Genomic DNA, 56,918 nt, shown 5'->3' with positions numbered 1-56,918 from the left:
GAGAAAGGAAAAAAGAGGCGGCTGCCGCCGCCTCTGCTTAGAGATTTATGGTTTTGCGCCCGAGCCCCTTCGCCGGGCACGGATCCCCAGGAAAATCAGGAGAAGGATCAGCGAGCCCCGGAGTATCCCGATAGCGGCGGCAAAATAACTGGCGTAGTAACGAAGCTCCGGATTTGTGAGGATCCAATACAGATAGCGCATTCCTCCAAACAGCCCCCAGGGGGATACAGAGGTGTGAGGGTTGAATACCAGCAGACTGATGGCCACCGCGGTCCACCCCATCCACAGCCAGGGATGCTTTTTACAAAGCAGCAGAGGCAGGCCCAGTAGCATGAGCCCCGCCCCAATCAGGGATACGAGCCCCATACCGCCCAGCACCAGGCCCAGCAGGCCCACGACCTCCAGGGCAGCTCCCGCTTTCTGGACAGGGGAGAACCCTCTCTGTTCCGCCACATAAACCACCTGTGGCTCCGGGGGAGCGGGGCGTTCCCCCTCCCGTACCAGCTCGTCCACGCTGATCCCGAACAGATCGGCCAGCCGGATCAGCTTGTCCAGATCAGGTACCGCCTGTCCCGTTTCCCACTTGCTGACGCTCTGCCGGGATACGCCCAACTTCTCCGCCAGGTCCAGCTGGGACAGCCCACTGCCTGTGCGCAGCTCATAAATCTTTTGAGATATCTCCATCCTGGTTTGCTCCTTCTGATTTTAGGTTTGATACAGGCCTGTTTTATGGTATGATTATAGAGGAACGAGGGACAAACGGCAACCAATCTCCCTTGGAAATTCGCGCAACCGGCGGTTGCGCGACTGGATTTTTTCGAAAGGAGCCCCATTATGGCCAAGAAAAACACCCGAAATACCAAGGGACGAATCATCGAAGCGGCCTGGCGTCTGTTTTACCGCCAGGGCTATGACGACACCACCGTGGAGGAGATCATTGCCGAGTCAGGCACCTCCCGGGGGTCCTTCTACCATTATTTTGAAGGGAAGGATGCCTTACTGTCCACGGTGTCCTACCTCTTTGACCAGAAGTATGAGGAACTGATGGCTACCCTGGACCCGGATGGAAACCGCTTTGACCAGCTTATGTACCTGAACCGGGAGCTGTTTGCCATGATTGAAAATTCTGTCTCCCTAGACCTGCTGGCACGGTTATACTCCTCCCAGCTGATCACCCGGGGGGATAAGCATCTGCTGGACCACAACCGTACATATTACAGGCTGCTGCGGCAGATCGTCCTCCAGGGCCAGGAACGCGGGGAGCTGCGGGGAGATGTGACAGTGAACGAGATGGTACGGGTGTACGCCCTGTGCGAGCGGGCCCTGATTTATGACTGGTGCCTGTCAGGTGGGGACTACTCCCTGCTTCAGTATGGAAAGACCATGATGCCCCGTTTTTTCCGGGACTTTCGTGCGGAGGAAGAAAATTTGTAGAATTGTATAAAATTTTAATTCATAAAATGTATAGTAGATAAATAAAGCAATACCAGAGCTTTTATGAAATTCTATGGAAGCATATTCCGGAGTTTATTCTATACTCTGTTCTGTATTTTATTCTGTTCTGACTTGTGGTAGAATACCCATACTGCCCCATGGGGGACATCGCCTTTCCGGGGGGAGCCGGAAGGGCGGCTGTGTGTAGTAAGGGCGTAACTGCCAAAAGGAGAGAGCGTATGACCACTGAACAGATCTGTATTATGGCCACCATCATCGCGTACCTGTGTTTTGTCATCTTTACCGGGGTGATGATCGGCCGACGTTCCAAAAAGAGTGCCGAGGGCTTCTACTTAGGAGGCCGGGGCATTGGCCCTCTGGTCACCGCAATGAGCGCCGAGGCCAGCGACATGAGCAGCTATCTGCTGATGGGCATCCCAGGCCTGGCCTACTTGTCTGGTGTAGCCGATGCCAGCTGGACCGCGATTGGATTGGCTTTCGGTACTTATTTGAACTTCCTTCTGGTGGCGAAGCGGCTGCGCCGGTACAGCGTCCGCTTGGATGCCATCACCATTCCCAGCTTCATCTCCAAGCGGTATGGGGAGAAGAAGCCCGTCATCATGTGCATCTCTGCTCTTGTTATCCTCATTTTCTTTGTCCCCTATGTGGCCTCCGGCCTGGCGGCCATCGGAAAGCTGTTTAACAGCTTGTTTGGCTGGGACTATATGGTGGCCGTGGTCATCGGTGCCATCGTCATTATCAGCTATACCTCTGTAGGTGGCTTCAGCGCCGTGGCCACCATGGACTTGATTCAGTCCATCATCATGACCATAGCCCTGTGCATTATCGTCATCTTTGGCGTGGTCCAGGCGGGCGGTTTTGACGCCGTTATAGACCATGCCAAGACACTGCCCGGCTTCCTGAGCTTTGGCCAGACCTATAACGAGGCCACCGGTCAGGCCGAGCCTTACGGCCTGCTCCGTATCGTATCCATGATGGCCTGGGGCCTGGGCTATTTCGGGATGCCCCATATTCTGGTGCGTTTTATGGCGATCCGGGATGAAAACGAGCTGAAGCTGTCCCGCCGAATCGCCTCCACCTGGGTGGTCATCTCCATGGCTGTGGCTGTGTTCATTGGTATTGTGGGCCACGCCGTCTCCTCCGCCGGGCGTATCCCCTTCCTGGAGGGCAGCGCCACGGAGACCGTCATCGTCCAGCTGTCTAACCTGCTGTCCAAGTATGGCATCTTCCCCGCTGTCGTGGCCGGGTGTATCCTGGCCGGCATCCTGGCGGCCACCATGTCCACAGCCGACAGCCAGCTTCTGGCCGCCTCCTCCGCCTTTTCGGAGAACATCGTCCAGAATGTCTTTGGCGTCAAGCTGACCAATAAGCAGAACATGCTGATTGCCCGGCTCACTGTGGTGGTCATCGCCGTCATCGCCATCTTCCTGGCCGCTGACCCGGACAGCAACGTGTTTAAGATCGTATCCTTTGCCTGGGCCGGCTTCGGCGCCACCTTCGGCCCCGCTATGCTGTGCGCCCTGTTCTGGAGGCGGAGCAACCGGCAGGGCATCATGGCCGGTCTGGTGGTGGGCGCTGTGATGATTTTTGTATGGAAATTCCTCATCGCCCCCATCGGCGGCATCTTCAATATTTATGAGCTGCTGCCCGCCTTTGTCTGTGCTACCATTGCCATCGTGGTGGTATCCCTGTTGACGCCCGCCCCAGAGAAAGCGGTGCTGGACGCCTTCGATGACTATAATCAGTAACTATAATAAAACTTCCCGCTGCCAAGCAGCGGGAAGTTTTTATGTCAGTTTTCCTGTTCTTTGGGCTCCCCCTCGATTTCCTCTCCCTCCTCGTCCCGCTTTCGCAACCAGGCGGATACCAGCAGGGTGATGGGGATGGCGGCGCCGAATAGGATAATCTGAAGGGAGCGTGTGAAGTCCCTGCCCACGAACATCCAGGCGACGGCTCCGCCGTAGACCAGGGGAACAATGCAGCCCAAATACCAGTTGGAGGAGCCTCTGCCCCTTACCCAGGCCTGGATGACTACGGCGGCAAAGGCGAGGGTAAAAATGGCCCAGGAATTCACGACAAAACGCTCCTTTCAGCAGTAAAAAGTTACTCCAGATTCAGCTTGTTTTTCAAGATATAGCTGGTGCCCAGAAACATGAGGACGGTGGGGATTAGCAGCAGAGCGATGCCGGCCCATAGGGATAGGTGGCCGTCCAGATTTAGAGCCCAGTTCATCGGATACAGGGATAGGCGGTCCAGCACGTTCAGAATAAGGCTGCCCACGATGTCCAGTCCCATATAAGCAACCACGCTCATCAGTACCCGGTGGCGATGAAACAGGTGGCCAATCGCCATGGATAGATAGACCGAGGTGAATACCATGGCGAAAAATACCAAGATCATGACTAGAAATTCCACTAGGTAGAGAATGGAGTCAGGCTGTTCCATCAGCCCCTGGACGATCATCTTCCAAAAATCGAGATCAAAGAGATCGCTCCACTTTAAGGGCATCATCAAGAACAGGGCTAGCACTGCCACGACGGTATTGACTACGGTGACCACTAAAGCACACAACAACTTAGACAGTACAAGCTGCCATGGGTGGACTGGTAGGGTGTGCATCAGATACCCCTCGTCCCCCAGCAGACCACGGTAAAATCGGGTGAGTACGAACACGACGGAAGCAACAAACATGGAGAACATTACACCAAAAAATAGGGTGATGGAGATGATGGACATCCACTCCTGAGACACCACCCAGTTGGCCCCGCTATCGCTTGAGAAGGGTAGAGTGAAGCGGTTGATCAGACCAATGATGAGAGCCGCTGGCCAGATGATGGAAAACTGTTTCCACATGGAGCGAAAGTCATATTTCAAAAGTTTGAACAGCATCAGTACAGGCCTCCTTCCATGGGTTGGGTCCGAAAGATTTCACGGAACAGGGCGTCCACGCTCTTGCCCTGCCGCTCCCGGATGTCGTCCACTGTGCTGTGGAGCATAATCCTGCCACTTTTCAGAAAGATCACCTCATCCAGCACCTTCTCAATATCGGCGATCAGATGGGTGGAGATCAGGACAGTGCCATCCTCGTTGTAGTTGGTCAAAATGGTGTGCAGGATAAAGTCACGGGCAGCCGGGTCTACCCCGGCGATGGGCTCATCCAGCAGATAGAGTCGGGCCTTCCGGGCCATGACCAGCACCAACTGGACCTTTTCCTTGGTGCCCTTAGACATGGACTTCAGCTTATCCTTCGGCTCCACGCCTAGACTGCGGCACATGGCAAGGGCCTTGTCATAGTCGAAGTTTTGGTAGAAATCTCGGAACAGGTCGAAAAGATCCACCGCACGCATCCAGTTGGCAAAATACATCCGGTCGGGTAGATAGCTAACCATGGCCTTGGTCTCTGGCCCAGGGGCCTGACCGTCGATGGTCAGCCCACCGGTGGTGGGCTGGATCAAGCCGCACAGCAGCTTGATTAGAGTAGTTTTGCCACTGCCGTTGGGGCCAAGCAGGCCCACGATTCTCCCCTGGCCTACCTCCAGGTCCACACCGGACAGGGCGGCCTTGTGTCCATAAGCCTTCGACAGACCGTGACAGACGATCAGTTTTTCGTTCATTGTTCCTCCTCCTTCAGCATCGCCGTGGCCTCTTGCTGGGAGTAGCCCAGCTCTGCCATGGCGTGATAGTATTGGTTGACGACCACATGGGCCTCCGCCCTCCGTACCGCATCCAGTATAGCGGTGTCTTGGGTGACCAGCCGCCCCGCCGTCCGGTCCGCCTTGGCCAGACCGTCCTGCTCCAGCTGGGCCAGGGCCCGCTGCATAGTGTTGGGGTTGACCCCCGCCTCCGCCGCCAGCTCCCGCACTGGGGGCAGCTTGCTCCCAGGGGGATAGACCCCGGTGATGATGCGCCGGGTCATTTGCTCGGCCAGCTGGAGCCAGATGGGCCGGTCGTCATTGAGTTTCCATTCCATAGAGGCTCCCTCCTTGTACTATTGTATTAAGTGATTAGTACAATAATACATTCTGAGGGATTTGTCAAGCCCAAAATAAAAAATTTGTGTCTGTTCTGATTTGTTACCTATGTAACGGGTTTGTAGCCGCTTTGAAAGGAAATAGAGATGTTTTTCTGGGAGTAGGCGGTATAATAGTGTATCATGCCTGCATTTTCCCTTAGTCGAGGGCTTGGAAAAAGAGGTTCCAAACAGGACACGCCTTGTTTGATAAGGAGGATTACAATGAAACAATGGAAAAAACTGCTGCCCGCCCTGCTGTCGCTGGCCCTGCTGGTTTCCTGCGGACCGAAAAGGCCGGGCACCGACACCTCGGTCGGGGATGTGTCCGCCCCTGGCACGGCGGACCCCTTTGTATTCACCAGAGACAGCCTGCCCCGGCTGGATGGCTCCACCTCCACAGCGCCCATGGCCCAGGCCATGTGCGCGGTGCTGCTGGGGGAGGGGCGGGAGCAGGTGGCCGACCTGGTCCAGTTCTCCCGGACCACCCAGTCGTACCGAAATTTGATGGCAGGCGCCGCTGATTTGCTGTTGGCCGCCGAGCCGGCCCCAGAGGTGGCCCAGGAGTTGAAACAGGAGGGGGAGTGGCTGCTGACTCCCTTTGCCACGGACGCGCTGGTGTTTGTGGTCAACGAGGACAATCCGGTGGACAGCCTGACTACCGAGCAGGTGAGAAAGATATACACCGGCCAGATCACCAACTGGAAGGAGGTGGGAGGAGAGGACCTGGACATTATCCCCTTCCAGCGCAACAGCGAGGCTGGGAGCCAGACTCTGATGGAGAAGCTGGTTATGGACGGTCTGGAGATGATGGACGCCCCGGAAGCCTGGGTGCCCGACTCCATGATGGGGCTTCTGGAGGCGGTGCGGGAATATGACAACTCACCCTCCGCCATCGGCTACACCGTGTACTACTACGCCAATGATATGGAGATGGCCAAGGGGCTGAAGGTGCTGACCATCGACGGGGTGTCCCCCTCGGCCGAGGCCATTCAGGCTGGGGAGTACCCATTTTTAAACCCCTACTATGTGGCCATGGCCAAGGACCGGCCCCAGGACGACCCCACCCATATACTGTATAACTGGCTGCTGGGGCCAGATGGCCGGCGGCTGGCGGAGGAGCTGGGCTATGTCCCCGCCTCTGACGCTGGGGAGCCCCTTATCCCGGTAGAGGTGGACTGGTCAAAGCTGGATGAGCAGGAAAAGCCTCTGCCTGATATTGGCGGCCGCTGGTATCAGGAGCGTGTGGAGCAGCTTCGCCCCAGCCAGGAGTATGGTCAGCTCGTCCCCTTCGAGGGGGCGGCGGGCTACTTCTCCTGGCAGGCGGACAACTGGCCGGAAACGCTGATAGGGCTGATGACCACTGGCGGCAAGGTGGTCATGGACCCGGTGTGTAGCGAGATCAGCCGGCTGTATTATACAGATGACGCCGGGGACAGCCAGACCCTTCCAGTGTGGGAGCTGGAGAAGGGGGACCCGGAGCGGGGCAGCCCCGGTAACGGCGCCCTTATCGCCCTGGCAGCGCAGGACGGGAGCTGGGTCACTGAATTTAGGTACTGGGGTGTTAAGGGAACTCCGGTGGGTATTTTCGCGGGGGATGGGCACAAGCTCTATCTGCTGCGTCAGGAGGATGGAACAGAGAAGGCCTCCTGGTCATGGGACCAGCTTGGCATCGCCCGCCCGGAGAGCTTCCCCTGGTTTACCGGCGATGCATATGAAACCGCCCAGTGGTACGATGGCGGATTTTTCCTGGGCTGCTGGGGAGAGAACTGGGATAAAGCCCTTTTTTTGGACCCGGAAACGGGAGAAGTGACCGCTCTGGCTGCTCAGGATTGGTATGATAGGATACAGAAGCGATATCAGGACACTCTCTGGTGGGACAGCAAAACAGACGGCCAGGGCCAGGTCACTCTCACCTATGGGACGGACAGCTTTACCTTCCCCTCCCCCCTGCCGGAGGAGGAATTTCCCTATGTGGCCGGCGGGGACCGGGTGATCTTCAACGATACCCAGGGGGACCGGTGCGCTGTGTCCCTGCTGAACGGACAGGAGGTCCTGCCCGCCCAGGACGGCCAGGTAGAGGCCCTCCAGGGGGATGAGGCCAGCTGGCTGGCGGTGCGGAAGGACCAGGGCAGACAGTGGAACATCTACGACTGGAAAGGAGAGCTGTCCTGCACCCTGGAGGGGGAGGAGGACAGCTGGCTCTCCCTGTCCGGTCCCCTGCTGGAGCTGCGCTGCCGGAACTATACGGCCTATTATGAGCCGGAGAGCGGTACCTGTGTGTTCCGTACCTGGTTCTCCCTGGGGGACCGGGGCGGAGAGGCCCAGGAGCCCGCCGGCTGAGAATTGTAAATAATTTTTGAACCCTATTGCATTTTCCGCCTGACTGCGCTATCATATGGTTAGCACTCGGATATAACGAGTGCTAACCATTTTGTTTTCAAAAAATTTTTCATATACGGAGGCAGAAAATCATGGCAAAGAAGCAGTTTAAGGCCGAATCCAAGCGGCTGCTGGACCTGATGGTCAACTCCATCTATACCCATAAGGAGATCTTTCTCCGGGAGCTGATCTCCAACGCCAGCGATGCCGAGGACAAGCTGGCTTACAAATCGCTGACTGACGACACAGTAGAAGTAAAGCGGAAGGACCTGAAAATTACCATCGTCCCGGACAAGCAGATGCGCACCCTGACCATTTCGGACAACGGCATCGGGATGTCCAAGGAGGATTTGGAATCCAACCTGGGCACCATCGCCCGCAGCGGCTCCGGCCAGTTCAAGGCCGGACTGGCCGAAGACGACAAGGCCGCGGACAAGATCGACGTCATCGGCCAGTTCGGCGTGGGCTTTTACTCCGCCTTCATGGTGGCCGACCAGGTCACCGTTATCTCCCGTGCCTGGGGGAGCGAGGAGGCCTGGATGTGGCAGTCTGACGGGGCCGACGGCTATACTGTGACCCAGTGCGAGAAGGACGCCCCCGGTACAGATATCATCATGCATATCAAGGCCAGCGGCGAGGATGAGAACTACGATCAGTATTTGGAAACTTATAAATTACAGGAGCTTATCAAGAAATACTCCGATTATATCCGCTATCCCATTGTCATGGAGGTAGAGGACTATAGGAGGAAGGACAAGCCCGCTGACGCCCCCGAGGACTACAAACCGGAATGGGAGACCGTCAAGGAGTGGAAGACCCTCAACTCCATGGTCCCCCTGTGGCAGCGGCAGAAGTCCAAGGTGAAGCCGGAGGAGTACAACGCCTTCTATAAGGAGAAATTCGGAGATTGGCAGGATCCCCTGGCCGTCATCCACACCAGTGCTGAGGGGGCTGTGACCTATAAGGCCATGCTCTATATCCCCGCCCAGACGCCCTACGACTTCTATACAAGGGAGTATCAGAAGGGGCTCCAGCTCTATTCCTCCGGCGTGCTCATCATGGACAAGTGCGCCGACCTGCTGCCCGACCACTTCCGCTTCGTGCGGGGCGTAGTGGACTCCGCCGATTTTTCCCTGAACATCAGCCGGGAGGTGCTGCAGCACACCCGTCAGCTAAAGGTTATCGCCACCGCCCTGGAGAAAAAGATCAAGTCCGAGCTGCTGAAGATGCAAAAGGAAGACCGGGAGAAGTATGAGAAGTTCTGGGCCGCCTTCGGCGCCCAGCTAAAATACGGAGTGGTGGCGGAATACGGCGCTCACAAGGAGATGCTTCAGGATCTGCTGCTGTTCTGGTCCTCCAAGGAGGGCAAGAACACCACCCTGGCCGCCTATCAGGACCGCATGCCTGAGGACCAGCCTTACTACTACTACGCCTGCGGCGAGAGCGTGGACAAGATCGCCAAGCTGCCCCAGGTGGAGCGCATCATGGACAAGGGTTATGAGATCCTGTACTGCACCGAGGACGTGGATGACTTTGTCATGAAGGCCCTGGGTGAGGTGAACGGCAAGCAGTTCAAATCTGTCAGTGATGAGGACGCCCTCCCCCAGACGGAGGAGGAGAAGAAGGCGGCCGAAGAGAAGGCCGAAGCGGGTAAGGATGTGCTGGAGGCGGTGAAGGAGGCCTTGGGCGACCAGGTGAAGAACGTCCGCGTCTCCTCTATCTTGAAGTCTGGCGCCTGCTGTCTGTCAGCCGACGGCCCTGTTTCTTTGGAGATGGAAAAGTATATGAGCAAGCTGGAGGGGAGCGACCACCCCAAGGCCGACCGGGTGCTGGAGCTCAACCCCGATGCCGCCCCCTTCGCCGCCATCAAGAAGGCGGTGGACGCTGGGGATAAGGATACTGTGGCCAAGTATGCCAAGCTGCTCTACGGCCAGTCCCTGCTGATGGCGGGCCTGCCTCTGGAGGACCCGGCGGAGTATGCCCAGATGGTCTGCTCTCTGATGGTCTAAGGACGAAACGATAAGAAAAAGCCAGCCATGGAGGTTTGCTCCATGGCTGGCTTTCTGCTGTTTGGAGGGCCCGTCAATTCACAGTCAAGTAGTCAGCGGACACATAGCCGATGGCGGCCTGTCCGGCCCGGTTGAGATAGAGGACCTGATACCACCCGGCCTCCTGGCCCAGAATTACCACACAGGTCCCGTTGTCCAGCCCGCCGATGACGGGCCGGTCGGAGCCTGGGCCAGAGCGGACGTTAAGACCCAGCTCCGCGTCAGTGACCGTGCCGGTCTGGGCAGCCTGTTGGCAGAGAACGGTACAGCTGGCGGACAGGCCGTTCCAGCTGGCCGTGATGGTGACAGAGGCGGTGCCTGTCCCAGTGTAAAGGTTGGTCACCGCGCCTTTGGAGGAGACAGGAGCGGCGGAGGGATCGCTGCTGGTCCAGGAGATCTCCGCTCCCTCCCAGGCCGGGGCGAGGGAGGCAGTGAGCGGGACGCTCTCACCGGACTTTAGAGTGACCTCGTTGTGGTCCAGGGTCAGCGTATACTGGCTGGGGTCGGGGAGCTGGGGCTCTATGGGCTCCTCAGGATCGACGGGGCCCTCTGGGTCCACCGGCTCCTCAGGCTCCACGGGATCTACCGGCTCCTCCGGGCCGGTGGGCACATCCTGTATGGGGGTGTAGGTGAGGGCCTTATAGAGTAGGGCGGCCATCTCGGCACGGGTCAGATAGCCTTGGGGATCGATGCCGTCGCCCTTGCCGCTGATCACGCCTTGGGCGACCAGAGTGGCGGTATGTCCCTTGGCGTAGTCGGCGATCCGGTCACGGTCGGCGAACTGGTCCAGAACAGACAAGCTGGCGTCTGGGCAGTCCTTGCCCAGCAGAGGAAGGACCTGGCGCAAGATGGTAAAAGCCTGCTCCCGGGTAATGGGGGCGCCTGGAGAATAGGCGCCGTCCCCGGTGCCGGAGGCTAGGCCTACGCTCTGGCCCCAGGACAGGGCGGTATAGTAGTAATCAGTGGGAGCTACATCGGTGAAGGTGCAGTCCTGGGTGACGGCAGGCTTGCCCATGGCATTGTACAGCATCAGCATGAAATCGCCTCGGCGGATCTGGAGGTCACGGCCAAACTCAGTAGCGGAGATGCCGCCCACGATGCCGTGGGTGTAGCAGTAATCCACGGCGGTATAGGCCCAGTGGTCCTCCGTCACATCGGTATGGACATTGGTCATGGAAATTGCGATGGTCTGGGTCTTTCCGCCAGCAGAGGCGGTGATGGAGCCGGTGCCCCCAGTCTTGGAGGCGGTGAACAGACCGTTCTCATCCACGGTCCCCACGTCCCCCTCTGTGGTCCAGGTGACGGCGGTCCAGTCCCGGAGGGCGGTGCGGCCCCAGTAACTGCCGGTGACGGCCAGTTGGACCTGTTCTCCAGGCTCAACAGACAGAGAAGTGATGGGAGAGGCGCTGCCCTCCTTGGAAATGACCAGTTCAGTCAGGTGGTCCACCACATGGATCTGGGCCTCTCCCTCTACATCCAGGTCCCTGGAGCGCAGACGGAGGGTGTCGGTGCCGGCCCTGTCGCCGGCGGTGTATACCCCGCCCTCCACTTCGCCCAGGTCCTCCCTGGAGGTGATGGTCAGGTCACGGAGCTCTCGGTCCAGAAGGTTCAGCCCTTCGTCCAGCACAGCGGCATCCGGCAGGGTGAGGGAGGTGCCCGTCAGAAGGGTGAGGCCGTTTTGCGTCAGGGCCAGCTGGTCCGGCCGGCCGTCCCCCTCCCGGTCTGTGACCAGCAGCAGATAGGTGGCGCAGCTTCGGGGCTTGCCGTCAGAGGGCAGGTTGAGAACAGCGGGCCCCGTTTGTCCCGGCAGCCAGAGGGAGATGGCGGTGGAGCCGCCCCCATCCAGATTGACGGCCCAGACGCAGCCCCGCCGGATCATCTCCTCCGCCAGATCCTTCTGGGACAGGCCGGAGGAGTAGCCGGACTGGCGGCCATCCACGGCGTAGACCAGCAGAGTGCCGTCCTCCTTCATGCCCAGGGCGGTCCTGGGCTGACGGCCGTCCTTGGCATAGGTCCACTGGGATGAGTCGGTAAGCTGGCCGTCCCACACCATAATGTCCCCCACACCTCCGGCCCACTGGGCATGAGATAGGGCCTCATCCTCGCAGGAGGTGGTCAGGGTGATCCGGTCGCCCACCTGGAAGGACTGAAAGACGGACAGATAGCCGGAGGCATCGGCGGCGGTAAGGATGTACTCCCCATCGCCAATGGCGAGGGGCTGGTCAGACTGGAGCAGCTCCGTCACCTCCAGCTCCAGGGTGCTATTGACCGTGAGGGGCTCGTCCTCCTCCATCAGAGCCATCCGTACATACCAGCCAGGGGTGGAGGTACGGGTGGATACAGCGGAGAAGTCCTGGTTGAGCAGGTAGATGCCCCCTGACTCGCTGCGCCATTTGTTCAGGTGGGAGGGCTTCACCGTGCTGTTGTCCCGCTGGTTGACCAGAGTGAGGGATACCGACGGCCCATCTACCAGGGAGACTTGACCATCGGTGATGATCATGGCGTCCTCGTGCTCCGGGCTGGACTTGTAGACACCGTCCTCGATAACGATGCCGATGGGCACGCCGGAGGCGGTGGAGAAGAAGTCGGTGTTTACCGCGCCTAGTACATGGTAACCCAGCTCCTGGGCATAGGTGACAGCTCGGTTGATGGTGGCGGCGCCGTAAACAGTGCCAGCAGCCTGAAGCAGGATGGGGTAGGCGTCGCTGTCCTTCTCCAGCTCCAGGGAAAAGCTCTCCACCCGGCGCTCGCTGTTGTCGGTGATGGTGTTGCGGTAAGTCAGACCATCCACCAGGTCGATGGAGGTCTGCAGCTTCTGTTCCCCAGCGTGGGCATAGACGGTGGGGAGGGCCAGCGCCAGGGCTAGGACCAGGGCGGCCGCCCGGTGGGATAGGGATCTGACGGTATGTTTTTTCATGGGTACTCCTTTGTAATATGTAAACCGATTGAATATGGCCTATTATAGCAGACACAAAAATCGGATTCAATGGAAAAAGAAAGAAAGTTGCGGGAAAGGAGATGTTTACAAATCGTTCAGGATCAGATGGTTGAAAAAGGGATATTCTTGGTGTACAATAAATCAGTTGTACTAATATTGCGCAGGGAACGGAGGAAGAAGCCTTGGAGGATCGGCACAGCGCCACAAGGACGATCAGCGCCGTTATGGCCATCACTCTGCTGGGAAAAGTGATGGGACTGTACCGGGACCACCTGCTGGCCGTGCATTACGGTATGGGTATGGAGGCCAACGCCTTCTATACCGCCAGCCGAATCCCACGGGTATTCTTTGACGCGGTATTCGCCTCGGCCATCGCCGCTTGCTTTATCCCGGTGTTCAGCGAGTATCTGGAACAGAAGGGAAAGAAGGAGGCCTACCGCTTCGCGGGCTGCTTTATTACCATCATCGCCCTGCTCACCGGCGTTCTTACTTTGGCGGGGATGGCCTTTCCCCAGCCGTTGGTGGCCCTCTTTGCCGACTATGAGGACCCACAGACTACGGCCTTGGCAATTTCTTTGACTAGGACCATGTTTCCCACGGTTCTGTTTTCCGGCGTGGCCTTCTCCTTGGTCGGAGTGCTCCAGGCCCAGGACCACTTCACCGCCCCCGCCCTCATGTCCGCCCTATCCAACCTGGTTATTATCGCCTACTTTCTGTTTCTGGACCAGTCTATGGGCATCTATGGTCTGGCGCTGGCCTATCTGTTGGGCTGGTTCCTCCAGGGGCTGATCCAGGTCCCGCCGCTTAGGAGGCTGGGCTACCAGTATCGGCCGGGATTGGACTTCCGGTCTCCGGGGATGAAAAAGGTGTTTGCGCTGATGGGGCCGGTGATGGTGTCCACCTGGGTCCAGCCCATCAATCTGGTCATCAATTCCCGATTCGGTTCCCGGCTATACGGGGGGGCGGGTGTGTCCGCTATGGAGTATTCCACCAACCTGTATCTGGTTATTGCCGGTACCTTTATCCTGTCGATCACCAATGTGATCTTCCCTAAGCTGTCCCGGCTCACCGCCGGCGGACAGCAGGGGGATTTCCGGGATACCCTCCGCCAGACCGTCCACAGCAGTTTGTTTTTCGTACTGCCCATGGCCGCGGGGCTGATGGCGGTAGCCAGACCCCTGGTGTCCTTCCTCTACGGAGGGGGGGAGTTTGGGCAGCGGGCAGTGGAAGTCACCGCCAGCGCCCTATCCTGGATATCCCTGGGCATGGCGGGCTATGCGCTTCAGAATATTCTAAGCCGGGCCTACTTCGCTCGGCAGCAGGGGAGAGGGCCCCTGGTAGCGGGCGCCCTGTCCATCGGGGTGAATCTCCTGCTGTGCATGGCCTTGGTCGGCCCGCTGGAGGTCCGGGGGCTGGCCATCGCCTCCGCGGTCTCCTCCACGGTGTACGCGCTGCTGCTGATCGTTCCCATGGAGCGGGAAGGTCAGGGATTCCTGGACCGGGCCCTGTGCCTGGACTTCTTCAAAATGCTGGCTGCCGCCGCGGTTACGGGGCTGACCGCTTGGCTGCTTTTGGGATGGCTTGGATCGGTCCTGCCTGCCGGAAAGATGGGAGAGCTGCTCTCCCTGGCCCTGTGCGCCGGAGGCGGCGTGGCCGTCTATTTCGGCGTTACCCTGTCCATGGGCATGGAGGAGGCCGCCATGACGGCGGCCCTGATCAAACGTCTATTAAAGAGAGGATAAGGGATGGAACAGATGAAGCAAGTGTTGTCCGCCAGCCTGGTCTGGCGGTGGCTGACGGCGGTATGCCTGTGGTTTAGCCGCCAATGGGAGCGGAGCGGACTGGTCCAGTGGTTCCTCCACCCGGCGGGGTGGAATAGAGCCTCGTCCGAGCGGAGCGTCTTTTTCAAGCTCTGGTCCCTGGTGCGGAGGGGCCTGTGCTGGCTCTATGATAAGCTGAGGCTGGAAAAGCTCTTTGCCGGGAGCATCTTTACCAGAACCTGGCTGTGGTGCGCGATCCCGGTGGTGCTGGCCCCGATGCTGGCCGTGTCCCGCCCCTCTCTGATAACCATGGGGCTGGCGGCCATCGGCTATGCCTCTCTGCTGCTCAATTTGGTCCGGGACAGGGAGCGTCAGTTGGCCTGGTCCCCGGTCAACAAGTATATCATCCTCTACGCCGGCGTTTATCTGGCGGGCACTCTTTTCTCGGTGGACCTTGAGAGCAGCCTTCAGCCCGGCCTGCTGTCGGTGGCCTTCATTCTGTTCTCTATCGTGGTGTACAACGGGGTGACCAACCGAAACCAGTTGGACACGCTGGTGGCCCTGATGGTGCTGGCTGGGGCCATCGTGTCCGCTTACGGCATCCTCCAGTATATCTTCCGCTGGGGCTACCAGTCCGCCGCCTGGGTGGACAGCGATATGTTCTCCAGCATCCAGTTCCGGGTGCCCTCCACTTTGGAGAATCCCAATATGCTGGGGCAGTATCTGATCCTGCTTATCCCACTGGGGGGAGCCAAGCTGCTGGGGGCCAAGGACTGGCTGAACCGGGTCTTTTACCTCGCCTGCTGCTCTGTCATGTGCGTTTGCATGATCCTCACCTTCTCCAGAGGGGCCTGGCTGGGGCTCCTGTTTGCGGGGCTGGTCTTTGTCCTGCTCCTCAATCCCAGACTGCTCCTGCTGGCCCCCTTTGTCATGGTAGCCCTCTATTTCGTCCTACCGGATACGGTGATCTCCCGGTTTACCAGTATCGGAAACCTCACTGATAACTCCACCTCCTACCGGGTGTATATCTGGATAGGCGTACTGGCCATGCTGAAGGATTACTGGCTGTGTGGTATTGGGCCGGGGGACGGGGCCTTCAACATGGTCTATCCCGCTTACAGCTATAACACCATTGTGGCCCCCCACTCCCATAACCTATTCCTCCAGATGGTGTGCGACGCGGGTATCTGTGCCCTGGTGGTCTTTCTTCTGCTGCTGTTCAACTTCTTCCGGGATATGTGCTCTGCCATCGGCAAGGAAAAGAACTGGACCAGCCGGGTTCTTCAAATCGGCATTACGGCCGGAGTATGCGGCTTTATGGTCCAGGCCATGACGGATTACTCCTTCTATAACTACCGAGTCATGTTCCTGTTTTGGGCTTATCTGGCCCTGGGCGGTCTGGCTGCCCGGCGGGGGCAGCTCCCGGAGGGGAGGCTGCTGGTATGATCCGTGTGCTGAACATCATCAGTGATACCAATATCGGCGGGGCGGGCCGGGTCATCCTGAACTATTTGAGCTATGCCGACCGCTCCCAATATGAAACGATGGTGGCCATCCCCAGGGGAAGCATGTTAAAGGAGCCCTTGGAACAGGCGGGCGCCCAGGTCTACGAGGTGGACGGCATGGCGGACCGCTCTTACCACAGGGACGATGTGAAAGTGCTCAAAGAGCTGATCAGGCGGATCAAGCCCGATCTGGTCCACACCCATGGGGCCCTGTCGGGCCGCATCGCCGCCAAGGGCCTCCATGTACCTGTGGTGTACAGCCGGCACTCTGCCTTCCCGGTCCCGGCCAAGATAAAGTATCCGCCCGGCCGTTGGGTCAACAAGCTGGTCAACGAGCACTTTGCCGACCATATCATCGCCGTCAGCCCGGCTACCCGGGACAACCTGACCGAGGGGGGGATTTCCCCCAAAAAGATTACCGTGGTGATGAACGGCGTGGCCCCGGTGGAGGAGACCGGGCCAGAGGACCGCGCCAAGCTCCGGCAGGCGCTTTCCATCCCTCCGGACACGGTGGTATTCGGCATCCTGGCCCGGATCGAGGACTATAAGGGCCACCTGTATTTGGTTCACGCCGCAAAGCTGTTAAAGGAGCAAGGGCGCAGCGGCTTCCGGGTCCTCATCGCCGGTACTGGCTCCTTTGAGGAAGATGTGGCCCGGGCTGTGGTGGAGATGGGCGTGGAAGACGTGGTCCAGATGCTGGGCTTCCGCGCCGACGTGGCCGCCCTGCTGAATATCCTGGACGTGCAGCTCAACGCCTCCTACGGCACCGAGGCCACCAGCCTGGCCCTGCTGGAGGGGATGAGCCTGGGCCTGCCTACCATCGCCAGCGACTACGGGGGAAACCCCTGGCTGGTGACCGATGGGGAGAACGGCCTGCTATTTCCAAGCCGAGACAGCCAGAGCATGGCCAAGGCCATGGCCTATCTGATGGATAGGCCGGAGGAGCGCCGGGAGATGGGCCGTCAGGCCAGAGAGCGGTTCCAAACCAGCTTTACCGGTCAGGTGTTTGCCAAAAATATTGAGAACGTCTACCAAGGCGTGCTGAAAGGAGATCCTCATGGAAGAAAATAAGTACAAGTTCCGTCTGCGGCTCAATCTGTTTGATGGCATCATTTTGGTGGTGGCCCTGGCGGTGGCCGCGGTCCTGCTGTGGATGGCCGTAAAGCCCCAGGCCGTTTCCAACGAGTCGTCAACTGCCGCCGCTACGGTCCGGTACACTATCCGCTTTCAGCGATGGATCGAAGGGACCGGCTCCATCATTCAGCCGGGGGACAAGCTGGTAGACAACATCAAGAACAACGAACTGGGCCAGGTGGTGTCCACCCAGGCGGTCCCCGCCCAGACACAGCTTCTGGACCAGGAGAGCCACAGCTATGTACTGGCCGACGTGCCAGGCTATGAGGATATCCTTGTAACGGTAGAGGCCCCCTGTACAGTCAGCGAGGAGGCGGTCATCCTGGGCAGCAATTTCCAACTGCTGGTGGGGTCCACCGCCTATATCCGGGGCGAGGGCTATATGGCCAGCGGCCCCATTATCTCCATTGAACGGGAGGGACAGGAATGAAGCTCATTGACCGGGAGGGCCGGCTGTTCGGCAAGATCAGCATTATCGACGTGCTGGTCCTGGCCGTCGTTATCGTGATGGCTGTGGCCCTGTATGTAAAGACGAATCACCGTGAGATCACCAGCACCACCACCTCGGACACCCCCTTTACTTACCAGATCCTGGTCAGCGGGGTCCGGGGCTATGTGGCCGACGCCATCCGGGAGAAGGACATGCTGTATGACGTGGACAACAGCAGCGGCGGTGCCCTGGGAGAAATCACTGACATTCAGGTGATGGAGGGGGCCAAGCTGGCCGAATATGACGACGGCACCATGGAGATGACTCCCGTGGAGGACGGCGTCAACCTGCTGCTTACCGTAGAGGGCAGGGGCATCATCAGCGACGGCCGCTATCTAGTCAACCGGGTGTATGACCTTGGTGTCAACTCCGCCCGCAACTACCACACGCCCTATGCCCAGTTCACCGGAACAGTGGTAGCCATCGATTGAATATGACCTGGAGAGGAGGGACCCAATGAAGATCCTCATGGCCACCATGGGCATGAACATCGGTGGGGCGGAGACACATATCCTGGAGCTGTCCAAGGAGCTGAAGCACCAGGGGCACGATGTTATCATCGTATCCAATGGAGGTGTCTATGTGCCGGAGATCGAGGCGGCCGGCATCCGCCACTACCAGGCGCCCATGCACCGCCGGGGCTTTCGGGAGATGCGCCGTTCCCGGACCATTCTCCGTGACATCATTAGCAGGGAGAGGCCGGACGTGGTCCATGCCCATGCCCGGATCCCGGCGTTCCTGTGCGGCAGCCTGCAAAAACGGATGGGGTTCCCCTTTGTGACCACTGCCCACTGGGTCTTTGATACCAGCGGCATCCTGCGCTATCTGACCAACTGGGGCCAGCGGACCGTGGCGGTGTCCGAGGATATCAAGGAGTACCTGATCCGGGAGTACGGTCTGCCCCCGGAGCATATCTCTGTGACCATCAACGGCATCGATACAGAGAAGTTCTCCCCCGCTGTTTCGGGGGAGCGGGTCATCCGGGAGTTCGGGCTGGACACCTCCCGGCCCATCCTCTCTTATGTCAGCCGGATGGATGCCGACCGGGCTCTGGTGGCCCGGCAGCTCATCCAGATCGCTCCGGAGCTGGATCGGGCGATCCCCGGCATCCAGCTGCTCATCGCCGGGGGCGGCAACGTCTTTGACGAGCTGAAGGCGCTGGCCGATCAGACCAACCAAAGGCTGGGCCGCAACTGTATTACCATGACAGGCCCCCGGACAGACATCAACGAGATCGTGGCCGCCGGCGACCTTTTTGTGGGGGTATCCCGGGCGGCGCTGGAGGCCATGTCCGCCGCCAAGCCTGTCATCGTGGCGGGCAACGAGGGTTATCACGGCCTGTTTGGCCCGGACAAGCTGACCGAGGCACAGGCGGGCAACTTCTGCTGCCGAGGCCTGCCTGTGTCGAGACCGGAGACCTTGCTGGCCGACGTGTCTGCGGCGTTCTCCCTGACGTGGGAGGAGCGGGAGCGGTTGGGGGCCTATGGCCGCCAGGTCATCTTTGACCACTATTCCGTCCGCCGCATGGCCAGCGACTGTCTAACCATGTATGAGCAGGTCCGCCGCCGGAAATATCGGGTAGTTATGAGCGGCTACTACGGCTTTTCCAACGCTGGGGACGACGCCATTTTGGAGTCCATCCAGCAGGCCATCCATGAGGCCAGCGACGAGGTGGCCGTCACCGTCCTGTCCAATGACCCGGACCTGACCCGGCGGCAGTACGGGCTGGATGCCATTCCCAGATTTCGAATGTGGCGGGTATTCTCCGCCCTGCGCCGAAGTGACGCCCTGCTGTCCGGGGGAGGAAGTCTGCTCCAGGACACCACCTCCACCCGGTCCCTGTTTTACTATCTGTCTGTCATCCGCTGCGCCGAGCTGCTGGGCAAGCCGGTGATGCTGTACGCCAACGGTATCGGTCCGGTCCATAAGCCGGCCAACCGCCGGAGGGTGAAGCGGGTGGTGGAGCGGGCCGCCCTGGTCACCCTAAGAGACCACAGCTCCGCCAGGGAGTTGCGGGACATGGGCGTGACGCGGGACGATATCAGAGTTACCGCCGACCCGGTGTTCCACCTGGCTCCTGCGGGGGAGGCGCGGTGCGCCCAGCTTCTGTCCGGCACCGGCATTCCAAACGGCAGGCCTTTTGTGGCGGTGTCCGTCCGTGGCTGGCCCGGTACGGGAGAGTTCCCCAGGGAGCTGGCCCGGCTGTGCGACCACCTGCACCAGGCCCATGGTCTGGAGATGCTCTTTTTGCTCATGCAGCCCGATAAGGACCGGGAGGCCACCCGGCAGGTGAGAGAGCGGATGAGCACTCCCTCCTATGTGCTGGATGCTCCCTGTACCCCACGGGAGCTGATGGGGGTGCTGGGGAAGGCGAAGCTCTGTCTGGCCATGCGCCTGCACACCCTGATCTTCGCCGCCCGGATGGCGGTACCCTCCATGGGACTGGTCTACGACCCCAAGGTGGACAGCTACCTGCGGGAGCTGGACCTGCCGGCGGCCGGAAATGTAGACCAATTTGACGGAGGAGAGGCCATCCGCCGGGCGGACCAGATGCTGGCCGACTACGACGGGGTACTGTACCGGCTGAAGATACGATCCGGGGAGCTGGCACAAGAGGCCAGAGAGAATGAGCGGCTGCTGCTGAAGCTGCTGGAAGAGAGTAAGCGGTAAAGACAGCGGGGGTCGGGCCTGTGTCCCAGCCCCCGCTTTTTGAAGGGAACGCTATGGAATACTACTTTGCCCCTATGGAGGGGATCACCGGCGGGGAGTTCCGCCGGGTCCACCACCGACACTTTTTCGGGGTGGACAAATACTATATGCCCTTTATCAGTCCCACCAGGGAGCACCTGTTCACCCAGCGGGAGCGGCGGAATATAGACCCGGAGGTCAACCGGGGCATCCCGGCAGTCCCTCAGCTTCTGACCAAAAGCGCCGAAGACTTCCTCTGGGCGGCTAATGCTCTGGGAGAGATGGGATATGAGGAGGTCAACTTGAACCTGGGCTGCCCCTCCGGCACCGTGGTAGCGAAAGGAAAAGGGGCGGGGATGCTGGCCCATCCTGAGGAGCTGGACCGATTTTTAGATCAGGTATTTGGCGGCGTCCGGGTGAAGGTGTCGGTCAAGACAAGGCTGGGTCTGGAGTCGCCGGAGGAGTTTGGACCTCTCCTGGAGATATTCGAAAAATACCCCCTCCATCTGCTCATCATTCATCCCCGTGTGCGGAAAGATTTTTATTCCGAGCCTGTTCGGATCGAGGCATTTTCCAGGGCGCTGGAGATGTACAGCGGGCCTGTGTGCTACAATGGCGGGCTGGTGACGGCGGAGGGATGCTGCCGTTTTCAGGAGCGATTCCCCCAGGTGGATCGGGTAATGATCGGACAGGGGCTGCTGGCTGACCCGGCCCTGGCGGCCAAGGCCAAGGGGGAACCGCCGCCGGACAGGAAAGTTCTGCGGGCCTTCCACGACGGGCTGTATCAGACCTATTTGGAGGCCTTCGGCAGCCAGCGCAATACGGTGTTCCACATGAAGGAGCTGTGGAGCTACCTGTGTCGTCTGTTCGAGGGCGGGGACAGACTGTTCAAGGACATCAGAAAGGCCCAGGACAGCAGGGACTATGAAGGGGCCGTGGCCCGTGTCTTTGGGGAACTGCCCATGCGCAAGGACGCGCTATGGGAATAAAAGGGGACCGCGCAACCTTGGCGCGGCCCCCTTTTTGTCTTTTTTCACAAAAGGGATAAGACACTGCTGTCCCCGAATTCTAGGACCCGGATGGTCCTGCGCAGGTGGGACTCCATGGCCAGCCGGGTGCCCTGGGGGTCCCGATTCCGGAGAAAACTGGTAATCAGGGCGTTGTCCTGGATCACCATATCGGGCAGAGAGGGGTAGGAGCCCACCATCCGCCAGGTGGAGGTGACCGCCCGGTTGAGGATGGGCACGAGTTGCTCCATGAACTGGTTGTGGGAGGCCGCCACAAAGGCGTGGTGGAAGTCCACGTCGGCGCTGTCCCAGTCCCTGCCGGAGCGAATCCGCCGGGCAACCTCGTCAGCACAATGGAAGATGTGGTCCAGCTCCTCCTGAGTGCCCCGATGGCAGGCCAGCATGGCGGTAGTGGGCTCGATCATCAAACGAATCTCGAACAGATCCTGGAGGCGAACCTGGACCGTTTCCAACTGGGGCAGGCCAATATCCTGACTGATGGTGGTCCGTGGTGCTACAAAGGTGCCCAGCCCCCGCCGTACCTCCACATAGCCCTGAGCGGCCAGGAAACGCACCGCCTCCCGGACAGTGGTGCGGCTGACCCCGAACAGGGCGCACAGCTCCGTTTCGTTGGGGAGCTTGGATCCAGGGCAAAGCTCCGGGTCGGAAATAATCATCTGGAACAGACGGTCAGCGGTCTGATCGGTCAGTTTTTTTGATGTAATCCTAGCCATAGACCCACTCCCCCGTTAAAATATACAATGATTATGCCACAGATGTAGAATTTTTGCAAGCCTCTTGACATACTACATCTTAAGATATATTATGACATCATACAATAAGTAATAAAATAATATGTCTAAAGGGAGGGGGCAACAATGGACAGAATGGAGTGGCTGGAGCAGAGCCGCTTGACCGTAGTCGTGGGATACAGTGGCAGCGGAAAGACAGAGTTCTCCGTCAATCTGGCCCTGGCCCTGGCCCGGCAGGGAAAGCGGACTGCCCTGGCCGACCTGGATGTGGTCAACCCTTACTTCCGCTCCAGGGAGCGGAGAGATCTGCTCTCCCACGAGGGGGTGCGGCTCATTGCTACCTCCCAGGCATGTGTGGACGCCGACGTGCCGGCCATGCCGGCGGAGGTGAACGTTCTGTTCCAGGATCAGGACCTCTGGGGTGTGCTGGATATCGGCGGGGGCGGCGTAGGGGCACGGGTACTGGCCCGATATCGGCCGCAACTGCTGGGGTCCCAATGCCGGGTCCTATTTGTCCTCAACGCCCGCCGGCCTCAGACACGAGACGTGGAAGGAGCTCTGGCCAGTCTGGAGGAGATCCAGGCGGTCACCGGATTGAGAGTGACCGGACTGGTAGACAACACCCACCTGTGCCGGGAAACAGAGCTGGCCGACCTAGAGGCGGGAGCGGCCCTGGCCCGAACAGTTTCTAGCCAGACCGGCCTGCCGGTGGTATGCCATGTGATCCAGGAGGAACTGATCGACCAGGCAGAGGGGATGCCGGGCCCCCTGTTCCCCGTCCGGCTGTACATGAATAGACCATGGGAAATGGATGAATAAAAAGGAGGAGTGTCCCTATGCAAGCAAGATTGACCTTTGACCGGGACCGGTGTAAGGGCTGCGAGCTGTGTATTTCCGTCTGTCCCAAGCACATTTTAGCCCTGGATATGACCTCGGCCAATGTGAAGGGCTATCACCCGGCCGGAGTCACCGACCTGAGCCAGTGCATCGCCTGCGCCAGCTGCGCCAGGATCTGTCCAGACTCGGTGATTACTGTGGAAAAAGAGTAAGGGGGAAGAAGAAAATGGCAAAAGAACTTTGGAAGGGGAACGAGGCCATCGCTCAGGCGGCTATCCGAGCCGGCTGCGACTGCTTCTTCGGATACCCCATCACACCCCAGAATGAGATACCGGAATATATGTCCCTCCATATGCCCAAACTGGGCCGGGTCTTTGTCCAGTCTGAGTCAGAGGTAGCCGCCATCAACATGGTGTACGGCGCCGCCTCCTCCGGTAAGCGGGCCATGACCTCATCCTCCTCTCCGGGCGTCAGCCTGAAGCAGGAGGGCATCAGCTACCTGGCCGGCGCGGAGCTGCCCGCCGTGATCGTTAACGTGATGCGGGGCGGCCCCGGCTTGGGGTCCATCCAGCCCTCCCAGGCCGACTACTACCAGGCCACCCGTGGCGGCGGGAATGGCGACTACCGCACCATCGTTCTGGCTCCCTGCAACATCCAGGAGGCTGTGGATTTGACACAAGAGGCATTTGACTTGGCCGACTGCTACCGCAATCCAGTGGTGGTGCTGGCTGACGGTATGATCGGCCAGATGATGGAGCCCATCGAATGGCACGATATCCCCAAGCGGGAACTGCCCTCCAAGGACTGGGCGGCAAGCGGACGAAACGGAAGGGCCCACAACAACTTCGTTACCTCCCTGTTCATCGAGGCCCAGGCCTGCGAGGAGCACGACCTGGCCATCCAGGCCAAGTATGACTTGATTGAGGAGCGGGAGATCCGCTGGGAGGAGAAGAACACCCAGGACTGCCAGGTGCTGCTGGTGGCCTATGGCACGCCCTCCCGCATTGCCATGTCCGCCATCGAGCAGCTGGCGGAGCGGGGAGTCAAAGCCGGTCTGTTCCGACCCATTACCCTGTGGCCCTTCCCCTATGCGGCGCTGAAAAAGGCAGCCAGTCAGGCCAGCGTCCAGGCTGTGCTGACCGTGGAGATGAGCCTGGGGCAGATGGTAGACGATGTTCGTCTGGCTGTCGAGGGGGAAAAGCCTGTTTATTTCGAGGGCCGTGCCGGCGGCAGCATTCCCACGCTGACCCAGATCGTGGACGCGGCTGAACGGGCGCTGAAGGGAGGCAAGTAAGATGACGACTGTATATAAAAAGACTGCCGGCCTCCAGGATACGGAGCTACACTACTGCCCTGGATGCAGCCATGGCATTGTACATAAGCTGATTGGTGAGGTCATGGAGGAGCTGGGCATTATCGACAGCACCATCTGTGTGTGCCCTGTTGGCTGTTCTGTCTTTGCGGGCAGTTACTTCGCCTGCGACGCTGTCGAGGCCGCCCACGGCCGGGCTCCCGCTGCCGCCACCGGCATCAAGCGGACCCACCCGGACCAGCCTGTGTTCACCTATCAGGGGGACGGCGACCTGGCCTCTATCGGCGCCGCTGAAATCGTCCACGCCGCTATGCGGGGCGAGAAATTCACTACCATCTTTATCAACAACGCCATCTATGGCATGACGGGCGGCCAGATGGCGCCCACTACCCTGATCGGCCAGCGGGCCACCACCGCGCCCATGGGCCGGACAGAGGAACTCCACGGCAAGCCCATACGGGTGGCTGAGATGCTGTCCACTCTGGACGGCCTGGTATACGCGGAGCGGGTGTGCGTGGCCGATATCCCCAACATTGTCAAGGCCAAAAAGGCCATCAAGAAGGCATTTACCAAGCAGATGAACAACGAGGGATTCACCTTCGTGGAAGTGCTGTGTGCCTGCCCTACCAACTGGGGCATGACCACCCTGGATGCTAACCGCTGGGTGCTGGATAAGATGGCGGAGTATTATCCTTTGGGCGTCATCAAGGAGGTGGCTGACCAGTGAAAAAGGAGATCGTGATTGCCGGCTTCGGCGGTCAGGGCGTTATGTCCATCGGCAAATCTTTGGTAGAGGCCGGATTGGAGGAGGGGCTGGAGGTTTCCTGGGTCCCGTCCTACGGCCCGGAGATGCGGGGCGGTACCGCAAACTGTTCTGTCATCATGTCCGATGAGCCTGTGGGCTCCCCCATCGTCTATCACCCCACGGAGCTCATTGCCATGAACGGCCCTTCTTTGAAGAAGTTTGAGGACGAGGTGGTCCCCGGCGGCACCGTCTTTTTGAACAGTTCCATTATCAAGGAAAAGGTGGACCGGGAAGACCTGCGTGTTATCCAAGTCCCCTGCGACACCATTGCCAACGAGCTGGGCAACGGAAAGGTGGCCAACATGGTTATGCTAGGCGCCTATATCGCCGCCACCGGCGCCCTGAAGGCGGATACTCTGCGGGAGATGATCCGGCAGATGTTCACTGGGCCTAAGGCCAAGCTGGTGGACCTGAACATGACCGCTTTGGCCAGGGGCATGGAGTGCGTCTGAACTGCGAAAATCGAAGAGAGGAGCGGGACCTCTGATGAGGTCCCGCTCCTCTTTTAATGTTAGGGGAGGGAGGGCTTAGAACTTGTCGTACAGGGCGCGAATCAGGATGATGGCCTCCTCCACGGTGGTGTTGGCCACAGGAGCGACGCCGTCGCCCTTGCCGCTCATCAGACCATTATTGGTCAGCTTGGCCACAGCGGGCTTGGCCCAGTCGGCAATCTGGTCCACATCGTTGAACCGGCTGGCATCCACCTGGGTGCTGGTGTCGGTCAGGGTGGTAGAGTCATTGGCCTGGTCCACATACTCAATGACCTTGTTCAGCATGACACAGATCTCCTGGCGGGTGATTTTATCGCTGGGGGCGAAGATACCCTCGCCCTTGCCGGAGGTGACGCCAGCGGCCACAGCCTTCAGTACCATGGGATCGCTGGTGTCGGTGAAGGACTGGGTAGAGGGGGTGATCTCCTTGCCGGTGGCCTCTTCAATCAGGTTGACAGCCAGCTCGGCAAACTGCAGGCGGGTGATCTGGTCCTGATACAGGCCCTCGGTGCGGTCGGTGATTAGCTTCTTGTCCTTAGCGTCGGCGATGAGCTCGGCAGCCCAGGCGGAGGGCTGTTGTGTGCCGGGCGTGGGGTCGGCAGGCTGGGTGGAGGTGCCGGGTACATTCAGGGTGTAGGTCTTGCTGGAGCGGGAGAACTGGCCGCCGCTGGCCTCTGCCTTGACGGTGTGGCTGCCGCCGCCCAGAGCGGCCAGGTCGAGCTCATAGTAGTAAGGGGCCTGGGTGCTGGTGTGGACCAGCTTATCGTCCACATAGTATTTGACTGTGTTGGTCTTCTTGCCGGGGAAGCTGACATAGGAGGCCAGCTTCAGTGTGCTGTCGCCAGCGGAAAGGGCGGTCTTGTCCAGCGTTTCCCAGCCGGTGGCGGAGCCGTCCACCTCATCCAGATAGGCGCCGTTGTTGCGGATGGCGTTCTGATAGGTGGAGGACACGGAGGAATTGCCGTTGAGCATATACTTAAATCCGCTGTCGGGGTCGGCGTTGAAGTAGAACACAGCCTTTACCTGGGGATAGACCATGTTGATATAGGAATAGAACCAGTTAAGCTGCTCCACGGCGAAGGAGGTCAGGTCGGTGCCGGAGCTGTTGCGATAGGCAAAGCCGCACTCGCTGACCATAACGGGCTTGTTGTGGGACACGGCCAGGTCGATGATAGGCTTGATGGTGACCATGGGGTCATGGTCATAGATGCCAAGGCCGTAGTAGGCGTCATTGCCGTAGCCGGTATAGTCAAAGCTGTAAGAGGAGGTGCCGCTGTAACCGGCATAGTTGGTGTTGTGATAGGTGGACATACCGACCCAATCCACATACTGGTCTCCGGGATAGAAATCGGCAATGGTCCGGTTCCGGTTGCTGATATTGTCCGGGGAGAAAACCATCTGGATGTTGCTGTACCGGCTGGCGGCGTCGGCCACCTTGCGGAAGGCCTGGATATAGGTAGCGGGGTCACAGTCGGACCAGTTGTTCATCTCGGCGCCCACCCGGAGCAAGACAGTGGCATCCAAGCTGCCCAGAGCCCGTAAGCTTTCCTCAATATAGCTGTCAGCGGACAGAACGGCCTGGGCTCCGGCGGTGCCCTCAGGGCTGAAGTTCCAGGCAAACTCGATGACGCCGCCGTTTGCCGCCTCCCGGAAAGCGGGCGAGCAGTCCATGTAGTAGTCGATCCAGTAGTCCACAGAGTAGCTGTCACCGAAGGTGACATAGATCAGAGAGGCGGAGCCGCCGGTGGTGGAGCTGTCCGCCGGGGTGCCATACCAAGTCCCGGTCTTGGGGCCTACCGCATAGGGGGAGGCGCTGTCGTCGCTCTGGGCGTAGATGGTGACATTCTGGGCGGCTTTCAGGTAAGCCATCCGAGCGTCCACGTTGAGCAAGGTATCCTTGTAACTGCGAATGTTCTGGTCCAGCCAGCTGGCAAAGGTGCGCTGCCGTTCCAGCCACAGGATAGCGCCATCGATGTCGCCCTTCATCTCACAGGCCCAGGAGGCCCGGCCAGCCTTGGGCTCTAGGTTGTAGCACACATCCTCGCCCAGGCCCAGGGGCATCAGCAGGTCATAAGTCTGCTGGGCTACGGAGATGACTTGTTCAGGGCTCTTGGCAGCCACAGCCTCATCCCAGGCGGAGTGGAGCTTCCAATAGGCGGAAGGGTAGGTGAAGGCAGAGGCGGTGAAGCACATGCCCGTCACCATGACTGCCGCCAGAGCGGCGGACAGCAGTCTGCGCATGTTTTTTTTCATCTAAAATTCCTCCCTTATCCATTTTTACCGCGCGCAAGGCGGCGCAGATATACTTAAATTATAATGTAAAAAATATTTTTAGACAATAGGGCTGGCCGCATAGGGAGAAAATCCTCCCTATTGCGGAAGAAAAACACGGGGATCGGATTGTGAACTTTTCGTGAAAAGGCTGGACAGAAAAGCTGGGTTGGATTATGATATATTCTGCTACAAAATAGAGTTTTACCACGTATTTTCTCCAAAAGAGGGAAAATACAGGGAGGTTAGTCAATGCGAGGTTCCTTTTTCGGGGGAGTACACCCCGTTACAAGAAAAGAGCTTACCCGCCGCAAGCACCTGACCCAGCTGGACCGGCCGCCGGAGCAGGTGGCTATCCCGCTGCGTATGAGTGCCGGAGAGGAATCTGTCCCTCTGGTCAAGCCTGGGGACCTGGTGGAGGTGGGACAGCCAATCGCCGGCCCGGGACCGGGCGGCGCGGCTGTCCATGCCAGCGTATCCGGCCGGGTTTCGGCGATCCGGGAACAGCCCCACCCCTGGGGCGGACAGTCGGTGGCGGTGGTGATCCGTAACGACGGACAGGATACCCCCTGGTCTGGCCGGCCAGAGCCGGTCATTTTGGAGGAGGTCACGCTAGATTTGCTGCTGGACCGGGTGCGGGAGGCTGGCGTCGTGGGCATGGGGGGCGGCGCGGCCCCCACAGTCCAAAAGCTGGAACAGGCGGCCGGAAAAGTGGACACTGTGATCATCAATGGGGCGGAGTGCGAGCCCTATGTCACCGCGGATCACCGGCTGCTGCTGGAGCGCAGTGACCAGATCTTACAGGTCACTCAGGTCCTGGCCCGCTGCCTGGGGGCCCATCGGGCGGTGGTGGTTACCGAGGGTGACAAGCTTAACGCCGCCGAGGTCATTGAGCGCCGCCTTCGAAAACGGGGCGGAAAAGTGGAACTACGTACCCTTCGGACCCGCTATCCCCTGGGGGGAGAGAAGCAGATCATCCAGACCGTCACCGGCCGCGAGGTCCCACTGGGGAAGGCGGCCTGGGAGGAGAAATGTCTGGTGCTGAATGTGGCCACGGTCTTTGCCATTCAGGAGGCCCTGGTGAAAGGAAAGGCCCTGACCCACCGGGCTGTGACGGTCACCGGCGGAGCGGTGGTCCGGCCCCGGAATCTCTGGGTGCCGATCGGCACACCGCTGCGCGTTCTGTTGGAGTCCGCGGGGGGGCTGCGGGAGCGGCCTGAGCTGATCCTTACCGGCGGCCCTATGATGGGGGTAGCCCAAGAGGACCTGGAGGCCCCCGTTGTAAAAAATACCAACTGCGTCGTCTGTCTGACGCAGGAGGAGCGAAGACGGGATGGGCCAGAAGGGGTATGTATCCGCTGTGGGAAATGCGTGGCCGCCTGCCCCATGCACCTGGCGCCTATGTTTATTGCCCGTGCCCTACGTCAGCGGGAGTGGAGGCAGCTGGACCGCCTCCATGTAGAGGACTGTATCTCCTGCGGCTGCTGCTCCTATATCTGCCCGGCCCAGATTCCGCTGGTGGATCTGGTACGACAGGCAGCGGAGCATGTGGGAAGGGGGGTGGACAGCCATGGGGCCTGATTTGATGCCGGTCCGGCGGATGTCCCCCCAGCTGCGGCAGCCGGCCAATACGCGGGCCATGATGGTGGATGTGATGGTGGCTCTGGTGCCGGCGCTGGCTATGGGAGTCTTTATGTTTGGCGTCCGGGTGCTGGTGCTGGCTGCGATCTCTGTGGCCTCCTGTGTCCTGTTTGAGTTTCTGTACCGCCGGATGGTGGGGGAAAGCGACTCCGTCCGGGATCTGTCCGCCTGTGTCACCGGGCTGCTGCTGGCCATGAGCCTGCCGGCCACCGCCTCATACTGGGTGCCAGTGCTGGGCGGGGCCTTCGCCATTGTGGTGGTCAAACAGTTTTACGGCGGCCTGGGCAAGAACTTTATGAACCCGGCCCTGGGGGGACGGATGCTGCTGGCCACCTTCCCCATGCTGATGACCAACTGGTCGGAGGCTATGGACCGCCTCCCCCTGCTGGGAGTGGACGCGGTGTCTGCCGCCACGCCTATGTCTTACCTCCACCAAGGAGTCCTGCCTCCTCAGGAGCTGTCCCAGCTTCTGCTGGGCCAAAGGGGGGGCTGCATGGGAGAGGTATCCGCCTTTATGCTGCTGCTGGGGGGTGGCTATCTGTTGCTGCGGCAGGTCATATCCCCCCGTATCCCTCTGGCCTATTTGGGAACAGTCGCCCTGCTTACCTTTTTGTTTCCACAGGGAAACGACCCGGTCGCCTGGATGCTGGCCCAGTTGTGCGGCGGCGGCCTTCTGTTGGGCGCCTTCTTCTTCGCCACCGACCCGGTTACGTCTCCGGTGACACCCAGGGGGCAGCTGATGTTTGGCGTGGGGTGTGGTCTGCTTACCGTGTTGCTACGCTACCACAGCTCCTACCCCGAGGGGGTGGGCTGGGCTATTCTGACTATGAACTGCTGTGTCTGGCTGCTGGACCGGGCGGGGATGCCCAGGCGTTTTGGAGAAAAGAATCTGGCCGCGGTCCAGAGCTGGCTGGGTCGGTTCCGGGCCCATATGTCTGATATCAAATTTGTCAAACCTCAATTCTCCCTGTTCACCAAGGCGCTGCAGGAGGGCAAGATGCCCGGTGAGGCCCATCTGGACCAGATTCGGTCCCAAGCTGTCATCCTAAGCCGCCTGGGGGTGGTGGTGCTGGCTGTGGGTGTGATGATTTTCGGTGTGCACCGCTATACAGACCTGGATACTGTCCGGGCGCAAAATAGGGAACAGAGAGAACTGCTGGCCCAAGTTATGCCTCAGGCTTCCTTCAGTTCGGAAACACCCTATCGGGCCGCCGGTGCTCTCAGTATCCTGGGTGGGTACAGCGGGGAGAATGAACTGCTTGGCTATTGCGTGGAGGTCCAGTCTCAGGGCTTCGGCGGCCCCATCACTATGGTGGTGGGAGTGGACTTGGACGGCAAGGTTACCGGCGTGGCCGTCACCGACCACCGGGAGAACCGGGATACTGGAGCCAAAGCCCTGACCCCTGCCGCCCTCAGCCGATATGTTGGGAAGGCGGGTACCATCCGTGCCTCGGGCAGCAACTCAGTGGACGCGGTCAGCGGCGCGACCGCAACCTCACACGCGATTACCGCCGGAGTCAACCGGGCGCTGGCCATCGTGGCTAATCTGGATACGGAAGGAGCGGACATCTACTATGAAGACAGTGAAGCGGGTTGAATGGTCCGCTCTGGAGAGAGGGGGCGTGGCCCTGTGGCCTCTATTTTGGAACTAGCGGGGGTGGCGTTGGCCGCCCTGCTGTCCGAAAACTTTGTGCTGGTCAGCTGCATGGGCATTGGCACCAGGACCGAGGCATTCCGAGACCCAATGGACGCGGTGCGTACCGGATATTGCCTGACCGCGGTCATGGTACTGGGGGCCCTGTGCGCCTGGCTTATCGACTTTTTCCTGCTGGGGCGGTTCGGCTGGCAGCATTACCGGCTGCTGGTCCTGGCACTCCTCATTCCAGGGCTGGTCGCCGGACTGAGAAAATTTCTGAAGGTATGTATCCCGGAGCTGTCCCGCCGGATTGACGGACAACTGAAATCAGTGGCCACCAACTGTGCCGCCCTGGGTTCAGCCCTGCTGATCTCACAGCGCAGTTACAGCCTGCCCGCCGCGCTGATATTCGCTCTGTGCGGAGGAATCGGCGCTACTGTGGCACTGGCCAGCTTTGCCGGTCTGCAAAACGAGGTGGACTTGGAGAGCTGTCCCAGATCCTTCCGGGGAATACCCATTCAACTCATTACGGCCGGGCTGATGGCCATGGCCCTTGTGGGCTACTATGGTCTGCACCTGGACTGAGAGCTTGAAAAGATACAAAGAGAGGCCCGGAGCCGTTGGCTCCGGGCCTCTCTTTGTCTTTGAAAAAACTGTTCAGCGGACCTGGCCCAGCTTAAAGGAAGCGCACTCAGTACCCTCGCACTTGGTGGGGGTGCAGTCGCAGCAGCCCACCTTAATGGAATCCAGAGAACAGCAGTTCTGGGGAGCATTGTGGTAGGCGCAGGAGCTTACAGTGCACTTGATGCTGGTGTTGCAGGACTTCTTATCCATATTAAAACCTCCCTTACTGTGGATGGCCTTAGTATGGATTGCCGGGGCAGGATTATTCTTTATCAGAACGATTCTTTTTCGATTTTTTTAAAAGTTTTGGGGTCCAAGGCTCCTGATCCTCGGGCTGAATATCCACAACCTGAGGGATAAACCGCCGGGCAAAGCGGCCTTTCCCACGGCTCTTGACATAGAAATAGCCGATAAAGGAGAAAACCACCGCCCCAATAAAGTTGACGAACAGGTCCTTCATGGTGTCCAGGATCCCCACATCCAGATAACCGCCCAGGCCGAGGGAGATCTCCTCCCCACTGCCTGTGACCACGATAACGTCGGCAATGTCCCGGATGATAGTGGGGGTATTGCCCCCGGTGGGGTCCAGCATGACCGAGGAGATGGAGTGGATCACCGCGTCCTTCTGCATATCCAACAGGAAAAACTGGTCCATGGCGCACTCGAAAAACTCCCACAGGACCCCGATGGTCATGGAGAAGCAGAAAGCGACAATGGCCATGAAGGCAGGAGAGAGGGACAGAGAAAACCGTTCTGTCCGGTTCAGCATATCTACCAACGCAAAGCCGATAGCGGCGCAGAGGAAGCCGTTGAGGGTGTGGAGGATGGTGTCCCACCCCCGGAAAGTGGTGTAGTAGGACTGGATTTCCCCCAAAATCTCGGCGGCAAAAATAAAAAGCAGGATGATGATTTCCATGGTGTTGGGCAAATCGATCTTTAGTGCCCGCTCGAAGATGGTAGGCAGCAGAAACAGAATGAGGGTCAGGCCGCAGAGGAACACATTTTCGTAGTTGCCATTAAAAAATTGGGCTACGGCTATGATGATGACCAGAAAGCGCAGCAGAACATAGACCATGGCTACCGTCCGCTTCCGCAGCAGGGCGGAGTTGGCGGAGGATAGCAGGTCCCGTATCTTATGTTTTGCCAAGATGGCCGACCTCCTTGATAATAAGTTTATATAAAAGAGAGTATAGTATGTCCGCGCTGGAAAGTCAAGAAATGGGTAGGCGTTCCCCCTCCTCTCTGCTCCCCTGAAAACAACACGCCCGGTTCAGGAAAGAAAATATCGTTCATCTGTCAAACCGCCGCCCTGCTGGCATAGAATGGGAAGTGGAGGTGATCTTACATGGATCTGCGTAACCAGACCATCACCGTGGGCGAGCTGTTGGACGACCCCAAGTCCAGGGCGGTCTTCCAGCGGCGGTTTGGAAAATTGATGAAACATCCCATGGTGGGGGCCGCCCGGTCCCTGACGCTGCGCCAGCTGTCCGAGATGGCGGCGGTCTATCTGCCTCAGAAGACCATCCAGGATACCCTGCGGGAACTGAGTCAGATCTAGCGCCCAAGCCAGCCGCCTTTTGGCGGAAGTGACCCGAATCCGGGGGAAAAGAAAGATGGTTTTCTTCCATGTAACGGGTTGTCAGCGGCAGGAATTTGGGATAAAATAGAACATCATGAAAAAGAGGGGGGGACGGCCATGGATATCACACGTCAGCAGCGCCATGGCGTCCTTTTTTATGCCTGCATGGACCCTGCCTGGCGGGGGGCGGCCCACGGGTTTTCTACTCGGCTGGGTGGGATATCCCCCGCCCCATGGGACAGCCTGGATCTGGGGGCTAACCGGGGGGATCACCCGGCCAATGTCCGGGAGAATTTTGTCCGCTTCTGCGCTGCGGTCGGTACGGATGCCCGGAGCCTGGTGAAAAATCATCAGGTCCACAGCGATCTTGTCCGCCCTGTGACACGGGCTGATATCCAGTCCGACCCAGCCGCCCCCGGCGTCTATGAGGCGGACGGCCTGGTCACTGACGAGCCTGGTGTCTGCCTGACCATCTTTTCTGGAGACTGCATCCCTGTGCTGCTCTATGACCCGGTCCGCCGCTGCATAGCCGCTGCCCATGCGGGCTGGCGGGGCACCGCCCTGGGGATCGCCGCTCGGGCAGCGGAAAAAATGTGCGGCGACTACGGCTGCCGCCCAGCGGATATCCTGGCCGCCATTGGGCCGGGGATTGGCCCCTGCTGCTTTGAGACCCATGTGGACGTGCCCGATGGACTGCGCGGCGGCCTGGGAGTGGAAGCCGACCCCTTTATTCACCCCCTGTCACGGGCGGGGAAGTACCAGGTGGACCTGAAGGGGGCAAACCGCCGCTGGCTGGAGCTGGCCGGCCTGGACCCGGACCATATCTCCGTCTGTGACGCCTGTACCGCCTGCCGCCTGGACATCTTCTGGTCCCACCGGGTCCAGGGGAATGCCAGGGGCAGCATGGCGGCTATGATCCAGCTTCTCCCCACCCCGTGATGGGAAGAAGATACCTCTATCTTTGCCCTGTGAAAGGTTAGTGTATGAAACGATTTTGCGCCTGCCTTCTCTCCGCCGCCCTGCTCCTCTCCCTATCCGCCTGCGGCGGGGAAGGAGAGGCCAGTTCTTCTGACAGCTCTGTGGATACCAGCCAGGAGGAGGTCCGGGAGCCGGAAACGGCGACCCTGACCCTGGCGTTCTATCCTCAGCAGAGCCTGCATCCGGCGCTGTCCGCCAACCGGGCCAACCTGACATTAGCGCCCCTGCTGTACGAGGGACTGTTCGCCGTGGACGGCTCCTTCACGGCCCAGCCGGTGCTGTGCGAGAGCTATACAGTCAGCCCGGACAAGCTGACTTGGACCTTTACCCTTCGCGGTGGAGTTACCTTTTCCGATGGCACTTCTCTAACGGGAGAGGTGGCGGCCGCCGCCCTGGAATTGGCCAGAGGGGAGGGCTCCCGTTACAGCGGCCGGCTGTCCCATGTCACCTCAATCACCGCTGGGGAGGGGACGGTGACAGTCACACTGGACGAACCAAACGGCTCACTCCCCCTGCTGCTGGACATCCCGCTGGCCCTGGGGGCAGGGGAGCGCCCTGTGGGAACCGGCCCATACCTTTTGTCGGAAAACGGGGAGGAGGCGGAGCTAACCGCACGGGAGAACTGGTGGCAGGCCAGACAGATGCCTGCTGATACGATTTCCCTGAAGATTATGAACAAGAGTGACGAGATGATTTTCGCCTTTGACGCTGGGGATATCTCCCTGGTGGAAGTAGATTTGATGGGGACCAACTCCCTGGGCTACTCTGGCAGCTATGAGACCTGGGATTACAGCACCACGTCCATGATCTACCTGGGCTTCCATACCAGGGCCGGCCTGTGCCAGTCGGCGGAGGTGCGCAAGGCTCTGGGGCGCGGAGTAGACCGGGAGTCCATCGCCCGCATTACCTACGCTACCCACGCGGTCCCCTCCACCCTGCCTGTCCACCCGGACAGCCCCATGTACGACCGGTGGATTGCCTCCCAACTGTCCTACGACCCGGAGGCCCTGGTGAAGGAGCTGGAGGCGTTGGGCGCGGCTGGCCGGGAGCTGGTACTGTTGGTCAACACCGAGAATATGGCCAAGGCATCTGCTGCCCAGTGGATCGCCGACCAGCTGGAGTCGGCGGGGATGAAGGTCCGTGTGGACAACCTGCCCTTTGAGGAATATATCTCCGCACTGGAGGCGGGACGGTTCGACCTGTATCTGGGGGAGGTGGCGCTCACCGCTGATTTTGACCTGTCCGCGCTGCTTGCCTCGGATGGCGCGCTGAACTACGGCCGCTGGCAGGATGAACAGACCGACCAACTGCTGGCTGCTCTGGCTGCCGCGCCCATGGACAGCAGGGAGGAGGCCGCTTCCGCCCTGTACGCCTATCTGGGGCAGCGGGTCCCGCTGGTGCCGGTGTGCTTTAAAAACAACTCCGTTTTGACGAAGTGGGGAAGACTGTCCGGTTTATCCCCGGTGCGTGGAAACCTGTTTTACGACCTGGAGAACTGGGTTATCTCCTAGAAAGCTGCTGTTATATCCAGGGCGCGGGCTGGCGCCCTTTCATCGAAAGAAAGATAGGTGGAGGAAGAGAAATGAGTGTTTACCGCTGTTATTCCGTAAAAAAGCCCGGCTTTGATGTAGAGGCCAGGGGCTTGTGCAGGGCGCTCCAGGAGCAACTGGGCGTCCAGGGCCTGAAATCGGTGACCGTTTTGAACCGGTATGACGCCGACCAAATCAGTCAGGATGTCTATGACCAGGCCAAGAGTATCGTGTTTTCCGAGCCCCAGGTGGATACGGTGTATGACGAGACCTTTCCTGTCCCCGGCCACCCCCACTCCATCCTGGCGGTGGAGGCCCTGCCGGGCCAGTTTGACCAGCGGGCCGACTCCGCCGCCCAATGTATCCAGCTCATGGCCGGTGTGGAGCGTCCCCTGATTGCCTATGCCAAGGTGTATCTGCTGGAGGGGGAGCTGTCCTCCGCCGACCTGGACAAGATCCGGGATTATCTCATCAACCCGGTGGAGAGCCGACAGGCCGCCATGGACAAGCCGGAAACCCTGGTCCGCACCCACGAGGCCCCCGACCATGTGGCCGTGCTGGAGGGGTTCACCGCTCTGGACGAAGGGGGGCTGTCCGACCTGCTGTCCCAGCTAGGGCTGGCTATGGACCTGGATGACTTGAAATTCCTCCAGGCATATTTCCGGGACCAGGAGAAGCGGGACCCCACCATCACCGAAGTGCGGGTAGTGGATACCTACTGGTCTGACCACTGCCGCCACACCACCTTCTCCACCCATCTGGACGAGGTAGAGATCAGCGATCCCGATGTGAAGGAGGCCTATGAGCGATATCTGGCCGCACGGGTGGAGGTCTATGGGGAGGAGAAGGCCGCCAAGCGGCCCCAGACCCTAATGGATATCGCCACCATCGGCACCAAGACCCTGAGAAAGCGGGGACTGCTCCCCGAACTGGACGAGAGCGAGGAGATCAATGCCTGCTCCATCAAGGTGCCCGCTGTGGTGGACGGCAAGGAGCAGGACTGGCTGCTGATGTTCAAGAATGAAACCCACAACCACCCCACTGAGATCGAGCCTTTCGGCGGCGCGGCCACCTGTATCGGCGGCTGTATCCGGGATCCCCTGTCCGGCCGGGTGTATGTCCATCAGGCTATGCGCTTCACCGGCGGCGGCGATCCCCGGGTGCCCTTTGACCAGACTCTGGAGGGCAAACTGCCCCAGCGGAAGCTGGCCCAGACCGCGGCGGCGGGCTATTCCTCCTACGGCAACCAGATCGGCCTGGCTACCGGCCATGTGGCTGAGGTGTACCACGATGGCTATATCGCCAAGCGTCTGGAGTGCGGCGCGGTTGTCGGCGCGGCCCCTGCGGAGAATGTCCGCCGGGAGCGGCCCGCCCCTGGGGACGTGGTCATCCTCCTGGGCGGAAGGACCGGCCGGGACGGCATCGGCGGGGCCACCGGCTCCTCCAAGAGCCACAACAAGAAGTCCCTGACCACGATGGCCTCCGAGGTCCAGAAGGGCAACGCCCCTGAGGAGCGGAAGATCCAGCGCCTGTTCCGGAACGGTGAGGTGACCCGCCTCATCAAGCGGTGCAACGACTTCGGCGCCGGCGGCGTGTCCGTGGCCATCGGTGAGCTGGCCGACGGCCTGGAGATCGACCTGGACGCGGTACGAAAGAAGTACGAGGGCCTGGACGGCACCGAGCTGGCCATCTCCGAGAGCCAGGAGCGCATGGCTGTGGTGGTGGCCCCGGAGGACGCGGCCAGATTTATCTCCGCCGCCGAGGCGGAAAATCTGGAGGCTTATCAGGTGGCCGTGGTCACCGAGAGCCCCCGGATGGTCATGCACTGGAAGGGCCAGACCGTGGCCGACCTGTCCCGTGAATTTTTGAATACCAACGGCGCGGTGAAGCACGCCAGCGTGTCTATTCCCCGCAAGAGCGATTTGGGCAGCCTTGTTGTGGACCCCAACGGAGTTTGGGTTGGGGACCGTGAACATGTACCCTTCCACAGCCTGCGGGAGATGGCCTCCAGCCTGAAGTGCGCCTCCCGCCGGGGGTTGACCGAGCGGTTTGACGGCTCCATCGGGGCAGGTAGTGTCCTGATGCCCTTCGGCGGAAAAAATCAGCGCACCCCCGCCCAGACGATGGCCGCCCTGTTCCCCGTCCTGCCCGGTCAGGAGACCGACCAGGCCAGCGTCATGGCCTGGGGCTTCGACCCAGATCAGATGATGGAAAATCCCTTCCAGGGCGCTTACAACTCCGTAACCGTATCTCTGGCCAAAGTAGTAGCTGCCGGCGGAGACTATAAAAAAGCCTACCTGACTTTTCAGGAGTTCTTTGAGAAGCTCCGGGACGAGCCCCGGCGCTGGGGTAAGCCCTTTGCCGCCCTGTTGGGCGCTCTGAAGGCTCAACTGGACTTCGGCCGGGCTGCTATCGGCGGCAAAGATTCCATGTCCGGCTCCTTCCTGGACAAGGATGTGCCCCCCACTCTCATCTCTTTCGCCATCGCTCCGGTGAAGGCGGGGGAGGTGCTCTCCCCCGAGTTCAAGGAGGCGGGCCATCGGGTCTATCTCTTCCGTCCTTCGGACTGGCCCCGATTCCACAACCTATGTCAGAAAGGACTGGTTCGTTCCGCCTATGCGGTGGAGAGCTGTGTGGCCGAAGCTGTGATGAAGATGGCCTTTGGCAACGGGATTGGCTTCCAGGCTGCCGCTGCGGTCCACGGACCGGAGATGTGGTATGTTCCAATGCCTGGTTGGATTGTGGCCGAAGTGGATACAGATTTGGCACGGACTTTCCTCCTGGGCTTCACCGTGGATGTTGCGTCTGTTGATCTGGGCGGCGGTGACCGTGCCCCCATCCAGGAGCTGCTTTCCCTCAATGAGGGCGTGCTGGAGAAAGTTTACCCCACCAAGGCGGGCACCACCGAAACCGTCGCCCCCATCTCCTGGGACAAGCCCTCCGTGGCCGTGTGCAGGCACAAGTCGGCCCATCCGAAGGCGGTCATCCCCGTGTTCCCCGGCACCAACTGCGAGTACGATACCGCTCAGGCCTGCCTCCGGGCGGGCATCGAGCCGGAGATCGTGGTAGTTCGCAACCTGACCACCGATTTCCTTACCCAGTCTGCTCAGGCGCTGGAGAAGGCCATCCGCTCGGCCCAGATGATGGTTATCCCCGGCGGCTTCTCCGGCGGCGACGAGCCAGAGGGCTCCGGTAAGTTCATCGCCTCCTTCCTCCGTTCCCCCGCCCTGGCGGAGGCCATCATGGACCTGCTGAAACATCGGGACGGCCTGATGCTTGGTATCTGCAACGGCTTTCAGGCTCTGGTGAAGCTGGGACTGGTCCCCTACGGCGAGATCCGGGATATGGATGAAAACTGTCCCACCCTGACCTATAACCTGATCGGCCGGCACCAGAGCCGGTATGTCACCACACGGGTCTCCTCGGTCCAGTCCCCCTGGATGCTCAAGAGCAAGGTGGGCGATCTGCATACCCTGCCCATCTCCCACGGCGAGGGCCGCTTTGTAGCGCCGCCCAAGGTCATTGCCGACTTGATCGGCCGGGGCCAGGTGGCTACCCAGTATGTGGACCTGAACGGAAATCCCGCTATGGATATCAATGTGAACCCCAACGGTTCTCTGGAGGCCATTGAAGGCATCTTTTCCCCTGACGGCCGGGTGTTCGGCAAGATGGGGCATCTGGAGCGCCGCGGCCCCTATGTGGGCCGGAATATCCCCGGAAACAAGCATCAACCCCTCTTTGAGTCGGGTGCGGAGTATTTCAAATAACGCATGGCAAAGGCGGCCCCCACGGGCCGCCTCCATTTTTATCTTTTTTTAATCCGAACATAGGGGAGCTTTTAAGAATAGCATGGTAGGATAGCACTGTAAAACACAGGGAGGGATCCTCTATGATCAAACTCTTAACGCTTTCGCTGCTGTGCCTCTTTTTGATTCCAGTGATTTTAGTAGCCCTGCTGCTGTTTAGCATCCCCTTTGCCATCGTCATGGCTGTTTTGCCCTGGCTGTTGCGGATTGCGGCAATTATCCTGCTCCTCCGGGGCCTGATGGAGAACCCCTTCCACTGGTCTGCTCTGGCGCCGGCCGGAGTAGCCTTTGCCCTGTCTGTCCTGCTGCGGTAGGCCGGGGGGAGATGCCTCCGGCCTGCTCAGGAAAAAACAGAGGAAAAAATGAAATTTCCTGTTGACAAAGGCTGGCAAATCGGATATACTAACTCTTGCCCTGCGTAAGGGAAAAACATGGCGGCATAGCTCAGGTGGCTAGAGCATACGGTTCATACCCGTAGTGTCCCCGGTTCAAATCCAGGTGCCGCTACCATATCAATTACGGGAGTTCTCCCGTTCCCATATAAAAACGGCCCGGTGGTCAAGCGGTTAAGACTCCGCCCTTTCACGGCGGCAACACGGGTTCGAGTCCCGTCCGGGTCACCACCTTATTTATTGCCGTTTCCATATGGAGGCATAGCTCAGCCGGTAGAGCGTCCGCCTCACACGCGGAAGGTCACAGATTCGAGTTCTGTTGTCTCCACCAGGAAAAGACACCCATTCGGGTGTCTTTTCTTTTTTGATTTTTCCCCTTTATTAGCTCTGTGGATAGCCTAGAGTGCCCTGTCGGTTGGCTTACTCATGAATCAATATGACGCCAGATGAGAAATTTTGGAGCTGCAGCAGAAAAAAACTGTAGCACTTTAACGGTTTAAAGTCTTGACTTGCGCGGATAAGTGAACTATAATAATCCAGAACGCGAGTCGCGATCAAATTTATACCTTGTGTGTTGAGGAGGAAAAATCGTGGAAGGATCTACAAGCGGATTGATGCTGGTGCTGGCCAGCACGGTCCTGGTGATGCTGATCGGCTTTGGCATTGCCTTCTATTTCCAGCGCAGGACCAAAACAGCAGAGGACTGGGCTATGGGCGGACGAAGCCTGCCGTCTTATGTAATTGTCTTTACCCAGTTTGCCACCCTGGTAGGCGGCGGTGTGCTGGTGGGCCATGTGAGCATCGGCTTCAGTTATGGTATGGCTCCCTTGACTTACGGAATATGTGGCGCGGCTGGCTGTTTTATCATGGCCATCATCGCAGCTTGGCTTCGTGAGAATGAGTTTACCACTATTCCCGACATTTTTGAGAAAGTTTATGGCAAAAACCGCTTCCTTATGTTAGTGGGTGCCCTGATGGCCATGGTGGTCCCCTTTGGCTGGATCGCCTCTCAGGCCACCGCCTTTGCTAAACTATACACTTCCATAACCGGAATTGACAGTCGGATCCTTGTGGTGGGGATGATTGTAGTCAGTGTGTTGCTGACCCTTCCCTCCGGCTTTAAGGCTGTGGCCTGGACTGATTTTGTGTTTGGCGTGCTGATGCTGGCTTTGTGTGTCCTTACCGGCGTGCAGGCTCTGGATATGGCTGGCGGCTGGGGAAATATTGTGGCCAACCATCCTGCTCCTGAGACACTATCCCTTCCTGGAGGGCTGATGTCCGCTGGCTTCGCCACCACCGCCCTGTGGTTCATCGCCGCCACCCCTGGTATGATGACCAACCAGATGACCCTTCAGCGGGTGTGCGCCGCAAACTCCGCAAAGAATGCCCGCCGTACTTTGATTGTAGGCGGTATCCTGATCGCTGGAATTGAGTTGTGGGTGGTGGTAGTAGGCAACGCCTGCCGAGTTCTCAATCCTGGCCTGGCCCCCGAGGATGCTAGCGGCTGGTTCCTGACCCAGATCCCTACCTGGGTGCTGGCTTTGTTCTCCGGCTTTATTGCTACTACTATTCTATCGACCACGGACAGCGCCCTTCAGTCTGTGTCCGTCAATCTGACCCAGGATATCTACAAACAGTTCATAAATCCCAACGCTGAGGACAAGAAGCTGCTGTCCGTGTCCCGAATCTGCACTGTGTTTGTGGCCGTGGCTGCCGTGGCCTTGGCCATCGTATTCCCACGGGTGTTGGATCTGATCGTCGCCTCTTATGCGTACTCAGCCTCCGGGCTGCTGGTGCCTATCTACTGCGGCTATGCTTTCCGAAATAAGAATTTCCTGACTCCGGCTAGCGGTGTCGCGGGCGTAGTGGGTGGAGTGATTGGCTGCGGTCTGGCCCAGGCGTTTGAAGCCTCTCTGCCTGCTGTCTTTGGGATTCAGTTGCCCTATGCCATTTATGGGATCTTGGCTTCCTTCCTCTGCCTGATCGTGGTGGCCCTGGCTACCAGGAAGTCCAAATAAGAATATTTCTGGGGCGCTTGAAGAACAGGAAAAAAAGTGATAAAATTTGAAACCAAGACAGAATGACTGTCGGCGGCGGGCCGTGCTCGCCGCCGACAAGATTACCGAAATAAGGAGGAGTTTATGATGAATACCATTCTGTTAAAGGAATCTGAGATCAAAAAGCTGGTCTCCATGCGGGACATTATTGAGATAGTGGACAAGACCTTCGTGGACTTGGGGGAGGGCAAGACGATCAATCCTACGAAGCTGAACCTGAACCTAGGGGACAGCGAGCCTACCAACCTGCCCTATAAGGCATCCCTCAATGCCATGCCCGCCTATATTGCCTGGCAGGATATGGCTGGCCAGAAGTGGGCCGGTGGCTGGGGCAAGGGCCGTCGTGAGATCGGCCGCCCCTTTATCAACGCCCTGATCATGCTGGTCCATCCCAACTACGGCGACTTCCTGGCCGTGATGGATGGCGCTTGGATTACCAATATGCGCACCGGTGCCCAGACCGCCGTTATCCTGCGCTATCTGTTGAAGGATAAGAAGGATATTACCGTTGGCCTGTATGGCGCCGGTGTCCAGGGCCGTACACAGACCGAGGCCCTGACCGCTATCTTTAATGTCCAAAAGCTGTATGTTTATGACCCCGTGCCCGCTGCCGCCGCCAAGTTTAAAGAGGACATGAAGGACTATGTCCAGGGCGAAATCATCGTGGTGGATCACCCACAGAAAGCGGCCAAGGCGGATGCGGTCATTACTGTTACTCCTGCTACTCAGGCATTCCTGAAGGGAGAGTGGCTGGAGAAGGGCACCGTCTATTTTGCCATGGGTTCCTACCAGGAATGTGACGACCAGGCGATTCTGGGTGCTGATAAGCTGATCTGTGACCATGTGGGACAGTGTCTCCACCGCGGCAATCTAAAGCATTTGGCTGAAGAGGGTAAGATTACGGAGAATAGCGTGTACTGTACCGTGGGAGAACTGGCTGCCGGCATGAAGCAGGTGGGCGACGTGGCGGATCAGAAGCTGCTGGTGGTCCCCATCGGAATGGGCTGCCTGGATGTAGCTGTGGCTGGCATCGCCTACCGCAAGGCATTCTCCCTGGGTGTGGGGGAGACCTTCGCGTTTGACGAATAAGGAAGGCGGACTCCATGAAGCAAAATTTTGCGGTATTGGGTGCCGGCAACGGCGGACAAGTAATCTCCGCCTATTTGAAACTGTGTGGGAAACATGTGACCCTGTATGACCGCTTTCCTCAAGTCTTAGCGCCGATAAGAGCCAGAGGCGGCATTCAGCTAGAGGGAGTTTCCAAAACCGGTTTTGCCAAGCTGGATCAAATCTGTGAGGATGTGGCCCAGGCGGTAGACGGAGCGGAGATCATCTTTGTAGTACTGCCCGCTTTTGCCCATGCCTATGTGGCCCAGGAGCTGGCAGGCTGCTTGGTGGACGGCCAGACGGTCGTCGTTTGTCCCGGCGCGACCGGCGGCGCGTTAGAATTCCGGGCAATCTGGGACAGGGCCGGCTGTCGGTCCAAGGTCCGCCTGTGTGAGACGAACAGCTTGTTCTATGCTGCCCGGGCCCAGGATGCTGTAGCTACCATTTCCGGAGTGAAGGATGAGCTGTCTCTGGCGGCCCTGCCTGCACAGGATACTCAGGCTATCATTGACGATTTGTCTGATGTGTACCCACAGCTGATTCCCGCAGCCAATGTACTGGAAACCAGCCTAAACAACATGAATACGGTTGTCCACCCTCTGCCTGTTCTGCTCAACGCGGGCAGTATCGAACGAGGGGAAAAGTTCCGCCACTACTTTGACGGCATCACCCCCGCGGTGGGCGAGGTAGTGGAGCAGATGGACCGGGAGCGGGTAGCTGTGGGCAGGGCCTACGGGCTGGATATTCTCAGTCTGAGAGATGCTTATATCCACTACTACCATGTTCAGGCAGAAAAGATGTCAGAGCTGTGTCATATGTCCCAGGCCCACGCCAATATTATGGCTCCTGGGGTGCTGGACTCCCGCCTGATCGTGGAGGATGTGCCCATGGGGCTGGTGCCCATCTCCGCCCTCGGCCGGGCAGCAGGGGTGCCCACCCCGATCATCGATTCGGTGATTACGCTGACGGGTGCGCTGGTCGGCCAGGATTTCTGGAAGTCCGGCCGGACGATGGAGTCACTAGGAATTGCCGGGTTGGACCGGGAACAGCTTATGGCGAGGCTGTAAAGCTGTAAATGAGGGAAAACACCTGTGGCTTGTGAACAGCCACAGGTGTTTTTTATGATAAGACTCTGCCAATCTTGGGTGTTGATAATGAAAAATAGGGAGAAAATAAATCGAACTTTAAATTACACAAACAGTTTTATAAACTTTTGGTTTATCGATACTCAGGGTTAACAGAGTGTATGATAAAAAACCAGGGCGACTCGTATGAGTTGCCCTGGTTGATTTTACTATGACCGGTTTTGCGCCTCTACCAGCCGGACGCCGCAGTATTGCTCCCGTAGCTTGGGCTTCTCGATCTTGCCGGTGGGATTCCGGGGAACGTCAGCGAAGATGAGCTTGCGGGGCCGCTTATATCGGGGGAGATCCATACAGTACTGGTTAATTTCGCTCTCGGTACAGGTCATGCCCTCTTTCAACTGGATGATGGCGGCGGCAATCTCACCCAGTCGGTGATCGGGCAGGCCAATCACAGCCACGTCGTGGACCTTGGGATAGGCGGACAGGAAGGCTTCGATTTGAACCGGGTACAGGTTCTCGCCGCCGGAGATGATCACATCCTTTTTCCGGTCTACCAGATAGATAAAGCCCTCCTCGTCCTGACGGGCCATATCCCCGGTGTGGAGCCAGCCGTTTTCCAGAACCTCGGCGGTGGCCTCCGGATTGTGGTAGTAGCACACCATAACGCCGGGTCCCTTGACACACAGCTCGCCTACATCACCCTGCTTCACCAGGGCATTCTGTTCGTCCACAATTTTTACCTTCCAGCCATAGCCGGGAACCCCGATGGCCCCCACTTTGTCCAGGTGATCCATGCCCAGATGGACACAGCCAGGGCCGGTGGACTCGGACAGGCCATAATTGGTATCGTACTTGTGGTGGGGAAAGTAGCGCATCCAGTGTTTGATGAGGGAGGGAGGGACTGGCTGGGCGCCAATGTGCATGAGCCGCCACTGGGACAGATGGTAGTCCTCCAGCTCCAGGTCCCCTCGGTCTAGGGCGGCCAGGATGTCCTGACACCAGGGGACCAACAGCCAGACGATGGTGCACCGCTCAGAGGAGGCGGCCTCGAAGATAGCCTGTGGCGTGTTGCCTTTCAGCAGAACTGCCCGGCTTCCAGTGAACAGAGAACCAAACCAGTGCATCTTGGCGCCCGTGTGGTACAGGGGCGGGATGCACAGGAAAACATCCTCATGGGTGGTGGCGTGGTGGATGGCCTCCATCCGGGCGGACTGGATCAGGGCCTGGTGCTTGAGTAGGATAGCCTTGGGAAAGCCGGTAGTCCCGGAGGAGTAATAGATGGCGGCTTCGTCCTCGTCGTCGATCAGCACCTTGGGAGCGACGCTGGAACAGTTGGCGGTGGCTCGGTGGTAGTCCTCGGCAAAGGAGGGGCAGGTGTCGCCCACGAAGAAAAGGAGCATCTGCCGGGATATCTTGGGCACAATGGCCTCCACTCGGCCGATGAACTCCGGCCCGAAGAACAGCACATCCACGTCAGCCAGCTTCAGGCAGTAGTCGATCTCGTCGGAGGTATAGCGGAAATTGAGAGGGACGGCCACCGCTCCGGCCTTTAAAACTCCGAAGTAAATGGGGAGCCACTCCAGGCAGTTCATCAGCAGGATAGCGACCTTCTGTCCTCTGCGGATGCCCCGACCCAGGAGCATATTGGCAACCCGGTTGGCTTTCTCGTCAAAGACGGACCAAGTGATCTCCCGGCGGTAGGGGACGGAGGAGGTGGGCTGGATCAACTCGTACTCCTTCCAGGTGACCCGCTGTTCCTCCTGGATCTCGGGGTTGATCTCTACCAGGGCGATTTCCTCACCGTATAGTTTGCTGTTGCGCTCCAACAGATCCGTGATAGGCATGGCGCTCATATCCTTTCCAAGGCCGGATTCGGCCAGGTGCTTTATTGATTTCAACCTTTAAACCGTTAAAGTATCATAACCCATTTGCGGCCTGTTGTCAAGAGGGAAACGCCAACGGGGATGGAGGCGAGGCTGTAATTGATAAAAGCGGCATTAGGTAGGCAGTCCTGTCCAGCCCCTGTACCCGGAAGTAAACAGGGAAAGTCGTTCAAAGAACAAAAATGGACTTGACAAATGATGCCAGAGGTGTATAATGCGAACCAATAAAGTGTGGACGGAAACAAAGTAGGGCGCGGGTCCGGCTGTACAGAGAGTTCCCGGTAGGTGTGAGGGGCACAGCTTCGCGTTTGAAATTTCATTTCCTGAGCTGTCCGAGGAAAGGCTTTGGGCTGAGTAGAGCGGATCGGGTCCTCCCGTTACAGAGGCTGGGTGTTGTTGGACACCCGATAAGACTGTCCCTATGGGGACGGTGAACAGAGGTGGTACCACGGGAGACGTTTCCCCGTCCTCTAGCGGCTTAGGCTGCTAGGGGGTTTTTTGTTTTTTAGTAGAATTTGGCCCCGTAAAAAGAGAAAGGCTCATTTACTTTTTTGCTTTTGTGTGCTACACTTTACACAAGTAAATTCTCCTGGAGGAGAAGAAACTTGGAAAAGGAGCGAAGACAATGGCGAAAGGGGAAAAGAAAGGCCGAAGCCTGGCCCTGTACAAAACTATTTTGAAGCTGAAGGATCTAGACGAGTGCTGCCGGTTTTTTGACGACCTGTGCACCCCGACCGAGCTGCGCAGCCTGGAGCAGCGGTTCGATGTGGCGGTCTACTTACAGCAGGGGTTGGTCTATTTGGACATCCTGGAGAAGACCGGGGCCTCCAGCGCCACCATTAGCCGGGTACGCCGGTCCATGCTGGACAACGGCGCCGGCGGCATTATGCGGGAGGTCATCCAGCGGGAGACCCTGCGCAACAGGGGAAGCGACGAATAAATATTAGGAAAGCAGGGAAGAAACATGAAACAACTGATGCTGGGTAATGCCGCCGTTGCCCGTGGGCTTTATGAGGCCGGGTGCTGCGTGATCTCCAGCTACCCCGGTACCCCCAGTACTGAAATTACCGAGGAGGCCGCCAAGTTCGACGATATCTACTGTGAGTGGGCCCCCAACGAGAAAGTGGCTATGGAGGTGGCCTTCGGTGCCAGCCTGGCTGGGAAGCGGGCCTTCTGTGGCATGAAACATGTGGGGTTGAATGTGGCCGCTGACCCTCTATTTACTATGAGCTATACCGGCGTGAACGGCGGTATGGTTATCGGCGTGGCTGACGACGCGGGGATGCATTCCTCTCAAAATGAGCAGGATTCCCGCCGCCACGCCATTGCCGCCAAGGTGCCTATGCTGGAGCCCTCCGACTCCGCCGAAGCCCTGGCCTTCACCAGGCTGGCCTTTGCGCTGTCCGAGGAGTTCGACACCCCGGTGCTGCTGAAAATGTGTACCCGGGTGGCCCACTCCCAGTCTCTGGTGGAGTTGTCCGACCGGGAGGAGAGGCAGACCGTCCCCTATGAGAAGAACATCGCCAAATATGTGATGATGCCGGGCAACGCCATCCGCCGCCACCCCGCAGTGGAGGAGCGCACCGGCCGGCTGCGGGAGTGGGCGGAGACTGCTCCCATCAATCGGGTGGAGATGGGCGGTACCGGCCTGGGCATCATTACCTCCTCCACCAGCTACCAGTATGTGAAGGAGGTCTTTGGGGACAGCGTGTCCGTGCTGAAGCTGGGTATGGCCAACCCCCTGCCCGTCAGGCTGATCCGGGACTTCGCCGCCAAGGTGGACAAGCTGGTGGTGGTAGAGGAGCTGGACCCCATCATTGAGGAGCACTGCCGCACCCTGGGCCTGGAGGTGTCCGGCAAGGATGTACTGCCTATGGAGGGGGAGTTCTCCCAGAACCTGGTGGCCGCCCGGCTGGGCGGGACCGTACATAGCGGGAAGGCTCTGGACGACGCCATTCCGCCCCGGCCTCCGGTCATGTGCGCCGGCTGCCCCCACCGCGGGCTGTTCTACACCTTGAACAAAAACAAGTGCACCGTCCTTGGGGATATCGGCTGCTATACTCTGGGAGCGGTGGCCCCCCTGTCCGCCATGGATATGACTTTGTGTATGGGGGCCTCCATCTCCGCCATCCACGGCTTCAACAAGGCCCTGGGCACGGAGAGTGAGGGCAGGACGGTGGCCGTCATCGGCGATTCCACCTTTATGCACTCTGGAATGACCGGATTAGCTAACATCGCCTATAACCAGTCCAATTCTACCGTCATTATCCTGGATAACTCCATCACCGGCATGACTGGCCACCAGCAGAATCCCACTACCGGCTACAACATCAAGGGCGACCCCGCCGGCAAGATCGACCTGGAGGCCCTGTGCCGGGCCATGGGCTTCAACCGGGTGCGGGTGGTGGATCCCTATGACCTGAAGGCCACCGACCAAGCAGTGAAGGAGGAGCTGGCCGCGGACGAGCCCTCCGTCATCATCAGCCGCCGGCCCTGCGCCCTGCTGAAATACGTTAAGCACAAGGCACCGCTGAAGGTAAACACAGACAAGTGCATTGGCTGCAAGAGCTGTATGAAGATCGGCTGCCCCGCCATCTCCATGAAGGAGGGCAAGGCCCATGTGGACAACACGCTGTGCGTGGGCTGCGGCGTTTGTGAGCAGCTCTGCCCCGTGGGGGCCTTCGAGAGCACCGGCAAGGAGGGTTAAGGCATGGAAACCAAGAATATTATGATCGTGGGCGTAGGGGGACAGGGTTCTCTGTTAGCCAGCAAGCTGCTGGGCCACCTGCTGATGGAGCAGGGCTATGACGTGAAGGTGTCCGAGGTCCACGGCATGTCCCAGCGGGGCGGAAGCGTGGTTACCTATGTGCGCTACGGGGAAAAGGTGTGCTCCCCCGTCATTGACAAGGGAGAAGCGGACTATATCGTGTCCTTCGAGTTGCTGGAGGCCGCCCGCTGGCTGGCCTACCTGAAGCCAGATGGACAGATTGTCACCTCTACCCAGCAGATCGATCCTATGCCCGTCATCACCGGCGCGGCCCAGTACCCCGAAAATTTGGTGGAGAAGATGAAGGCCGCCGGCGCCAAGGTGGACGCCCTTGACTGCTTGGCCTTGGCCGAGGAAGCTGGCTCCTCCAAGGCGGTGAACATCGTCCTGATGGGCCGCCTGTCCCACTACTTCGAACTGCCCGAGGAGGCGTGGCACAAGTCCCTGGAGGCCATGGTGCCCCCAAAGTTCCTGGAACTGAATAAGAGAGCGTTTGAGCTGGGGAAGAACGCCTGATGGGGTTGGGCGGTTTAATGGTTGCCGCGGGCGGCGCCTTGGGTGCCGCTGGCCGCTATGGGATAAGCCTGCTGCCATGGCGGGGGGAGCTCCCCCTGCTTACCCTGTGTACTAATTTCCTAGGGGCCCTGGCCATCGGCTTTGTCGTCGGACTGGCCGGGCAGCGCCGCCTTTCCCCCGGCTGGACTCTGTTCTGGAAGACCGGGGTGTGCGGCGGCTTTACCACCTTCTCCACTTTTTCTCTGGAGAGCTTCACCCTGCTGGAGCGGGGAAAGTGGCTTCTGTGCGGGGGATATATGTTTCTAAGCGTGGCGCTGTGCCTGCTGGGAGTGGCCCTGGGGCAGAGGTTGAGCGGGGATGCCTGAATCGGCCCTGTATGTCAGGAACAAAAGGGCGGCGATTGCCGCCGCCCTTCTATTTTTCCATATTTTTTGATATGCCGCCCAATTTGTCCTGGAAGATTTATCAGGATTGGGCCTTTCTGAACGCAAGAATCAAAAGAAGCTGGAAAGCACGAGAGAAAACTGGAAAGGACTGATACCCATGGAGAGATATTACCAGCCAGAGATCGAAACCGCGTCCCAGGAGCAGATCCGCGCTTGGCAGGACGAGCGCCTGGTCAAGCAGGTGAAACACGTCTGGGACAACGTGCCTTACTACCGCAAGAAGATGGAGGAGAAGGGGCTGACTCCTGACGACATCAAGGGCGTGGATGACCTGCATAAGCTGCCCTTTGTCACCAAGGCCGACCTGCGGGAGGCATATCCCTACGGACTAGTGGCCAAACCCCTGAAGGACTGCGTGCGTATCCAGTCCACCTCTGGCACCACTGGCAAGCGGGTGGTGGCTTTCTACACCCAGCACGATATCGACCTGTGGGAGGACTGCTGTGCACGGGCCATCGTGGCCGCCGGCGGCACCAACGAGGACGTGTGCCAGGTGTCCTACGGCTACGGCCTGTTTACTGGCGGACCCGGACTCAACGGCGGCAGCCACAAGGTTGGCTGTCTGACCATCCCCACCTCCTCCGGCAATACGGAGCGGCAGATCATGTTTATCCGGGACTTAAACGCCACCATTCTGTGCTGCACCCCCTCCTACGCGGCTTACCTGGGCGAGTCTATGAAAGAGATGGGCCTGACCCCCGACCAGATTCCCCTGAAGGCGGGCATCTTTGGGGCCGAGGCGTGGAGCGAGGAGATGCGCCAAGACATCCAGAATACACTGGGTATTAAAGCCTATGATATATACGGCTTGACGGAGCTGTCCGGCCCCGGTGTGGCCTTCGAGTGCTCCGCCCAGTCTGGGATGCATATCAATGAGGATCACTTTATCGCGGAGATCATCGACCCGGACACCGGCGAGGTGCTGCCCGAGGGCAGCCAGGGCGAGCTAGTATTTACCTCCATCACCAAGGAGGCGTTCCCCCTGCTGCGCTACCGTACCCGGGACATCTGCGTGCTCAGTCATGAGCCTTGCCCCTGCGGCCGCACTCATGTGAAGATGACGAAGCCCCGCGGCCGCACCGACGATATGCTTATCATCCGGGGTGTCAATGTGTTCCCCTCCCAGATCGAGACCGTGCTCCTCAACCATGGCTACCCCGCAAACTACCAGATCATCGTGGACCGAGTGAAGTCCACCGATACTCTGGACGTTCAGGTGGAGATGACCCCCGAGATGTTCACCGACAATCTGGGCGAGATCAGCCGCCGCCAGAAGGAACTGGTGGATGGGCTGCGGTCCATGCTGGGACTGGCCGCCAAGGTCACCCTGGTGGCCCCCAAATCTATCGTCCGTAGCGAGGGCAAGGCGGTGCGCGTCATCGACAAGCGCAAGATCTGAAACTAAAGGAGGAAAGCGGTATGAATATCAAGCAGATCTCCGTCTTTGTGGAAAACAAGCCGGGCGCCCTGTATGCCATGACCGGGGTGCTGGCTCAGAACCAGATTGATATGAGGGCCCTGAATGTGGCCGAGAGCAGCGACTTCGGTGTGGCCCGCGTGATCGTGGATGATGTCTATAAGGCCGCCACGGTACTGAAGGAGGCGGGCTATGTCCACAATATCACCCCTGTGCTGGGGGTAGCCATCCCTGATGTGCCCGGCGGACTGAACAAAGTGCTCCAGGTACTCACCGATGCCAAAGTCAATGTGGAGTATATGTACGCTTTCCTGGGCGGTAAGGATACCACCAACGCCTATATGGTATTCCGGGTGGCCGACAACGAGGCGGCTGCCGCCGCCCTTGCGTCCCGAAGCATCAAGACGGTGGACCAGGAGGAGATGAACAACCTGTAAGGACGGGGTGTCCAAACCTTTCACAACGGCAGAGGCCGCCCATTGGGCGGCCTCTGCCGTTGTGAAAGGAAGGATTTGTCTTCGGGCGGGTCCATAATGATAGAAGATCCATGCTGGCCTTATCGAGTCCACACCATCCGATATTCCATCTCTCCGGTATGCTCATCCAGCCCTTCCCGCTGTATCACGAACCGTTCCCTCTGATAAAAGGCGACCGCTCTGGAATTTTTCTGGTATACGTTTAGCTCCAGTCGGTCTTTGCGGGCCTTTACAAAGTCCAGCAGCCGTTTCCCAACCCCTTGGGATTGGGCCTCCTGGCGGATAAATATTCCCTCTATGTAACTGCCGTTGAGGCCCACGAAGCCCTGTATGGCTCCCTCTCTCTCACAAAGATAGACCTCGGCTTGGGCAAGGGCCTCCGTTACTTCGGACAACTGGCCTTCCCAATATTGGGAAGGAATAAAAGCGTGGGCTGAGAGATTGGTATTGAGCCAGATAGCGGACACAGCGCTGATATCCTCCGTCTGTAAAGCTCTGATCATAATTCGCTCCTAAGAGATGATTTGGGGTGTCTGATACAATTATATCACAAGCGGGGAAGGGCAGCAACGGAACGAGGGGATATAAAATGCTCTCTGTGATTGTGCTGCTGATTGGCATACTGCTGATGGGAGCGGGCCTGTATGACCGGACTGTGTTTTAGAGAAAAAAGCTCCGCTCTGAGTGATTTCAAAGCGGAGCTTTTTTGTAAATTTATACATTTAGTATCACTCTTGCTAGGCCAATGGCTGCCAAATGGGCAGGATAGAAGGCATAGAAAAACCACTTTGGCACCTTGATGCCTGTGTGGGTGGGGAGAAAGATGGGAAAGGCAGACAGGACAGCGAAGATGGTCCAGTTGATGGCGTGTCCGGCGATCTTCACACTGAGGGGATCCTCCATTTGTCCGCCCCACAGGGCAGGCAGCCAGAAGAGCACATAGACAGCCGCCCCCAGGACGGGTCTGTTTCGGCACAGATAGAAAATGAGCATCAGCACGATGCCGTTGGCCGAGTAATCAAAATTGACAAAGCTAGCCAGCAGGAATAGGGCGAGGAACAGCCACCACCGTCTGGTATGGACTCCCCACAGGGCTAGCAGGCTTACCAGCAGCGTGAAAAAGATGTTCATATTCATCCACTCCGCTTGCCAGTCCCAGGGGTGAAAGGCAAAGATGTAGAAGGGCTGGGAAATCAGGGCGAAGGCCCCCAGCCGCAGGAGGTATTTCCTGATGTCGCGGGTGTACAGCAGACCCACCGTCAGACAGTAGGCGAAGATGGGGAAGGCCAGCCGCCCCGCCCATCGAAAGGCGGGGTACTCCGGAAAAAAGGCGGTACCCACATGGTCAATAACCATGGAAAGAATGGCGATTAGTTTAAGAAAGTCAGTGTCCAGATTCGTTTTCAACTTGGGCATGGCGGAGAGCGGTTTGGTTTCCATACGGGTCCTCCTTGTATAGGCCTTCGTCCGATGCTGCGACAGTATAACACTGTCGCTGGCAAAACGCAAGACGTTTTGCCCTGACAGGACTGGGGACCGTCCGAGAAAGCCCTGCCCCTTTGGAAAAACTTACCTTGACACAGGAGGTTTATTATAGTAAACTTAATTGAGATAGGTTTATTGTGATAAACTTGAGAAGGTGAGTCTGTGGAAAAGCTGTTTGAGGGGGAATACCGCGTGATGGAGGTGCTGTGGGACAGCGGGCCGGTAAGCTCCACCCAACTGGTTTCCCTGTGCGGAGAGCGGCTGGACTGGAACAAGAGCACTACCTACACCGTTCTGCGGCGGCTAAAGAATAAGGGCTTAGTGCGCCACCAGAACACAGTGGTTACCCCTCTGGTTACCCGGGAGGAGGTCATCCGGGCCCAAGGGGAGGAGTTGGTGAGGCGGGCAGGGGGACTGCCCCTGTTTATGACCGCCTTCCTCAGCGGCCGAAAGCTTACCGCCCAGGAGGCGGAGGAGCTGAAGGAGCTGATCGACGAGAAAATGGGGGAGGGATAAAGCCGTGGAGCTTGTGGCGCGGTTCTGCTGGTGCGCCATGCTGTAGATGCTCAATTGGAGTATTTACCTGGGAATGGCCCTGGCCGCCCTTCTGGCCCTGAGACCCATGACCCGGCGGCTCCTGGAGCCCCGGCAACGGGTAGCCCTGTGGGGGGTGGTGTGGCTGTCCTTCTGCTTGCCCCAGTGGATAAACCTGCTTGACCGGGTGCCCCTGCCCTTCACCCTCCGCTCTTTCCTGACTCCCCGGACTTATTGCGACAGCGGCTTTGACCATTTCCCTATGTATCTGCCTGAGATTACTGGGGAGGGGACCTATCACCTTGCCCTGCCTGGGGGCTTTTCCATCCCCATCCAGGTGTCCTGGCAGGGGATGGTGCTTCTGGTACTGCTGGGAGCGGCCTATTTTGTGGTGATTTTTAGCCTGGCTCGCTGGTCAGACCGGGGAGTCAGGAAACTGGCCAGCCAGGGGAGGGCGCTGGAAACGGAGGACTATGAACGGCTGGGGCTGACCATGGCCGAGGGCCAGAGCATCAAGCTGTGTCCGGACCTGCCCACCAGCTTTGTGCTCCGGCGCAAGGGCGGACATGACATCCTGCTTCAGAGAGAGCTGACCGGCGAGCAGATGAAATTGGTGCTCATCCATGAGCGAGAGCATGTGAAACAACGCCATCCCTGGCTCCAGGGGATTGCTTCTGCGGTCTGGATCCTCAATTTCTGGAATCCCCTGGTGTGGCTGGCCTACCGGGCCTTCCGCTTAGACATGGAGCTGGCTTGTGATCAGGGGGTGCTGGAGCAGCTGGACGTGGAGGGCCGGTGGAGCTATGCCCGGACTCTGGTAGAGCTTGCCAGCGACCGTCCAGTATGGGGTGGGGTTACCTCCTTCGGCGAGTGTGACGCAGCCCTCCGTGTCCGGCAGGTTGCCAACTGGCAGCCCGATTACAGAAGCTCCGGGCCGGGGGCGTCACGGAGCGGGGACAGGAAAACGGTCCTGGGCTGGGCAGCGGCCGCCGCCCTGGCTGCCTTTCTTCTGGCAGGGGGCCCCTACCGTGCCCTGGATGCCGATGTCCTGGATGTGATGGAGCGGTACCAGATCTGGTCCATGATGGCAGAGGAGGCGGACTGGGACGAGGATACAATTTTCTATGCGGCGGAGGATGGGAGCAGTTATATCTCGGTCCGGTTTCAGGATTTGAATGGTACCTGGTGCCACGCCCTGTTCCGGCGGTGGTTTTGGGGGGATACTATCGACTTCCACTTCACACCTGACGGCAGATCGCCGGACCAAGACCAGAGACTGGACTACTGGGTGCTGCTCCCGGGCGGAAAAACAGAGCCCCTGTCATAAGACAGGGGCTCTGTTCTGTTCAATGCCGGTCCTGCTTCCTGACTGCCAGATGTTCCATCATGGCCCGGTCGAAGGACAGGCAGGAGCCAAAGGGGTCCACCACAAAGCCCGCCGCCCGGTTATCCCGCAGGACCATGGCGGCATAGTCGTCAAAGGTGAGAACCAGGGTTTGCTGGTTTTTGGGGCCGCACAGCTTGCGCAGCTCCTCCCAGCAGGTGAAGGCGGGGAAAAAGGGCTGCCCCTCCTGATTGGGCAGCAGTTGGAACTGGATGGCGGTGCCCTCCCCCAGTGGGGCGCTCTCCTGCTGCTCCGGGGCGGGAGAGATGGTCACCGGGGCCAAAAAACGGGCCTTGGAGATGACGATGTCCAGCACTGCCTCCCGGCTCGCCCGGCTGCCCTGGGCGGCCATATCAGCGACCGCCTGGGCCAGTTCCGGGTTGGTGATAGGTTGTGTGAGATCACTCATGGAAAAGACCTCCTAATCAAAAATATCCGGCGCCTTAGGACAGCCCTAGCAGCCTCTGGGCGTTACCGCCCAGAATGGCCTCCAGGTCCGGCTGACTTAGGGGCAGGGCCCGGAGCTGGGCGATGCCCTCTTCCTGCCCACGCCAGGGGCTGTCGGTGCCGAAGAGTATCCGGTGTGCGCCAAAGGTGTCCACCATGCGCAGAAACTGGGCCTTGGACATTAGATCCAGCTCCTCCGGAGCGAAGTGGCCGTCCCCCCTGTGGGCAATCCGGCCCAGGGCGTAGGCGGTGTCCAGATAGACATGGGTATGGGGCAGCAGCTCCTCCACTTGGTCCCAATTTCTCCACCCACCCATGTGAGCCAGAATGAGCTGGAGGGGGCCTGCCTGTTCCACCGCCCGAAGGACCATCTCTGGGGAGCAGTTTACTTGGCCGGGAAAGCCGATATCCAGTCCGGCGTGGGTCAGCACAATGAGGCCCAGCTCTCCGCACCGGTCCAGGATGCGCAGGTAGCGGGGGTCGTCAAAGTCCACCCCCTGGTAGACGGGGTGGACCTTAATGCCCTTCATACCCAGGGCAGCCACCCGTCCCAGTTCCTCCTTCCAGCCGTCGAAGTCCGGGTGCATACAGCCGAAGGAGAGAATGCCATTCCCCTGGCTGTTCAGGCGAGCGGAGGCGTCATTGATGTGGACCACTTGGCGGGGGCTGGTGGCCACGGGGAGGACCAGGGAGAAATCTACTCCAGCGGCGACCATGGAGGCCCGCAGGCCCGCTTCTGTCCCATCGGTAAAGGGGCGGGTGTGGGAAATATCCTGTAATTTTTGAATGGTGGAGGCGGCGATGCGCTCCGGAAAGGTGTGGGTATGGATATCGACGACCATAAAAAACTTCCTTTCGGAAATGAGGATAGAACATACCGTCAGGGCCCACAAAGTGGGCCCTGACAGAGTCGTGTGCTTATTTAGGATACCACAGCGCCCGCCTTTTTGCAAAGAGGGAATTTATTTGTCCCCCAGGGCCTGGCTTTGCCGGACCAGCACCTTCTCGTCATAGCAGGAGAAGGCGTCCTCTACCAGCGCACGGTCCGGCTTGGCGGTGCAAAGGGAGACCAGGGGAACGATCACAAGACCAGCGACCATGCAGAAGGCCCCGGCGTTGATGGGGGACTGAAGGAGGGCGGGAAGGACGGACTTTAGAGGGCTGATGACAGCCAGCATAAAGACGGTGGAAAACAGGAAGCTGGTCCAGCAGGCGGCCTTGGTGGCCCGCTTCCAGTACAGGCCA

At 59.1% G+C, this 56,918-nt stretch carries 52 protein-coding genes and 3 tRNA genes (1 of these 55 only partly in view); 39 read left to right on the top strand and 16 right to left on the bottom strand.

Annotated features, from left to right (window positions below):
- Positions 1-45 precede the first annotated feature (45 nt).
- Positions 46-684 carry a helix-turn-helix domain-containing protein gene (locus OCV64_RS12435; RefSeq protein WP_262670211.1) on the bottom strand — a complete coding sequence of 213 codons (639 nt, stop codon included), beginning with the start codon at positions 682-684 and terminating at the stop codon, positions 46-48.
- A gap of 150 nt (positions 685-834) precedes the next feature.
- Between OCV64_RS12435 and OCV64_RS12430 the strand changes: the two genes are divergently transcribed.
- Both OCV64_RS12430 and OCV64_RS12425 read left to right on the top strand, forming a co-directional pair.
- Complete coding sequence (locus OCV64_RS12430; RefSeq protein ID WP_147573113.1) at positions 835-1,434, top strand: TetR/AcrR family transcriptional regulator; 600 nt, start codon at positions 835-837, stop codon at positions 1,432-1,434.
- Positions 1,435-1,673: 239 nt separating this feature from the next.
- Positions 1,674-3,203: a sodium/proline symporter gene (locus OCV64_RS12425; RefSeq protein WP_147573115.1), complete on the top strand. Its 1,530-nt coding sequence runs from the start codon at positions 1,674-1,676 to the stop codon at positions 3,201-3,203.
- A gap of 44 nt (positions 3,204-3,247) precedes the next feature.
- Here the strand turns inward: OCV64_RS12425 and OCV64_RS12420 are convergent, their stop codons facing one another.
- From OCV64_RS12420 to OCV64_RS12405, 4 genes are read right to left on the bottom strand one after another with little or no spacing between them, the layout of a single operon-like run.
- A complete protein-coding gene (locus OCV64_RS12420; protein WP_147573117.1) occupies positions 3,248-3,529 on the bottom strand; it encodes a hypothetical protein in 282 nt (93 codons plus the stop codon).
- A 29-nt stretch (positions 3,530-3,558) separates the two neighbouring features.
- The gene (locus OCV64_RS12415; RefSeq protein ID WP_147573119.1) at positions 3,559-4,344 is read right to left on the bottom strand and encodes a hypothetical protein; all 786 of its coding nucleotides are present in this window, start codon (positions 4,342-4,344) and stop codon (positions 3,559-3,561) included.
- Positions 4,344-5,069: an ABC transporter ATP-binding protein gene (locus tag OCV64_RS12410; protein ID WP_186851801.1), complete on the bottom strand. Its 726-nt coding sequence runs from the start codon at positions 5,067-5,069 to the stop codon at positions 4,344-4,346. The genes OCV64_RS12415 and OCV64_RS12410 overlap by 1 nt, the downstream gene beginning before the upstream one ends.
- Positions 5,066-5,425 (bottom strand): GntR family transcriptional regulator, encoded by a 360-nt coding sequence (locus OCV64_RS12405; protein WP_262670209.1) that lies wholly within the window; start codon positions 5,423-5,425, stop codon positions 5,066-5,068. The genes OCV64_RS12410 and OCV64_RS12405 overlap by 4 nt, the downstream gene beginning before the upstream one ends.
- A gap of 264 nt (positions 5,426-5,689) precedes the next feature.
- Here OCV64_RS12405 and OCV64_RS12400 point away from each other — a divergent pair, with 264 nt between their 5' ends.
- Together OCV64_RS12400 and htpG are read left to right on the top strand one after the other, a co-directional pair.
- On the top strand, positions 5,690-7,807 hold the full coding sequence (locus OCV64_RS12400) for a PstS family phosphate ABC transporter substrate-binding protein (protein ID WP_262670208.1): 2,118 nt from the start codon (positions 5,690-5,692) through the stop codon (positions 7,805-7,807).
- A 131-nt stretch (positions 7,808-7,938) separates the two neighbouring features.
- Positions 7,939-9,855, top strand: a complete 1,917-nt coding sequence (gene htpG / locus OCV64_RS12395; protein WP_262670207.1) for a molecular chaperone HtpG — start codon at positions 7,939-7,941, stop codon at positions 9,853-9,855.
- A 73-nt stretch (positions 9,856-9,928) separates the two neighbouring features.
- On the opposite strand, the gene OCV64_RS12390 is transcribed toward htpG, so the two are convergent.
- Positions 9,929-12,811: a phosphodiester glycosidase family protein gene (locus OCV64_RS12390; RefSeq protein WP_262670206.1), complete on the bottom strand. Its 2,883-nt coding sequence runs from the start codon at positions 12,809-12,811 to the stop codon at positions 9,929-9,931.
- A gap of 203 nt (positions 12,812-13,014) precedes the next feature.
- Here OCV64_RS12390 and murJ point away from each other — a divergent pair, with 203 nt between their 5' ends.
- From murJ to OCV64_RS12355, 7 genes are read left to right on the top strand one after another with little or no spacing between them, the layout of a single operon-like run.
- Positions 13,015-14,574 (top strand): murein biosynthesis integral membrane protein MurJ, encoded by a 1,560-nt coding sequence (gene murJ, locus OCV64_RS12385; protein WP_262670205.1) that lies wholly within the window; start codon positions 13,015-13,017, stop codon positions 14,572-14,574.
- A 3-nt stretch (positions 14,575-14,577) separates the two neighbouring features.
- Positions 14,578-16,038, top strand: coding sequence for an O-antigen ligase family protein (locus tag OCV64_RS12380; protein WP_262670204.1), 1,461 nt, complete (start codon positions 14,578-14,580; stop codon positions 16,036-16,038).
- Positions 16,035-17,168: a glycosyltransferase family 4 protein gene (locus OCV64_RS12375; protein WP_262670203.1), complete on the top strand. Its 1,134-nt coding sequence runs from the start codon at positions 16,035-16,037 to the stop codon at positions 17,166-17,168. The genes OCV64_RS12380 and OCV64_RS12375 overlap by 4 nt, the downstream gene beginning before the upstream one ends.
- Entirely contained in the window at positions 17,155-17,661 is a 507-nt protein-coding gene (locus OCV64_RS12370) for a DUF4330 domain-containing protein (RefSeq protein ID WP_262670202.1), read from the top strand. Before OCV64_RS12375 ends, OCV64_RS12370 begins: the two co-directional genes overlap by 14 nt.
- Positions 17,658-18,152 (top strand): DUF4330 domain-containing protein, encoded by a 495-nt coding sequence (locus tag OCV64_RS12365; protein WP_147573139.1) that lies wholly within the window; start codon positions 17,658-17,660, stop codon positions 18,150-18,152. Before OCV64_RS12370 ends, OCV64_RS12365 begins: the two co-directional genes overlap by 4 nt.
- Positions 18,153-18,177: 25 nt before the next feature.
- Positions 18,178-20,391 (top strand): polysaccharide pyruvyl transferase CsaB, encoded by a 2,214-nt coding sequence (gene csaB / locus OCV64_RS12360; RefSeq protein ID WP_262670200.1) that lies wholly within the window; start codon positions 18,178-18,180, stop codon positions 20,389-20,391.
- 53 nt (positions 20,392-20,444) lie between these two features.
- The gene (locus OCV64_RS12355) at positions 20,445-21,398 is read left to right on the top strand and encodes a tRNA dihydrouridine synthase (protein ID WP_147573143.1); all 954 of its coding nucleotides are present in this window, start codon (positions 20,445-20,447) and stop codon (positions 21,396-21,398) included.
- Between the two features lie 44 nt (positions 21,399-21,442).
- Here OCV64_RS12355 and OCV64_RS12350 read toward each other — a convergent pair whose 3' ends face one another.
- Positions 21,443-22,150 carry a FadR/GntR family transcriptional regulator gene (locus OCV64_RS12350; RefSeq protein WP_147573145.1) on the bottom strand — a complete coding sequence of 236 codons (708 nt, stop codon included), beginning with the start codon at positions 22,148-22,150 and terminating at the stop codon, positions 21,443-21,445.
- Positions 22,151-22,294: 144 nt separating this feature from the next.
- On the opposite strand from OCV64_RS12350, the gene OCV64_RS12345 reads away from it, so the two are divergent.
- From OCV64_RS12345 to OCV64_RS12325, 5 genes are read left to right on the top strand one after another with little or no spacing between them, the layout of a single operon-like run.
- Positions 22,295-22,987: a nucleotide-binding protein gene (locus OCV64_RS12345; RefSeq protein ID WP_262670199.1), complete on the top strand. Its 693-nt coding sequence runs from the start codon at positions 22,295-22,297 to the stop codon at positions 22,985-22,987.
- A 17-nt stretch (positions 22,988-23,004) separates the two neighbouring features.
- Positions 23,005-23,217, top strand: a complete 213-nt coding sequence (locus OCV64_RS12340; protein ID WP_147573147.1) for a 4Fe-4S dicluster domain-containing protein — start codon at positions 23,005-23,007, stop codon at positions 23,215-23,217.
- A gap of 14 nt (positions 23,218-23,231) precedes the next feature.
- Entirely contained in the window at positions 23,232-24,299 is a 1,068-nt protein-coding gene (locus OCV64_RS12335) for a 3-methyl-2-oxobutanoate dehydrogenase subunit VorB (protein ID WP_262670198.1), read from the top strand.
- A gap of 1 nt (position 24,300) precedes the next feature.
- Complete coding sequence (locus OCV64_RS12330) at positions 24,301-25,044, top strand: thiamine pyrophosphate-dependent enzyme (RefSeq protein WP_147573151.1); 744 nt, start codon at positions 24,301-24,303, stop codon at positions 25,042-25,044.
- On the top strand, positions 25,041-25,574 hold the full coding sequence (locus OCV64_RS12325) for a 2-oxoacid:acceptor oxidoreductase family protein (protein WP_147573153.1): 534 nt from the start codon (positions 25,041-25,043) through the stop codon (positions 25,572-25,574). Before OCV64_RS12330 ends, OCV64_RS12325 begins: the two co-directional genes overlap by 4 nt.
- Before the next feature lie 75 nt (positions 25,575-25,649).
- Here OCV64_RS12325 and OCV64_RS12320 read toward each other — a convergent pair whose 3' ends face one another.
- Positions 25,650-27,866 (bottom strand): S-layer homology domain-containing protein, encoded by a 2,217-nt coding sequence (locus OCV64_RS12320; protein WP_147573155.1) that lies wholly within the window; start codon positions 27,864-27,866, stop codon positions 25,650-25,652.
- Positions 27,867-28,136: 270 nt separating this feature from the next.
- Here OCV64_RS12320 and rsxC point away from each other — a divergent pair, with 270 nt between their 5' ends.
- From rsxC to OCV64_RS12305, 3 genes are read left to right on the top strand one after another with little or no spacing between them, the layout of a single operon-like run.
- Positions 28,137-29,465: an electron transport complex subunit RsxC gene (gene rsxC, locus OCV64_RS12315; RefSeq protein ID WP_186851813.1), complete on the top strand. Its 1,329-nt coding sequence runs from the start codon at positions 28,137-28,139 to the stop codon at positions 29,463-29,465.
- Positions 29,455-31,122 carry an RnfABCDGE type electron transport complex subunit D gene (locus tag OCV64_RS12310; protein ID WP_186851814.1) on the top strand — a complete coding sequence of 556 codons (1,668 nt, stop codon included), beginning with the start codon at positions 29,455-29,457 and terminating at the stop codon, positions 31,120-31,122. Before rsxC ends, OCV64_RS12310 begins: the two co-directional genes overlap by 11 nt.
- Positions 31,123-31,155: 33 nt before the next feature.
- The gene (locus OCV64_RS12305) at positions 31,156-31,746 is read left to right on the top strand and encodes an Rnf-Nqr domain containing protein (RefSeq protein ID WP_186851815.1); all 591 of its coding nucleotides are present in this window, start codon (positions 31,156-31,158) and stop codon (positions 31,744-31,746) included.
- 72 nt (positions 31,747-31,818) lie between these two features.
- Here the strand turns inward: OCV64_RS12305 and OCV64_RS12300 are convergent, their stop codons facing one another.
- Entirely contained in the window at positions 31,819-31,995 is a 177-nt protein-coding gene (locus OCV64_RS12300; RefSeq protein WP_147573160.1) for a DUF1540 domain-containing protein, read from the bottom strand.
- Positions 31,996-32,047: 52 nt separating this feature from the next.
- Positions 32,048-32,932: an MFS transporter gene (locus tag OCV64_RS12295; RefSeq protein WP_240288486.1), complete on the bottom strand. Its 885-nt coding sequence runs from the start codon at positions 32,930-32,932 to the stop codon at positions 32,048-32,050.
- A gap of 198 nt (positions 32,933-33,130) precedes the next feature.
- Between OCV64_RS12295 and OCV64_RS12290 the strand changes: the two genes are divergently transcribed.
- The 11 genes from OCV64_RS12290 to OCV64_RS12240 all read left to right on the top strand — a co-directional run bounded on the left by OCV64_RS12290 (position 33,131) and on the right by OCV64_RS12240 (position 44,300).
- Positions 33,131-33,343 carry a hypothetical protein gene (locus OCV64_RS12290; protein ID WP_240288484.1) on the top strand — a complete coding sequence of 71 codons (213 nt, stop codon included), beginning with the start codon at positions 33,131-33,133 and terminating at the stop codon, positions 33,341-33,343.
- 138 nt (positions 33,344-33,481) lie between these two features.
- Positions 33,482-34,303 carry a peptidoglycan editing factor PgeF gene (gene pgeF / locus OCV64_RS12285; RefSeq protein WP_262670196.1) on the top strand — a complete coding sequence of 274 codons (822 nt, stop codon included), beginning with the start codon at positions 33,482-33,484 and terminating at the stop codon, positions 34,301-34,303.
- A gap of 44 nt (positions 34,304-34,347) precedes the next feature.
- On the top strand, positions 34,348-35,853 hold the full coding sequence (locus tag OCV64_RS12280) for an ABC transporter substrate-binding protein (RefSeq protein ID WP_262670195.1): 1,506 nt from the start codon (positions 34,348-34,350) through the stop codon (positions 35,851-35,853).
- Between the two features lie 71 nt (positions 35,854-35,924).
- Positions 35,925-39,638 (top strand): phosphoribosylformylglycinamidine synthase, encoded by a 3,714-nt coding sequence (locus tag OCV64_RS12275; protein ID WP_262670194.1) that lies wholly within the window; start codon positions 35,925-35,927, stop codon positions 39,636-39,638.
- A gap of 122 nt (positions 39,639-39,760) precedes the next feature.
- Positions 39,761-39,991: a phage-shock protein gene (locus OCV64_RS12270; protein ID WP_262670193.1), complete on the top strand. Its 231-nt coding sequence runs from the start codon at positions 39,761-39,763 to the stop codon at positions 39,989-39,991.
- A gap of 119 nt (positions 39,992-40,110) precedes the next feature.
- A tRNA-Met gene (locus OCV64_RS12265) sits at positions 40,111-40,187 on the top strand.
- Positions 40,188-40,225: 38 nt separating this feature from the next.
- Positions 40,226-40,300 (top strand) — tRNA-Glu (locus OCV64_RS12260).
- Positions 40,301-40,324: 24 nt separating this feature from the next.
- Positions 40,325-40,400 (top strand) — tRNA-Val (locus tag OCV64_RS12255).
- 259 nt (positions 40,401-40,659) lie between these two features.
- On the top strand, positions 40,660-42,087 hold the full coding sequence (locus OCV64_RS12250) for a sodium:solute symporter family protein (RefSeq protein WP_262670192.1): 1,428 nt from the start codon (positions 40,660-40,662) through the stop codon (positions 42,085-42,087).
- 123 nt (positions 42,088-42,210) lie between these two features.
- Positions 42,211-43,215 carry an ornithine cyclodeaminase family protein gene (locus OCV64_RS12245; protein WP_147573174.1) on the top strand — a complete coding sequence of 335 codons (1,005 nt, stop codon included), beginning with the start codon at positions 42,211-42,213 and terminating at the stop codon, positions 43,213-43,215.
- 14 nt (positions 43,216-43,229) lie between these two features.
- On the top strand, positions 43,230-44,300 hold the full coding sequence (locus OCV64_RS12240) for an NAD/NADP-dependent octopine/nopaline dehydrogenase family protein (RefSeq protein WP_262670191.1): 1,071 nt from the start codon (positions 43,230-43,232) through the stop codon (positions 44,298-44,300).
- Between the two features lie 227 nt (positions 44,301-44,527).
- Here OCV64_RS12240 and OCV64_RS12235 read toward each other — a convergent pair whose 3' ends face one another.
- A complete protein-coding gene (locus OCV64_RS12235) occupies positions 44,528-46,162 on the bottom strand; it encodes a class I adenylate-forming enzyme family protein (RefSeq protein ID WP_186851821.1) in 1,635 nt (544 codons plus the stop codon).
- A gap of 664 nt (positions 46,163-46,826) precedes the next feature.
- Here OCV64_RS12235 and OCV64_RS12230 point away from each other — a divergent pair.
- The 6 genes from OCV64_RS12230 (at position 46,827) to OCV64_RS12205 (ending at position 51,784) form a co-directional block, all read left to right on the top strand.
- Positions 46,827-47,141, top strand: coding sequence for a YerC/YecD family TrpR-related protein (locus tag OCV64_RS12230; RefSeq protein ID WP_262670189.1), 315 nt, complete (start codon positions 46,827-46,829; stop codon positions 47,139-47,141).
- A 24-nt stretch (positions 47,142-47,165) separates the two neighbouring features.
- Positions 47,166-48,908 (top strand): indolepyruvate ferredoxin oxidoreductase subunit alpha, encoded by a 1,743-nt coding sequence (gene iorA, locus OCV64_RS12225; protein ID WP_186851822.1) that lies wholly within the window; start codon positions 47,166-47,168, stop codon positions 48,906-48,908.
- Positions 48,909-48,911: 3 nt separating this feature from the next.
- The gene (locus tag OCV64_RS12220; RefSeq protein WP_147573184.1) at positions 48,912-49,484 is read left to right on the top strand and encodes an indolepyruvate oxidoreductase subunit beta; all 573 of its coding nucleotides are present in this window, start codon (positions 48,912-48,914) and stop codon (positions 49,482-49,484) included.
- On the top strand, positions 49,484-49,849 hold the full coding sequence (gene crcB / locus OCV64_RS12215; RefSeq protein ID WP_340406226.1) for a fluoride efflux transporter CrcB: 366 nt from the start codon (positions 49,484-49,486) through the stop codon (positions 49,847-49,849). Before OCV64_RS12220 ends, crcB begins: the two co-directional genes overlap by 1 nt.
- A gap of 178 nt (positions 49,850-50,027) precedes the next feature.
- Positions 50,028-51,329, top strand: a complete 1,302-nt coding sequence (locus OCV64_RS12210; RefSeq protein ID WP_147573188.1) for a phenylacetate--CoA ligase family protein — start codon at positions 50,028-50,030, stop codon at positions 51,327-51,329.
- Positions 51,330-51,349: 20 nt separating this feature from the next.
- Positions 51,350-51,784, top strand: coding sequence for an ACT domain-containing protein (locus tag OCV64_RS12205; RefSeq protein ID WP_147573189.1), 435 nt, complete (start codon positions 51,350-51,352; stop codon positions 51,782-51,784).
- A gap of 119 nt (positions 51,785-51,903) precedes the next feature.
- On the opposite strand, the gene OCV64_RS12200 is transcribed toward OCV64_RS12205, so the two are convergent.
- The gene (locus OCV64_RS12200) at positions 51,904-52,326 is read right to left on the bottom strand and encodes a GNAT family N-acetyltransferase (RefSeq protein WP_147573191.1); all 423 of its coding nucleotides are present in this window, start codon (positions 52,324-52,326) and stop codon (positions 51,904-51,906) included.
- 26 nt (positions 52,327-52,352) lie between these two features.
- Between OCV64_RS12200 and OCV64_RS12195 the strand changes: the two genes are divergently transcribed.
- Positions 52,353-52,487 carry a hypothetical protein gene (locus tag OCV64_RS12195; protein WP_262670188.1) on the top strand — a complete coding sequence of 45 codons (135 nt, stop codon included), beginning with the start codon at positions 52,353-52,355 and terminating at the stop codon, positions 52,485-52,487.
- A 50-nt stretch (positions 52,488-52,537) separates the two neighbouring features.
- Here OCV64_RS12195 and OCV64_RS12190 read toward each other — a convergent pair whose 3' ends face one another.
- Positions 52,538-53,263 carry a TraX family protein gene (locus OCV64_RS12190; RefSeq protein ID WP_186851823.1) on the bottom strand — a complete coding sequence of 242 codons (726 nt, stop codon included), beginning with the start codon at positions 53,261-53,263 and terminating at the stop codon, positions 52,538-52,540.
- A gap of 207 nt (positions 53,264-53,470) precedes the next feature.
- Between OCV64_RS12190 and OCV64_RS12185 the strand changes: the two genes are divergently transcribed.
- Together OCV64_RS12185 and OCV64_RS12180 are read left to right on the top strand one after the other, a co-directional pair.
- Positions 53,471-53,824, top strand: coding sequence for a BlaI/MecI/CopY family transcriptional regulator (locus tag OCV64_RS12185; protein ID WP_240288437.1), 354 nt, complete (start codon positions 53,471-53,473; stop codon positions 53,822-53,824).
- 46 nt (positions 53,825-53,870) lie between these two features.
- The gene (locus OCV64_RS12180; RefSeq protein ID WP_262670186.1) at positions 53,871-55,169 is read left to right on the top strand and encodes a M56 family metallopeptidase; all 1,299 of its coding nucleotides are present in this window, start codon (positions 53,871-53,873) and stop codon (positions 55,167-55,169) included.
- 19 nt (positions 55,170-55,188) lie between these two features.
- Here OCV64_RS12180 and OCV64_RS12175 read toward each other — a convergent pair whose 3' ends face one another.
- The 3 genes from OCV64_RS12175 to OCV64_RS12165 form a co-directional block, all read right to left on the bottom strand.
- Positions 55,189-55,635, bottom strand: coding sequence for an SseB family protein (locus tag OCV64_RS12175; RefSeq protein WP_186851825.1), 447 nt, complete (start codon positions 55,633-55,635; stop codon positions 55,189-55,191).
- 34 nt (positions 55,636-55,669) lie between these two features.
- Complete coding sequence (locus tag OCV64_RS12170; protein ID WP_147573199.1) at positions 55,670-56,515, bottom strand: amidohydrolase family protein; 846 nt, start codon at positions 56,513-56,515, stop codon at positions 55,670-55,672.
- A 120-nt stretch (positions 56,516-56,635) separates the two neighbouring features.
- Positions 56,636-56,918, bottom strand: the end of a protein-coding gene (locus tag OCV64_RS12165) for a sodium:solute symporter family protein (protein ID WP_262670184.1). 1,262 nt of this gene lie beyond the right edge of the window; only the last 283 of its 1,545 coding nucleotides appear in the window; its start codon lies beyond the right edge, outside the window — the gene reads right to left on this strand; the stop codon is at positions 56,636-56,638.

The sequence above is a fragment of the Muriventricola aceti genome (assembly GCF_025567565.1).
Taxonomy (GTDB): domain Bacteria; phylum Bacillota; class Clostridia; order Oscillospirales; family Oscillospiraceae; genus Lawsonibacter; species Lawsonibacter aceti.
This window is presented reverse-complemented; position numbering and strand designations above follow the sequence as displayed.

Coding starts and splice junctions, on each gene's coding strand:
- OCV64_RS12410 (WP_186851801.1), bottom strand. CDS start 5,069: ATGAACGAAAAACTGATCGTCTGTCACGGTCTGTCGAAGGCTTATGGA.
- OCV64_RS12280 (WP_262670195.1), top strand. CDS start 34,348: ATGAAACGATTTTGCGCCTGCCTTCTCTCCGCCGCCCTGCTCCTCTCC.
- OCV64_RS12340 (WP_147573147.1), top strand. CDS start 23,005: ATGCAAGCAAGATTGACCTTTGACCGGGACCGGTGTAAGGGCTGCGAG.
- csaB (WP_262670200.1), top strand. CDS start 18,178: ATGAAGATCCTCATGGCCACCATGGGCATGAACATCGGTGGGGCGGAG.
- OCV64_RS12235 (WP_186851821.1), bottom strand. CDS start 46,162: ATGCCTATCACGGATCTGTTGGAGCGCAACAGCAAACTATACGGTGAG.
- OCV64_RS12220 (WP_147573184.1), top strand. CDS start 48,912: ATGGAAACCAAGAATATTATGATCGTGGGCGTAGGGGGACAGGGTTCT.
- OCV64_RS12170 (WP_147573199.1), bottom strand. CDS start 56,515: ATGGTCGTCGATATCCATACCCACACCTTTCCGGAGCGCATCGCCGCC.
- OCV64_RS12290 (WP_240288484.1), top strand. CDS start 33,131: ATGGATCTGCGTAACCAGACCATCACCGTGGGCGAGCTGTTGGACGAC.
- OCV64_RS12380 (WP_262670204.1), top strand. CDS start 14,578: ATGGAACAGATGAAGCAAGTGTTGTCCGCCAGCCTGGTCTGGCGGTGG.
- OCV64_RS12230 (WP_262670189.1), top strand. CDS start 46,827: ATGGCGAAAGGGGAAAAGAAAGGCCGAAGCCTGGCCCTGTACAAAACT.
- OCV64_RS12210 (WP_147573188.1), top strand. CDS start 50,028: ATGGAGAGATATTACCAGCCAGAGATCGAAACCGCGTCCCAGGAGCAG.
- pgeF (WP_262670196.1), top strand. CDS start 33,482: ATGGATATCACACGTCAGCAGCGCCATGGCGTCCTTTTTTATGCCTGC.
- OCV64_RS12330 (WP_147573151.1), top strand. CDS start 24,301: ATGACGACTGTATATAAAAAGACTGCCGGCCTCCAGGATACGGAGCTA.
- OCV64_RS12365 (WP_147573139.1), top strand. CDS start 17,658: ATGAAGCTCATTGACCGGGAGGGCCGGCTGTTCGGCAAGATCAGCATT.
- OCV64_RS12375 (WP_262670203.1), top strand. CDS start 16,035: ATGATCCGTGTGCTGAACATCATCAGTGATACCAATATCGGCGGGGCG.
- OCV64_RS12175 (WP_186851825.1), bottom strand. CDS start 55,635: ATGAGTGATCTCACACAACCTATCACCAACCCGGAACTGGCCCAGGCG.
- OCV64_RS12190 (WP_186851823.1), bottom strand. CDS start 53,263: ATGGAAACCAAACCGCTCTCCGCCATGCCCAAGTTGAAAACGAATCTG.
- OCV64_RS12335 (WP_262670198.1), top strand. CDS start 23,232: ATGGCAAAAGAACTTTGGAAGGGGAACGAGGCCATCGCTCAGGCGGCT.
- crcB (WP_340406226.1), top strand. CDS start 49,484: ATGGGGTTGGGCGGTTTAATGGTTGCCGCGGGCGGCGCCTTGGGTGCC.
- OCV64_RS12370 (WP_262670202.1), top strand. CDS start 17,155: ATGGAAGAAAATAAGTACAAGTTCCGTCTGCGGCTCAATCTGTTTGAT.
- rsxC (WP_186851813.1), top strand. CDS start 28,137: ATGCGAGGTTCCTTTTTCGGGGGAGTACACCCCGTTACAAGAAAAGAG.
- OCV64_RS12320 (WP_147573155.1), bottom strand. CDS start 27,866: ATGAAAAAAAACATGCGCAGACTGCTGTCCGCCGCTCTGGCGGCAGTC.
- OCV64_RS12310 (WP_186851814.1), top strand. CDS start 29,455: ATGGGGCCTGATTTGATGCCGGTCCGGCGGATGTCCCCCCAGCTGCGG.
- OCV64_RS12425 (WP_147573115.1), top strand. CDS start 1,674: ATGACCACTGAACAGATCTGTATTATGGCCACCATCATCGCGTACCTG.
- OCV64_RS12400 (WP_262670208.1), top strand. CDS start 5,690: ATGAAACAATGGAAAAAACTGCTGCCCGCCCTGCTGTCGCTGGCCCTG.
- OCV64_RS12270 (WP_262670193.1), top strand. CDS start 39,761: ATGATCAAACTCTTAACGCTTTCGCTGCTGTGCCTCTTTTTGATTCCA.
- OCV64_RS12405 (WP_262670209.1), bottom strand. CDS start 5,425: ATGGAATGGAAACTCAATGACGACCGGCCCATCTGGCTCCAGCTGGCC.
- OCV64_RS12245 (WP_147573174.1), top strand. CDS start 42,211: ATGATGAATACCATTCTGTTAAAGGAATCTGAGATCAAAAAGCTGGTC.
- OCV64_RS12180 (WP_262670186.1), top strand. CDS start 53,871: ATGCTCAATTGGAGTATTTACCTGGGAATGGCCCTGGCCGCCCTTCTG.
- OCV64_RS12435 (WP_262670211.1), bottom strand. CDS start 684: ATGGAGATATCTCAAAAGATTTATGAGCTGCGCACAGGCAGTGGGCTG.
- OCV64_RS12200 (WP_147573191.1), bottom strand. CDS start 52,326: ATGATCAGAGCTTTACAGACGGAGGATATCAGCGCTGTGTCCGCTATC.
- OCV64_RS12355 (WP_147573143.1), top strand. CDS start 20,445: ATGGAATACTACTTTGCCCCTATGGAGGGGATCACCGGCGGGGAGTTC.
- OCV64_RS12430 (WP_147573113.1), top strand. CDS start 835: ATGGCCAAGAAAAACACCCGAAATACCAAGGGACGAATCATCGAAGCG.
- OCV64_RS12390 (WP_262670206.1), bottom strand. CDS start 12,811: ATGAAAAAACATACCGTCAGATCCCTATCCCACCGGGCGGCCGCCCTG.
- OCV64_RS12350 (WP_147573145.1), bottom strand. CDS start 22,150: ATGGCTAGGATTACATCAAAAAAACTGACCGATCAGACCGCTGACCGT.
- OCV64_RS12415 (WP_147573119.1), bottom strand. CDS start 4,344: ATGCTGTTCAAACTTTTGAAATATGACTTTCGCTCCATGTGGAAACAG.
- iorA (WP_186851822.1), top strand. CDS start 47,166: ATGAAACAACTGATGCTGGGTAATGCCGCCGTTGCCCGTGGGCTTTAT.
- OCV64_RS12205 (WP_147573189.1), top strand. CDS start 51,350: ATGAATATCAAGCAGATCTCCGTCTTTGTGGAAAACAAGCCGGGCGCC.
- OCV64_RS12300 (WP_147573160.1), bottom strand. CDS start 31,995: ATGGATAAGAAGTCCTGCAACACCAGCATCAAGTGCACTGTAAGCTCC.
- OCV64_RS12240 (WP_262670191.1), top strand. CDS start 43,230: ATGAAGCAAAATTTTGCGGTATTGGGTGCCGGCAACGGCGGACAAGTA.
- OCV64_RS12275 (WP_262670194.1), top strand. CDS start 35,925: ATGAGTGTTTACCGCTGTTATTCCGTAAAAAAGCCCGGCTTTGATGTA.
- OCV64_RS12345 (WP_262670199.1), top strand. CDS start 22,295: ATGGACAGAATGGAGTGGCTGGAGCAGAGCCGCTTGACCGTAGTCGTG.
- htpG (WP_262670207.1), top strand. CDS start 7,939: ATGGCAAAGAAGCAGTTTAAGGCCGAATCCAAGCGGCTGCTGGACCTG.